The organism is Autumnicola tepida (genome assembly GCF_031846485.1).
GTDB classification, from domain to species: domain Bacteria; phylum Bacteroidota; class Bacteroidia; order Flavobacteriales; family Flavobacteriaceae; genus Autumnicola; species Autumnicola tepida.
In genome coordinates, this window is record NZ_JAVRHQ010000025.1 from 1 (window position 1) to 57,671 (window position 57,671).

At 40.7% G+C, this 57,671-nt stretch carries 46 protein-coding genes and 1 other RNA gene (1 of these 47 running past the window's edge); 19 read left to right on the forward strand and 28 right to left on the reverse strand.

Features of this window, described 5'->3' with window-relative positions; all coding sequences use genetic code 11:
• Positions 1-332: 332 nt before the first annotated feature.
• From RM553_RS16035 to dapA, 12 genes are all read right to left on the reverse strand, one after another.
• Positions 333-1,055 carry a response regulator transcription factor gene (locus tag RM553_RS16035; RefSeq protein WP_311535967.1) on the reverse strand — a complete coding sequence of 241 codons (723 nt, stop codon included), beginning with the start codon at positions 1,053-1,055 and terminating at the stop codon, positions 333-335.
• Between the two features lie 3 nt (positions 1,056-1,058).
• Positions 1,059-2,624 carry a sensor histidine kinase gene (locus RM553_RS16040; protein WP_311535968.1) on the reverse strand — a complete coding sequence of 522 codons (1,566 nt, stop codon included), beginning with the start codon at positions 2,622-2,624 and terminating at the stop codon, positions 1,059-1,061.
• A 67-nt stretch (positions 2,625-2,691) separates the two neighbouring features.
• Positions 2,692-3,282: a dephospho-CoA kinase gene (gene coaE / locus RM553_RS16045; RefSeq protein WP_311535969.1), complete on the reverse strand. Its 591-nt coding sequence runs from the start codon at positions 3,280-3,282 to the stop codon at positions 2,692-2,694.
• Positions 3,279-4,238, reverse strand: coding sequence for a YbbR-like domain-containing protein (locus RM553_RS16050; protein ID WP_311535970.1), 960 nt, complete (start codon positions 4,236-4,238; stop codon positions 3,279-3,281). Before RM553_RS16050 ends, coaE begins: the two co-directional genes overlap by 4 nt.
• A gap of 2 nt (positions 4,239-4,240) precedes the next feature.
• The gene (locus tag RM553_RS16055; protein WP_311535971.1) at positions 4,241-5,239 is read right to left on the reverse strand and encodes a glycosyltransferase family 2 protein; all 999 of its coding nucleotides are present in this window, start codon (positions 5,237-5,239) and stop codon (positions 4,241-4,243) included.
• Between the two features lie 106 nt (positions 5,240-5,345).
• Positions 5,346-6,170 carry an enoyl-ACP reductase FabI gene (locus RM553_RS16060; RefSeq protein ID WP_311535972.1) on the reverse strand — a complete coding sequence of 275 codons (825 nt, stop codon included), beginning with the start codon at positions 6,168-6,170 and terminating at the stop codon, positions 5,346-5,348.
• A gap of 327 nt (positions 6,171-6,497) precedes the next feature.
• Positions 6,498-8,162, reverse strand: coding sequence for a DNA repair protein RecN (gene recN, locus RM553_RS16065; protein WP_311535973.1), 1,665 nt, complete (start codon positions 8,160-8,162; stop codon positions 6,498-6,500).
• Positions 8,163-8,224: 62 nt separating this feature from the next.
• Positions 8,225-9,112 (reverse strand): type IX secretion system protein PorD, encoded by an 888-nt coding sequence (gene porD / locus RM553_RS16070; protein WP_311535974.1) that lies wholly within the window; start codon positions 9,110-9,112, stop codon positions 8,225-8,227.
• Positions 9,105-10,313: a bifunctional phosphopantothenoylcysteine decarboxylase/phosphopantothenate--cysteine ligase CoaBC gene (gene coaBC, locus RM553_RS16075; RefSeq protein ID WP_311535975.1), complete on the reverse strand. Its 1,209-nt coding sequence runs from the start codon at positions 10,311-10,313 to the stop codon at positions 9,105-9,107. Before coaBC ends, porD begins: the two co-directional genes overlap by 8 nt.
• Before the next feature lie 10 nt (positions 10,314-10,323).
• Positions 10,324-10,650 (reverse strand): DNA-directed RNA polymerase subunit omega, encoded by a 327-nt coding sequence (locus RM553_RS16080; protein ID WP_311535976.1) that lies wholly within the window; start codon positions 10,648-10,650, stop codon positions 10,324-10,326.
• A 10-nt stretch (positions 10,651-10,660) separates the two neighbouring features.
• Complete coding sequence (locus RM553_RS16085) at positions 10,661-11,467, reverse strand: outer membrane protein assembly factor BamD (protein ID WP_311535977.1); 807 nt, start codon at positions 11,465-11,467, stop codon at positions 10,661-10,663.
• A gap of 132 nt (positions 11,468-11,599) precedes the next feature.
• Positions 11,600-12,475 carry a 4-hydroxy-tetrahydrodipicolinate synthase gene (gene dapA / locus RM553_RS16090; protein ID WP_311536016.1) on the reverse strand — a complete coding sequence of 292 codons (876 nt, stop codon included), beginning with the start codon at positions 12,473-12,475 and terminating at the stop codon, positions 11,600-11,602.
• Positions 12,476-12,798: 323 nt separating this feature from the next.
• Between dapA and RM553_RS16095 the strand changes: the two genes are divergently transcribed.
• The 4 genes from RM553_RS16095 to RM553_RS16110 all read left to right on the forward strand — a co-directional run bounded on the left by RM553_RS16095 (position 12,799) and on the right by RM553_RS16110 (position 15,361).
• The gene (locus RM553_RS16095; protein ID WP_311535978.1) at positions 12,799-13,563 is read left to right on the forward strand and encodes a 5'-nucleotidase; all 765 of its coding nucleotides are present in this window, start codon (positions 12,799-12,801) and stop codon (positions 13,561-13,563) included.
• 39 nt (positions 13,564-13,602) lie between these two features.
• The gene (locus RM553_RS16100) at positions 13,603-14,511 is read left to right on the forward strand and encodes a bifunctional metallophosphatase/5'-nucleotidase (RefSeq protein WP_311535979.1); all 909 of its coding nucleotides are present in this window, start codon (positions 13,603-13,605) and stop codon (positions 14,509-14,511) included.
• Between the two features lie 335 nt (positions 14,512-14,846).
• Positions 14,847-15,095, forward strand: a complete 249-nt coding sequence (locus RM553_RS16105) for a type II toxin-antitoxin system Phd/YefM family antitoxin (protein WP_311535980.1) — start codon at positions 14,847-14,849, stop codon at positions 15,093-15,095.
• Positions 15,095-15,361 (forward strand): Txe/YoeB family addiction module toxin, encoded by a 267-nt coding sequence (locus tag RM553_RS16110; RefSeq protein WP_311535981.1) that lies wholly within the window; start codon positions 15,095-15,097, stop codon positions 15,359-15,361. The genes RM553_RS16105 and RM553_RS16110 overlap by 1 nt, the downstream gene beginning before the upstream one ends.
• Positions 15,362-15,427: 66 nt before the next feature.
• Here RM553_RS16110 and ligA read toward each other — a convergent pair whose 3' ends face one another.
• The 5 genes from ligA to RM553_RS16135 form a co-directional block, all read right to left on the reverse strand.
• Positions 15,428-17,419, reverse strand: a complete 1,992-nt coding sequence (ligA, locus tag RM553_RS16115; protein WP_311535982.1) for an NAD-dependent DNA ligase LigA — start codon at positions 17,417-17,419, stop codon at positions 15,428-15,430.
• 15 nt (positions 17,420-17,434) lie between these two features.
• Positions 17,435-18,103: a VOC family protein gene (locus RM553_RS16120; protein ID WP_311535983.1), complete on the reverse strand. Its 669-nt coding sequence runs from the start codon at positions 18,101-18,103 to the stop codon at positions 17,435-17,437.
• 12 nt (positions 18,104-18,115) lie between these two features.
• Positions 18,116-18,697 (reverse strand): LOG family protein, encoded by a 582-nt coding sequence (locus RM553_RS16125; RefSeq protein ID WP_311535984.1) that lies wholly within the window; start codon positions 18,695-18,697, stop codon positions 18,116-18,118.
• A 9-nt stretch (positions 18,698-18,706) separates the two neighbouring features.
• Positions 18,707-19,549 carry a peptide chain release factor N(5)-glutamine methyltransferase gene (gene prmC / locus RM553_RS16130; RefSeq protein ID WP_311535985.1) on the reverse strand — a complete coding sequence of 281 codons (843 nt, stop codon included), beginning with the start codon at positions 19,547-19,549 and terminating at the stop codon, positions 18,707-18,709.
• Positions 19,550-19,686: 137 nt separating this feature from the next.
• The gene (locus RM553_RS16135) at positions 19,687-21,126 is read right to left on the reverse strand and encodes an ATP-dependent DNA helicase (RefSeq protein ID WP_311536017.1); all 1,440 of its coding nucleotides are present in this window, start codon (positions 21,124-21,126) and stop codon (positions 19,687-19,689) included.
• A 120-nt stretch (positions 21,127-21,246) separates the two neighbouring features.
• Here RM553_RS16135 and RM553_RS16140 point away from each other — a divergent pair, with 120 nt between their 5' ends.
• The 5 genes from RM553_RS16140 (at position 21,247) to RM553_RS16160 (ending at position 24,481) form a co-directional block, all read left to right on the forward strand.
• The gene (locus tag RM553_RS16140; RefSeq protein ID WP_311535986.1) at positions 21,247-21,897 is read left to right on the forward strand and encodes a hypothetical protein; all 651 of its coding nucleotides are present in this window, start codon (positions 21,247-21,249) and stop codon (positions 21,895-21,897) included.
• Positions 21,884-22,699: a DUF3822 family protein gene (locus tag RM553_RS16145; RefSeq protein ID WP_311535987.1), complete on the forward strand. Its 816-nt coding sequence runs from the start codon at positions 21,884-21,886 to the stop codon at positions 22,697-22,699. Before RM553_RS16140 ends, RM553_RS16145 begins: the two co-directional genes overlap by 14 nt.
• Positions 22,699-23,232: a 16S rRNA (guanine(966)-N(2))-methyltransferase RsmD gene (gene rsmD, locus RM553_RS16150; protein ID WP_311535988.1), complete on the forward strand. Its 534-nt coding sequence runs from the start codon at positions 22,699-22,701 to the stop codon at positions 23,230-23,232. The genes RM553_RS16145 and rsmD overlap by 1 nt, the downstream gene beginning before the upstream one ends.
• A gap of 9 nt (positions 23,233-23,241) precedes the next feature.
• The gene (locus tag RM553_RS16155) at positions 23,242-23,520 is read left to right on the forward strand and encodes a hypothetical protein (RefSeq protein ID WP_311535989.1); all 279 of its coding nucleotides are present in this window, start codon (positions 23,242-23,244) and stop codon (positions 23,518-23,520) included.
• 166 nt (positions 23,521-23,686) lie between these two features.
• The gene (locus RM553_RS16160; protein ID WP_311535990.1) at positions 23,687-24,481 is read left to right on the forward strand and encodes a glycoside hydrolase family 16 protein; all 795 of its coding nucleotides are present in this window, start codon (positions 23,687-23,689) and stop codon (positions 24,479-24,481) included.
• Here the strand turns inward: RM553_RS16160 and rnpB are convergent.
• Positions 24,480-24,815: RNase P RNA component class A (gene rnpB / locus RM553_RS16165), an RNA gene on the reverse strand. The two genes, RM553_RS16160 and rnpB, sit on opposite strands and share 2 nt — an antisense overlap.
• Positions 24,816-24,942: 127 nt before the next feature.
• Here rnpB and RM553_RS16170 point away from each other — a divergent pair.
• From RM553_RS16170 to RM553_RS16180, 3 genes are all read left to right on the forward strand, one after another.
• Positions 24,943-26,775, forward strand: a complete 1,833-nt coding sequence (locus RM553_RS16170; protein ID WP_311535991.1) for a DNA polymerase III subunit gamma/tau — start codon at positions 24,943-24,945, stop codon at positions 26,773-26,775.
• Between the two features lie 2 nt (positions 26,776-26,777).
• A complete protein-coding gene (locus RM553_RS16175; RefSeq protein WP_311535992.1) occupies positions 26,778-27,362 on the forward strand; it encodes a MiaE family protein in 585 nt (194 codons plus the stop codon).
• A gap of 157 nt (positions 27,363-27,519) precedes the next feature.
• Positions 27,520-28,065 carry a hypothetical protein gene (locus RM553_RS16180; RefSeq protein ID WP_311535993.1) on the forward strand — a complete coding sequence of 182 codons (546 nt, stop codon included), beginning with the start codon at positions 27,520-27,522 and terminating at the stop codon, positions 28,063-28,065.
• Here RM553_RS16180 and RM553_RS16185 read toward each other — a convergent pair.
• Genes RM553_RS16185 through pdxH form a run of 4 tightly spaced genes read right to left on the reverse strand, consistent with a single transcriptional unit; the run spans position 28,058 to position 32,200 of the window.
• Positions 28,058-28,963 carry a Ppx/GppA phosphatase family protein gene (locus tag RM553_RS16185; protein ID WP_311535994.1) on the reverse strand — a complete coding sequence of 302 codons (906 nt, stop codon included), beginning with the start codon at positions 28,961-28,963 and terminating at the stop codon, positions 28,058-28,060. The genes RM553_RS16180 and RM553_RS16185 overlap by 8 nt on opposite strands.
• Positions 28,960-31,059, reverse strand: a complete 2,100-nt coding sequence (ppk1, locus tag RM553_RS16190) for a polyphosphate kinase 1 (protein WP_311535995.1) — start codon at positions 31,057-31,059, stop codon at positions 28,960-28,962. The genes RM553_RS16185 and ppk1 overlap by 4 nt, the downstream gene beginning before the upstream one ends.
• A gap of 5 nt (positions 31,060-31,064) precedes the next feature.
• Positions 31,065-31,550: a SixA phosphatase family protein gene (locus tag RM553_RS16195; RefSeq protein WP_311535996.1), complete on the reverse strand. Its 486-nt coding sequence runs from the start codon at positions 31,548-31,550 to the stop codon at positions 31,065-31,067.
• Positions 31,551-31,552: 2 nt separating this feature from the next.
• Positions 31,553-32,200, reverse strand: coding sequence for a pyridoxamine 5'-phosphate oxidase (gene pdxH / locus RM553_RS16200; protein WP_311535997.1), 648 nt, complete (start codon positions 32,198-32,200; stop codon positions 31,553-31,555).
• A gap of 278 nt (positions 32,201-32,478) precedes the next feature.
• On the opposite strand from pdxH, the gene RM553_RS16205 reads away from it, so the two are divergent.
• The 5 genes from RM553_RS16205 to RM553_RS16225 all read left to right on the forward strand — a co-directional run bounded on the left by RM553_RS16205 (position 32,479) and on the right by RM553_RS16225 (position 49,189).
• Positions 32,479-32,970, forward strand: a complete 492-nt coding sequence (locus RM553_RS16205; protein ID WP_311535998.1) for a hypothetical protein — start codon at positions 32,479-32,481, stop codon at positions 32,968-32,970.
• A 315-nt stretch (positions 32,971-33,285) separates the two neighbouring features.
• Positions 33,286-33,792, forward strand: a complete 507-nt coding sequence (locus tag RM553_RS16210; RefSeq protein ID WP_311535999.1) for a hypothetical protein — start codon at positions 33,286-33,288, stop codon at positions 33,790-33,792.
• A 48-nt stretch (positions 33,793-33,840) separates the two neighbouring features.
• Positions 33,841-46,389, forward strand: coding sequence for an HYR domain-containing protein (locus RM553_RS16215; RefSeq protein WP_311536000.1), 12,549 nt, complete (start codon positions 33,841-33,843; stop codon positions 46,387-46,389).
• An 11-nt stretch (positions 46,390-46,400) separates the two neighbouring features.
• On the forward strand, positions 46,401-47,297 hold the full coding sequence (locus tag RM553_RS16220) for a PorP/SprF family type IX secretion system membrane protein (RefSeq protein ID WP_311536001.1): 897 nt from the start codon (positions 46,401-46,403) through the stop codon (positions 47,295-47,297).
• A 14-nt stretch (positions 47,298-47,311) separates the two neighbouring features.
• Positions 47,312-49,189, forward strand: coding sequence for an OmpA family protein (locus tag RM553_RS16225; RefSeq protein ID WP_311536002.1), 1,878 nt, complete (start codon positions 47,312-47,314; stop codon positions 49,187-49,189).
• A gap of 440 nt (positions 49,190-49,629) precedes the next feature.
• On the opposite strand, the gene RM553_RS16230 is transcribed toward RM553_RS16225, so the two are convergent.
• From RM553_RS16230 to pyrR, 5 genes are all read right to left on the reverse strand, one after another.
• Entirely contained in the window at positions 49,630-50,136 is a 507-nt protein-coding gene (locus RM553_RS16230) for a CAP domain-containing protein (protein ID WP_311536003.1), read from the reverse strand.
• Positions 50,137-50,303: 167 nt separating this feature from the next.
• Complete coding sequence (locus RM553_RS16235) at positions 50,304-51,224, reverse strand: ribonuclease Z (protein WP_311536004.1); 921 nt, start codon at positions 51,222-51,224, stop codon at positions 50,304-50,306.
• A gap of 34 nt (positions 51,225-51,258) precedes the next feature.
• Positions 51,259-51,591 (reverse strand): ribonuclease Z, encoded by a 333-nt coding sequence (locus RM553_RS16240; protein ID WP_311536005.1) that lies wholly within the window; start codon positions 51,589-51,591, stop codon positions 51,259-51,261.
• A gap of 54 nt (positions 51,592-51,645) precedes the next feature.
• Positions 51,646-52,578: an aspartate carbamoyltransferase catalytic subunit gene (locus tag RM553_RS16245; protein WP_311536006.1), complete on the reverse strand. Its 933-nt coding sequence runs from the start codon at positions 52,576-52,578 to the stop codon at positions 51,646-51,648.
• A 6-nt stretch (positions 52,579-52,584) separates the two neighbouring features.
• Positions 52,585-53,124: a bifunctional pyr operon transcriptional regulator/uracil phosphoribosyltransferase PyrR gene (gene pyrR, locus RM553_RS16250; RefSeq protein WP_311536007.1), complete on the reverse strand. Its 540-nt coding sequence runs from the start codon at positions 53,122-53,124 to the stop codon at positions 52,585-52,587.
• Between the two features lie 142 nt (positions 53,125-53,266).
• Between pyrR and RM553_RS16255 the strand changes: the two genes are divergently transcribed.
• The gene (locus RM553_RS16255; RefSeq protein WP_311536008.1) at positions 53,267-56,359 is read left to right on the forward strand and encodes a PAS domain S-box protein; all 3,093 of its coding nucleotides are present in this window, start codon (positions 53,267-53,269) and stop codon (positions 56,357-56,359) included.
• Positions 56,346-56,741, forward strand: coding sequence for a response regulator (locus RM553_RS16260; RefSeq protein ID WP_311536009.1), 396 nt, complete (start codon positions 56,346-56,348; stop codon positions 56,739-56,741). The genes RM553_RS16255 and RM553_RS16260 overlap by 14 nt, the downstream gene beginning before the upstream one ends.
• 135 nt (positions 56,742-56,876) lie before the next feature.
• On the opposite strand, the gene lon is transcribed toward RM553_RS16260, so the two are convergent.
• On the reverse strand, positions 56,877-57,671 hold the end of the coding sequence (lon, locus tag RM553_RS16265; protein WP_311536010.1) for an endopeptidase La. The gene runs 1,656 nt beyond the window's last position; the window shows 795 of its 2,451 coding nt (coding positions 1,657-2,451); the start codon falls outside the window, past its right edge; it ends in the stop codon at positions 56,877-56,879.

Below are 57,671 nucleotides of genomic sequence, written 5' to 3' on the forward strand. Positions count from 1 at the left end.
CGAAAAATATAGGTAAAAGCTGCCCAAGCCGGATAATTCCGGAAGATCGATGTGTAGGGTATAAGAAGCTAAACATTTGGGACTTAGGATTATACTTCAAGCCGCAAATATAAGTATAGTTTAGAGAAGTGGCAGAGGTGATTTGTTAACTTTTTCCAGCGCCAGTGGAAATATAAAGAAGGTCTTTTAAAAGCTAAAATACGGATCATTTAATCTAAGACTAATCAATTTCCGCAGGAATCTTTTAAAATTTTATAAGTTTTAGAAAAACCTCCATTTCAGAAAAACCTTTCCTGAAATGGAAGTTTCACTAAGAAACTGAAATTATTAAATTACTCTTCGTCTTTTTCTTCATTCCTTACCACAAGCCGGAACCCTTCCCCGTGGATATTTAAAATTTCAACGTTTTCATCTATTTTCAGATACTTACGAAGTTTGGCTATGTAAACATCCATACTTCTTGAGGTGAAATAATTATCATCCCTCCATATTTTTGTTAATGCAAGTTCCCTTGGCATTAAATCATTTTCATGTAAGGCGAGTAAACGCAGCAATTCATTTTCCTTTGGCGAGAGTTTTTGCGGCTCTCCGCCATCGTAAGTTAAGAACCTAAGTTTTGAGTTTAGGTGGAACTTGCCAATTTCAAACTCGAACTGCTTGCTATCTGCAACGCTGTCTGTTGCTTTGCGCTGCATGATTGCCTTGATCTTCATCAAAAGCACCTCGCTGTCAAAAGGCTTGTTGAGATAATCATCTGCACCTACTTTGTAACCTTTCAGTACATCTTCCTTCATCGCTTTGGCGGTTAAGAAAATAATAGGAATTTCCTCGTTTTTGTCCCGAATTTCCTTGGCAAGTGTGAACCCGTCTTTGTAAGGCATCATCACATCCAGGATACAAAGGTCGAAATCGTCTTTTTTAAACTTTTCGAAACCTTCCATACCGTTTTTGGCGTGAGTGACTTCATAGTCGTTCATTGCCAGGTAATCTTTTAAGACTGTCCCAAAGTTTGGATCGTCTTCAACTAATAAAATTTTCTTGTCTTCAGTTTCCATATATTAAGATATTAGTGGTAATTTAATTATAAATGTGCTTCCTTTTCCTTTTTCGCTTTCTACGTAAATATCCCCGTGATGGTCTTCAATTATTTGCCTCGCATACGCCAGACCAAGGCCATGGCCTTTAACATTGTGGATATTTCCCGTATGTTCACGATAAAATTTTTCAAATATTCTCTTCTGGACAATTTTGCTCATTCCTGCTCCCTGGTCCCTTATTTTTAGAATAATCTTGTCCTTTACATTTTCAGTATAAATATCAATTTTTGGCTCATTTGGTGAATATTTCACCGCATTATCAAGAATGTTCACGATAACATTGGTAAAATGGTCTTCATTTGCCAAAATAGAAGATTTTAGCGCTGCAAAATGGGTTTGCACATAACCGCCGCGATCTTCCACAATCAACTCTACGTGAGTGACTGCATCTTCTATAATATCATGTAACTGAAGTCTTTCCTTTTTGAGGTCCAGTTCATTTTTCTCCAGTTTTGAGATGCGCAGCACGTTCTCTACCTGGGCATGCATACGCTTATTTTCATCTTTTATCATCTTTAAATAACGCGACACCTTCTCCTGGTCATTGATGATTTTAGGATTTTTTATGGCATCCAGCGCCAGGTTAATAGTAGCGATAGGAGTTTTAAACTCATGCGTCATATTATTGATAAAGTCTGTCTTTATCTGTGAAATCTGCCTTTGTTTTATAAGTTGTGACAGCGCGCTGGAATAGGCTATTACAATAATTAGTGTAAAAATAATGGAAAGGGAAGCCATTAGTATCACAGAGGATAATACCACTTCTTTTTTCCCCATAAAATTTACCAGTAACCTGTAATTGCTCTTTCCATTTTGGTTCACAAATAATGGAACTCCATAGGTCCCGGGATGATCTAACGAAAAATTATCTGAATGCAGGTTGGTAGCAATAGAATTACTAAAAACCGCGTATTCAAAATTGGTTTGTATATCCCGTTTCTCAAGTTCTTCTGTTATCAGTTTCTCTATAGTTTCCTCGCTTACCCTGGTATGTATGGGAAGCTTATCTGTTACATCGGCAATTAAACGGCGCAAAGATTCTTTTTCAACATCCTTCATGCGCACCATGCGTTCTATTTGCTGCTGTGCCGTAAGAGACTCTTTATCCAGGCTTTTCTTTACAATATTGGTTACCCGTTTATTAATGAGTTTTGTGAAAAGTATACTGTCTTCTCCTGAACCTAAAAAACCAGAAGAGATCTTGTAATCCTCTTCTAATATCGCTTCCGCCTGGAACTGGGACTGATTCTTCAGGTTATCGCGGCCTGAGCTAAAATATTCCGTTAAAGTAACCCCGTTAAGAGAACTGTTATTTTTATTTATAGAATCAAACCGAAACCAGTAACTTTCCAGTTCACGGTTCTGAATTTCATCGGCAACATTAAGAAGTACCTGCTTTGCGTTGTAGGAAAATTGTTCTTCCCTGTCGTCTATCGTACTCTTAATCCAATACCCCTGAACGAAAATAATACCGATAAGGGAGAGGCTCATTAGAACAACGAGAAGAAAAAATAACTTCTTATTCATGACCTCAAAAGTAAGATTTTAACATTTAGAGCTCTGACGGTTTAACCAAATGTTAACAGACTTTTCCTTAATTTTTGCCTGACTTTAAGATAATTTGATGCAGTTTTCGCACAGCGCTCTGGGTTTGCTCCCGTTGAAGATTTTCGATCTCAAAATCCGCCAGTTTTCGCTTTTTTTCATCATCCCACTGGTTATTCATGCGGGCCTGGATTTCTTCTACAGAACTTTGGTCCCGTTCCTGAAGCCTCTTAATTTTTTCCTCATAAGGGGCGGTTACCAGGATAGAATAATCGCATTTTTTGTACCCACCTTTTTCAAATAAAATCGCCGCCTCATAGATCACATAAGCTGCATCCTGAGTGTTTTTCCATTTTTCAAAATGCTTTGCTACAGCAGGATGAATAACATTATTCAGTAAATTAAGTTGTTCAGGATTATTAAAAACCCTGGAGGCGATGTATTTCCTGTCCGGCTGTTTTCCATTATAAGCTTCCTCTCCAAAAATACCAATAATCTCTTTTCTGATTTCTTCGGAAGAATTCATCAGTTCCCGGGCAGCATCATCTGCAATATACACGGGAATTCCCAGGTCTCTGAAATAGTTTGCCACAGTGGTCTTTCCGCTGCCAATGCCCCCGGTTAGTCCTACTACTTTCATTTTTTAATAACAAACTGAATTTTCCTTTCACTTAGCCTTACATTCGTAACAAAACCTGGTCTTTCCACAACTTTCGCTAAAAAATAGTCTTCCCCTTCATTTACTTCGCTATAATCACAAACCACCCTAAAGTCTGTTGGCTTCACCCTTTCGTAATCTTCAAGATTTACCTGGTAATATACCAGTATTCTCTTCGGAAAATAGGCCAGGTTGAGATTCTCCGGCACGTTAATCACTTCCACGGGAATCTGCACACTGCCCTCGGTAAATTTTTCAACTTCCAGTGAGTAACCTACCTCATCACGATAGAAACTAAGCCTCCCCAGGTTTGTGGTGTCCAGTTTTACCTGCCCGGAAATATCCCGGTTTACGTTGGTACGGGTAATTTCAAGGGTTGGCACCTCTTTAATGGTATCAATAATATTTTGAGGTCCGCTAACAGTAACCGAATCAGGTTCAATTTTTACGCCCTGCCCTGCGGAATATCCCACGGCATAACTCACTTTTATCCTTGGCACCACCGCGATCCTGCGCTCCTGTTTAGGCTGAAAAGGAATAAGGATGCTACTATCCAAAAAGGTGGAATTGTCGAAATCTATTCCTAATTCTTCCGAAATTTCATTACGATTATCCTCAATCTGGTAAACCAGGTTTCCATTGTTAACCTCGGTTTGAGCAAGGTCTATAGTAAGTTCCGGGCGAAAAATGCGGTAGTAAAGCAGGAAGAAACCCTGGTCGTGCATGCGCACAGCAACCTGTTGGGGCCTCTCCGCAGATAAGCTTTTATCCAGGGGAGCATTGGTATAATGTAAGGGTATTTGCACAATTTGCGTGTATTCTTTAGAAAGCTGTACCAATAACCATGTTAAGGCCGAAAAGAAAAGAAAAACACCAAAGGTCTTTACATTCGCTTTTTTAAAACTCCTCCTCCTTATTATTTTTAAATTGTCCAGCATGTTTAAAAGAATAATTGCGGATAAACCTTCTCCGGGTTTTTGTTTAAAATATTAATCTGAAAAAAGGATTGCAAAAAGCCCCAGCCGTAACCAAAGAATTGAATGTTAACAGCTAAAACAGCTAAAAATCCCACCCAGATATTTTTACTTTTGAAAGCAGCATCTATGCCAATGATACCGAAATATAAGATATAAATTGAAATAAAAAAGTATAGATTAAAAGCAGCAAAAATTAAGGACATTATAAATCCAGCGGTAAAAACCGTGGGAAACCAATAGGTGACCTTAGCCGAATGGGGATGCCATTTATTTAAAATTGGCCTTACCAATCCGAATTTTTTTACCTGCTTATAGAATTTGCCCCAGTTAATACGCCTTTTGTGAAATACCCTGGCACCGGGAATTAAACATGTTTTAAATCCCGATTTTATAAGCCTCAGGGATAAATCGGGATCTTCTCCCGGGTGGATTTTCCCAAAACCTCCGGTAGCTTCAAAAGCTTTTCTGGAAATCCCCATATTAAAACTTCTTGGCTGGAATTTATTTACAGAAGATTTTTTTCCCCTTATCCCTCCTGTGGTCAAAAAGGAAGTCATACTGTAATCTATAGCCTTCTGTATATCTGTAAATGAAGGATGCGCGGCATCCGGGCCGCCAAAGCAGTCACAGAAACTATTTTGCAGAAATGCATCAACCTCCTTCAGATAATCCGGCGGCAGCAAAACATCGGAATCCAGGATAAGAAAATAATTGCCTTTTGCCCTATGCATTCCGTAATTACGGGAATTCCCGGGGCCGGAATTTTTCTTATAGTAGTAAGCAATTTGAAGTTTTTCAGAAAATTCTGCAACTACTTCTTCCGAAGAAATATCTGAACCGTCTTCTACAATTACAACTTCAAATGCCGATACAAACTCAAGCTGAAGCATGCTTTTTAATAATTCCCTGATTTCCTGCGGACGGTTGAAAACGGGGATTATAAAAGAATAACTGAGGTTCATCTGGTAAATCTAAGAAAAAAGAAGAGGCTGTTTAAAGATTAAAATTCCACTTCAGGATTTAAAATTTTTAAACAACCTCCGGTATATCAAAATGCAGAAGCAAAGATTATTCTTCCTGCTCTTTCTCGAAAGCTTCCATAACCTGTTGGCTTACTCCCATATTTGAGAATCCGCCATCGTTATACAGGTTTTGAAGAGTAACTCTTTTTGTCAAATCTGAAAAAAGCGTTACGGTATAATCGGCACAATCCTGCGCGGTGGCGTTGCCCAGCGGCGACATTTTATCGGCATAAGCAATAAATCCACCAAAGCCTTTAACCCCCTGCCCGGCAGTAGTTGGAGTTGGCGACTGGGAAATGGTGTTTACGCGTACTTTCTTGTCTTTTCCGAAGAAGTACCCGAAGCTACGGGCTATAGATTCCAGGTAAGCCTTATTATCGGCCATGTCATTATAATCAGGAAATACCTTTTGCGCGGCGATGTAAGAAAGGGCAACAATACTTCCCCACTCGTTCATAGCATCTTTTTTATAAAGCGTCTGCATTGTTTTATGAAAGGAAACCGCAGAAACATCCCAGCCTTTGGTGGTAAAGTCATAGTTCATATCGGTGTAATGATTGCCTTTGCGCACATTTACAGACATCCCGATAGAGTGTAACACAAAATCGAGCTTTCCGCCAAGAATTTCCTGGGCCTTTTCCACAAGGTTTTCCAGGTCTTCAACTTTGGTGGCATCGGCAGGAATAATTTCAGAATTTGTCTTTTCGGCAAGTTGTTTTATACTTCCCATTCTCATGGCAATAGGCGCATTGGTTAGCACAAATTCCCCACCTTCTTCGTGTACGCGCTCAGCAGTTTTCCATGCGATGGAATTTTCATCCAGCGCTCCAAATATAATTCCTTTTTTACCTTTTAGCAGGTTATATGACATGGTTGTTTTATTTTAAGGTTGTTAGCGTGTAAAGATAGTAGTTCCATTTTCAAAGTTCAAAGTTTTTGCAGCAGGAATTGAATTCAGTTGAAGTTAGAGGTTAGAAGTTCAAAAATTCGCTTTTCCTGATAATGAGCAAAAAGTAATCTCCCATTCTTTTCCAGTAGTTTTAACTTCAACTATTCACGAAAAAATTTCCCGCACATCACACAGACTATCGCAGAAATCAAATTTACTATTCAATAAAAAACTCTAAAAGCTGCACTGAAGCACTGAACTCCCCTCTTTCCACTCTCCACTCCATAGCTGTATCTCAATATTAAATTCTCAATACTCAATACCATTCAGCAATTCCTTGGCGTGGGCCCGGGCAGACTCACTAATATTATTGCCACCCAGCATCATGGCCAGCTCCTCCACCCTGTCTGGCGTTTGTAGCTGCCTGATTTTAGTAGTGGTCACATTTGCGGTGTCTTCTTTAAATATTTTGAAATGACTGTTACCCTTGCCGGCAATCTGCGGCAGGTGAGTAATGGCAATTACCTGCATGTTGTTGCCCATTCGCTGAAGAATCTCTCCCATTTTTTGGGCAATATCGCCTGAAACCCCGGTATCTATTTCATCAAAAATAATGGTAGGCAGGTTGCTTTGCGCGGCAAGAATACTTTTTACCGCCAGCATAATGCGGGAAAGTTCCCCTCCGGAAGCCGCTTTTTTCATCTCTTTAAAATCCCCGCCTTTATTTGCCGCGAGGTACCAGGATAACTGGTCCTGCCCGTTCTGTAGAAAGGTTTTTTGCTGCTGAAGTTCAATTTTTAGCCTGGCATTGGGCATTCCCAGGGCCGCCAGGGTTTCTTCGGTTTCCTTAATGAATGGCGGAATTATTTTTTTACGGTTTTCATGAAGTTTTTTAGCAACCGCAGCCAGTTCTTTCTCTTTATCTGCAATGGCTTTGTTTAATTCTGAAAGATCGGTTTCAGCATTTTCACTTGCGGAAACTTTTTTCTGAAGTTCCTCCTGTATTTCCTTTAGTTCCTCTATACTTCCTGCCGCATGTTTTTTCTGAAGGTTATAAATAAGCTGAAGCTTAGTATTGGCAGCTTCCAGCTCTTCAGGGTTAGCCTCCACCCTTTCCAAAGCGGCAGCGATTTCTTCCCCAATATCGTCCAGTTCTATAATCACGCTCTGCAGGCGTCCATGCAAGCTTTCATAAGTTGGCGAAAAGGTCGAAATCCTTGCCAGGCTGCCCCGCACTTCTTTCAGAGTTTCCAGGCTCCCTATTTCTTCCTGGTTTATGTTGTTGAAGGCAGCGCTTAGCTGCTCGGTTAATTCTTCAACATTGTTCAGCTCTTCATAACGGGCTTCCAGTTCTTCCTGCATTCCCGGCTTTAGCTTCGCTTCTTCCAGTTCATTCAGCAAAAACAGGTTGTAATCGTATTCTTTCGCTGCCTGTGCCTGTTCTTCTTTTAAATCTACAGCTCTTTTTTGCAGTTTCCGGTACTCTTTCAGATGCTGTTTATATTCAATAATAACGCCTTCATTTTTGGCAATAGTGTCAATTACCTGAAACTGGTAATCTATATTGCCCAGACTAAGGGTTTCGTGCTGACTGTGAATATCAATAAGATAAGTTCCCAGGGCATTAAGAGAACTAAGGTTCACAGGTGTATCGTTTACAAAAGCACGGGATTTTCCGGAAGGCAAAATTTCCCTTCGGATGATGGTGCTGGATTCATAATCCAGGTCTTCAGAAACAAAAAAGTCTTTCAGCTTATAATTGGTAATATTGAAGGTGCCTTCAATAACGCATTTTTTAGCTGAATTCCTGATTGCGCCATAATCTGCACGGTTCCCCAGGAGCAGTCCCAGCGCGCCAAGCATGATCGATTTACCCGCGCCGGTTTCTCCTGTTATTGTGGTAAACCCCGGCTGAAGATTAATGTTAATATCTTCAATTAAAGCGTAATTTTTTATAGAAAGTGCTGTAAGCAATGTGATATAAATTTGAGCCTAAATATACCTAAGATTACATTCCGAATCAAAAACAATTCAGTTTATTGAAGAGCATTCCAGCTTTTGGAATAGCGGGGCGCGATATTGTTTAGCGTTTCCACCAAAGGGCTAAGAGGAATAGGTGGGCCTCCGGAAAAAATGAGCCCGATTTCATCTGCCTTGGAATCGAAAAATGTTCGCAAAAGCAGGGAATTTGCCCTTCGCGTGTTCATGCTTTCCAAAGTTTCCAGGCTTTCAGCCACAGCAAGTTTCCCCGCCTGTAGATCTTCATGCATCACATCCAGACCCAGCCGGTGATACTGGTACATGGCAGTTCGAAATTCCGCATAAGTATTAGAAAGCAAATTGGTATTAAGGCGATAACGGCTTTTTGAACCATCGGCACCACGCCAGCCCTGCGAATTTCCCTGTTGGGCAGTGGTTACAATCCTGTTGGCTTCCTCAAAATATTCGGTCCCGCCGTTCAGTTCAAAAGTATCGGCATCAAGCCCAATAATAGTATAAACGTAAAAAGATATTACGGAAACCAGGTTGGAAGTGTAAGAATTGGCACTGTAATTTAAAGGTTGATATTCCCGGTAATTAAAATTGAACTGCTCATCGTTAAAATTGAAAACCGGCGTGATCATGGAAGTGCCAAAAACCGGCCTGGAAGACTGCACCTGAATGCTCCCGGTAAAAGATTCGCCCTCATAGCTGTTTATGGTGATGAACATGCTGCAGTTAATGCGCTCCTGGTCTTCGTACTCCAGGTTTGTCCAGGTACTCTGGTTAACAAAATCTGTAAGGGAGCGTTGCAGTGTCCTAAAAACCGACTGGTTGCTTTGTCCGGTTTGCTCAGCGTTTATGATAATCTCGCAATTGAGTTCCTGGGCCATCATACTCTGAAGGCCGGCGAGGCAAAAAATAATTACAAGAAATTTACGCATTTAAAAGTTCTGCTACTTCATTTAAAATATCGCGGGCGACCTCTTTCTTAGGTTTCAATTCAAATTTTTTCTCCCTATCTGGATAGACAATGCTAATTTTATTGGTATCCTTTTTAAATCCGGCGCCTTCATCGCGCATGGAATTCAAAACAATAAAATCGAGGTTTTTCCTTTGCAGTTTTCCGCGGGCATTCTCCAGTTCGTCATTGGTTTCCAAAGCGAAGCCAATCAGCTTTTGATGCTTTTTCCTTTTTCCCAATTCCTTTAGGATGTCCTGGGTCTTAGTTAGCTTAAGGTTCAGTTCCTCTTCAGATTTTTTGATTTTTTTATCCGCTACTGTTTTAGGTTTATAGTCTGAAACCGCTGCGGCCGCAATTACAACATCCACCTCATCAAATCTTTCGGTAACCGCCTCAAACATTTCCTGGGTGCTAACCACTCTTATTAGTCCAATCTCTTTATTTCCCAGCTGAAGATGGGTAGGGCCGGAGACAAGAATCACCTCAGCGCCCATTTCAGCAGCAATATGCGCAAGCTCAAACCCCATTTTCCCGCTGGAATGGTTTCCTATAAAACGCACAGGGTCTATGGCTTCGTATGTCGGGCCGGCAGTAACAAGAATTTTTTTGCCTTTAAGGGGCAGGTTTGCAGAAAAATGTTCTTCCAGGAAGACAATTATTTCCTCGGGTTCAGCCATTCTTCCTTCCCCGGTTAAACCGCTGGCGAGTTCTCCTGTGCCCGCAGGAACCATAATATTACCAAATTCCTGAAGAGTGGAAAAACTGTTTTTCGTGGAAGGATGCTGGTACATATCGAGATCCATGGCCGGGGCGAAAAACACCGGGCATTTAGCCGAAAGATAGGTAGCCAGCAAAAAATTATCGCTGTTCCCCGTAGCCATTTTGGAAAGTGTATTGGCCGTGGCCGGGGCAATAAGCATAAAATCTGCCCACAATCCCAACTCCACATGGCTGTTCCATGTTTGGTTCTCATTTTCTTCATGAGTAAAAGAAGACAGCACCTCATTTTTGGAAAGGGTGGAAAGGGTAAGCGGGGTAATAAAATCCTTAGCAGCCGGCGTCATAATAACTTTTACCTGGGCGCCGGCTTTTATAAACAATCTTACCAGAGAGGCAGTTTTATATGCAGCAATTCCGGCAGTAATGCCTAAAAGTACTTTTTTGCCCCTCAATACAGACATAAGAATTTATCTATACTTCAGAATTCTTGGTATTGCGGTAATAGATCTTTTCATCTAACCACTCCTGTACCGCCAATGCATGTGGCTTTGGCAGCTTTTCGTAAAATTTGGAAACTTCAATCTGCTCCTTATTTTCAAAAATTTCGTCCAGGCTGTCATTATAAGTAGCGAATTCATCAAGCTTCTCCAACAATTCTTTTTTAATCTCAGAATTGATTTGGGTAGCTCTCTTCGCAATTATAGAAATTGCCTCGTAAATATTATCTGTCGGTGCATCTACCGCATTTCTATCGTACGTAACACTATTCACCGGTGCATCCATCTTTTTTATATCCATTTTACTATTATTAAAAATTTTGTAATCTCGTATTTATATCGTCCAGGGAAACTTCAATTGCAGGAACATATTTCCCTTCAGGATAATACTTCATATAATCTGCGGCGTAGGTCTTTGCTTCCTGCAAACGCTCCTGCATTAACTGGAAATAACTATTGATCGCCAGTTCATAGGCTGCATCAAACTTATAATAATAAGCATCTTCCCTAAAAGGAGAGCCGGGATAACTGGCTAAAAAGTTATCAAAAGAAACAATAGCCGCTTTATAATCCAGGGTTTTATGATATTGTTTGGCTATTTCATACGCCTTTTTCTCAAGTTTGATCCTTAACTCCTTCGCCATTTCGTTGGCTTTATCTACATATTCCCCTTCAGGATAAGTGTCTAAATACTGCTGAAGCAGTACAATTGCCTTATCGGTTTCGGTCTGGTCCAGGTTATAAGGAGGAGATACATAGTAATTACTCGCCGCCATTTTAAAAGCTGCCTCTTCCGCTTTTTCACTATCAGGGTAGCTCTGCAGAAAACGCTCAAACTGGAAGGACGATAACAAATAATCCCCTACTTCATAATAGGAGTCGGCAAAAAGGTAACTTACCCGTTGCCCCTGAGGTTTTCCTCTAAACTGTGGCATGATCTGGTCAAAAAGTCGGATAGCTTTGCGGAATTTGCGATTACTGTCTTCTGCCTTGGCTTCGTTATAAAGCTTTTCAGCATAAGAATATTTCTCTCCCACATCCTTGCTTTTTAGCATATCCTGGTATTCACTACAGGATACCACCAGCAAGACACAGATTAATAAGATCCCTTTTTTCATTATTTGTAAAAACATCTGGCAAAAATACATATTTTCCGCACTAAAAAAAATTCCTTTCTTACAGTATAACCTGCAAAAAAGGAAAATAGTATGCATGCGAAAAATGAACCCGGTAATTTAAGCTCCAGGGCTTTAAAATTGCTCGACAAAATCTTCAATTTTTTGTTGAAGTGAGGCCGTGGCTTTTACCAAAGGCAACCTGAGATTATTTTTGCAGATTCCTTTTTTGGCGAGTAAAGCTTTTATCCCGGCAGGATTTCCTTCGGCAAAAATAAGACTAATAGAAGGCGCTATTTTATAATGCAACTGGTAAGCTTCTTTTGAGTTTCCTGCCAGTCCCAGCTTTACCATTTTAGAAAATTCCGCAGGGAATCCCTGCCCGATTACTGAAATCACTCCTTTCCCCCCGGCAAGCGTCATAGGCAGCGTGATCATATCGTCCCCGGAAATTACAAGGAAATCTTTGGGCACAAGGCTAATAAGCTGCATCGCCTGCACAATATCTCCCGCCGCTTCTTTAATCCCAATAACTTTTGGAATTTCCCTTGCAATCCTATTAACTGTTTCGGGAAGAAGGTTTGAAGCAGTGCGGCCTGGTACGTTATATAAAATCACCGGTTTTGGTGATGCCTCTGCTATAGCTTTAAAATGCTGAAAAATTCCTTCCTGTGTAGGTTTGTTGTAATAAGGAGAGACAGAGAGTACGGCATCAAAACCTTCAAGACCTGAAGATTTTAGTTCTTCAACAACATCCATGGTATTATTACCGCCAATCCCGATCACCAAAGGTAACCTGCCGTTATTTTTGGCAATAATGGTGTTTTTTATCAGTTCTTTTTCTTCGGAAGTAAGGGTTGCGCTTTCGGCAGTGGTTCCAAGCACCACCAGGTAATCTATCCCGTTTTGCACCTGTTCTTCCACAAGTTTTTCCAAAGCCGGCACATCTACGGTTAAATCGTCATTAAAGGGAGTAACAAGCGCAACTCCTGTTCCTGTAAAAGCATCCATGCTATTCAATTCTCTTTTAATTTTAATTTTTTTATCAATTCCCATTAAAGCAGAAATATTTTTACCCAAAAGCAGGCAACAGCATGTTCTGTTGCACATTTTCTAATAATGGGGGCACAAATGTAAATAAATTCTATGAAGGCCATAACTAACAAGGCATTTCAGAAAGGTCAATATTACTTTATTTAACACCTTAAGTATTTTTGTGAAATAGCTGTACAGATTCTTCAGGTAAAACCTGCATATCTCGAGGTTCGCTTTACAATAATTTAATTTTCCCCCAGCAAAACATCTTTTATCTTTGCAGCTTCTAAGTCAGAAAAATGAAGTTTTACAGATTAGCCTATATCCTGCTGTGTTTTTTCCTGATTTCTTCCTGCAAAACAGAACATTATTCAGCTAAAATTGAAGAAAAACGCATAGCCATAGATTCAGACATTCAGCAGGATACTTCCATTACAAATTTTATTCAACCTTATAAAGAACATATAAATTCTGTTTTAGACAGCGCCCTGGCCTATAACCCCTCCAACCTTTCCACAAGCGATGGAGATTTGAATACTGCCATTGGCAATTTAATGGCAGATATCGTACTGGAACAGGCAAATCCTGTTTTTCGCCAAAGAACCGGCCACAATATAGACGCGGTATTGCTGAATTACGGCGGGATACGTTCTACCCTGAACAAGGGAAAAGTCACCGCCCGCTCTGCCTATGCGCTTATGCCTTTTGAAAATGAAATTGTAGTGGCACAACTTACCGGTGCAAAAATGAAGGAAATGCTGCAATATCTTGAAGATGCCGGCACTGCACATCCCGTAAGCGGAATCAAGATTAAGATGAACGATAATTATAAAATTGTTGAAGCGACTATAGATGGCAAGCCAATTGATACCAGCAAGACCTACTTCGTGGCGACATCAGATTATTTGCAGCAGGGAGGCGACAATATGGCTTTTTTTAACAATCCGGAAAAGCTTTATAATGTAGACTATAAACTGCGAAATGCCATTATTGATTATTTCCGGAAAGTGGACACCATTGAGGCTAAAGTTGATAACAGGTTTATCCGGATAAAGGATCTGTAAATTCTAAAACTGAATTGCTTCAGAATAAATAAAAGAAAAATGAAAAGAAGGAATTTTATACAGCAAACTTCGGCAGCTACAGCATTTGTGGGGCTTGGCGGCCTGGCATCGCTCTCTTTTAAAAAAGATTCCCTGAAACATATTACCATTTTGCATACCAACGATGTGCATAGCCATATTGAAGCTTTTGGGCCAGATGATCCTAAAAATCCAAATATGGGCGGTGTGGCAAGAAGAGCAAGCCTTGTACAGCAGATTAGAAATGAAAATCCCAACACGCTTCTTTTGGATGCCGGCGATATTTTCCAGGGTACGCCATACTTCAACTTTTACGGCGGCGAACTGGAATTTAAACTAATGAGCAAGCTGAAGTACGATGCCGCCACTATTGGAAACCACGATTTTGATAATGGCATTGACGGCCTTTACTCTCAGCTGCCCCACGCCGATTTCGATTTTATCTGCTCCAACTACGACTTTAGCAATACGGTGATGGAGGGACATACGCTTCCGCATAAAGTTTTCAGCAAAGACGGGGTGAAAATTGGCATTTTTGGGCTCGGTATAGAACTGCAGGGATTAGTAAACAATCGGCTTTACAAAGAAACCAAGTATCTTGACCCTGTAGAAACCGCCCAGGAAATGACCAGGATCTTAAAAGATGAAAAAAAATGCGATCTGGTAATTTGCCTTAGCCACCTTGGCTATAGTTATAATGACGAGAAAATTGATGACCTTAAACTGGCCAGGGCTACAGAAAATATCAACCTGTTTATTGGCGGCCACACCCATACTTTTCTTGAAAAACCGACTGTGGAGACAAATAAAGCCGGTAAAAAAGTGCTGGTTAACCAGGTTGGCTGTTACGGCCTTTACCTCGGTAGAATAGATTTTTACCTGAATGGTGATGAAGATCTCCAGTCAGATGGTGTAAAAATAGTGCTTTAAAGCAGTTGCTTTATTTTCTATTGCTATTATTATTCAACCTCTTTTACCTTTGCCCAGGTTTCAAGCGTGAAGTTTAGGGTTAAGGAATAAAGGTCAGCGGCACGTTATCTCTTCTGTTTGGTAGTGAAGATCCCGATTTTCCGGGGTTTTTCAATTCCTGATTTCAACCTTTTTACTTAATGGCCGCAATTACGAATATGTGCTATTGTTGTCGATTTTTATCCTGAAGTTAATTATTAGAATACGTTAAATTTATAAATAAGTACGCATACATGTACCTTTTTATGTATTTTTGATATGATCTTTATACCATTATAAAAATTAAAATACGAATTATGAGAACTGTAACCGCAAGTTCATTAAGAGGTAAATTAAAATATTTTCTGGATTTAGTTTCTGATTCTTACGAAACGTTAATCATACCTCGAAATGATGAAGACGATGCTGTCGTATTAATGAGATTAAGTGAATATAATGCTCTTATGGAAACGAACTATTTAAATTCTACTTATAATAATAAAGAGGCTTTACAAAATGCTAAGAAGCAAGCAGATGAAGGGGATGTTATTGAAGTTGATATTTAATGAAAGTAGTTTTTGCTAAAGATGCTTATGATCAATATTGTTATTGGAAAGAAAATGATTACAAAGTATTCCAAAAAATAGATCACTTAGTTAAAGCTATAAAAGTTGATCCTTTTAAGGGAATTGGTAAACCCGAGCCTTTAAAGGAGAATTTGTCCGGATACTGGTCTCGCAGAATTAATCAGGAACATAGATTAGTATATAAAGTTTCTGGAATCTCTCCAAATCAAAAATTGACAATTATACAGTGTAAATTTCATTATTAGAAATTTCCCAAAAATCGGCTAAATTTATCTAGGTAATTAAGAAGCTGTTTTTCAAAAAAACAGCTTCTATTTTATCATCTTTAAAAAACCTTTTTCGTCCAGCATAGTGGTGCCGAGTTTCTCGGCTTTAGCCAGTTTGCTCGGCCCCATGCTTCCCCCCGCCACCAGATAATCCGTCTTAGAAGAAATAGAGCTGGAAACTTTCCCGCCATTATCCTCTATTAATTTCTTCAATTCATTCCTGGAAAGCTCAAAAGTCCCGGAAATCACAAAGGTTTGCCCATCAAGTTTATTGGTTTGTTTCGCCAGTTTTTCTGCGGAAATTTCCATCTGCACCCCATATTTCTTAAGGCGCTCCACAATTTTCCTGTTCTCTTCATTGGCAAAAAAATCGGCAACGCTCCAGGCAATGCGCTCCCCAATTTCATCAACCGATACCAGTTCTTCTTCTGAAGCTGCTTCCAGGGCGTCTATGCTCTTATAATGCCTGGCCAGTTTTTTGGCCACGGTTTCACCCACATAGCGAATCCCCAAGGCGAAAAGCACCCGCTCAAAAGGAATTTCCTTAGACTTTTCTATTCCTTTTATAAGATTATCGGCAGATTTTTCTGCCATTCGCTCCAGGGGCAGGATTTGCTCTTTCTTAAGCTCGTATAAATCGGCGTAATTTCCAATAAGGCCATTGTTCACAAACAAAGCCACTGTTTCCCCGCCCAGGCCCTCAATATCCATGGCTTTCCTGGAAATATAGTGCTGGATTCTGCCAATAATTTGCGGCGGGCAACCATTAGTGTTTGGGCAGTAATGTTGCGCCTCTCCTTCATTTCGAACCAGTTCTGTACCGCATTCAGGGCATTTTTGAGCGTATTGGGTAGGTTTGGAATTCGGGTCTCTTTTGGTAAAATCTACCCCAACAATTTTTGGGATAATCTCCCCTCCTTTTTCAACAAAAACGCTGTCTCCTTCCCTAACATCCAGCTTTTCAATCTGGTCGGCATTATGCAAAGAAGCCCTTTTTACCACCGTGCCGGCCAGTTGTACCGGCTCCAGGTTGGCCACAGGTGTAATCGCCCCCGTGCGTCCCACCTGGTAACTGATTTTGTTTAAAATAGTGGTTTCCTGTTCTGCCTTAAACTTATAGGCCATGGCCCAACGCGGGGATTTCGCGGTATAACCCAACTCGTCCTGTTGGCTAAAAGCATTGATCTTTACCACCACCCCATCGGTTTCATAAGGCAGGTCATGCCGGTGCACGTCCCAGTAATTCACATAATCCATCACTGCAGAAGTGCTGGTTTTCAACTCAGATTCATCAGGTACTTTAAAGCCCCACTCCCTGGCCTTTTGCAGACTTTCAAACTGGGAATTTATATTAATATTTTCTCCTATTATATTATACAGCAAACAATCCAGCGGCCGCTTAGCCACCTCTGCACTGTCCTGCAATTTTAAACTTCCCGAAGCTGTATTACGCGGATTGGCATAAGGTTCTTCTCCCGCTTCCACGCGTTCTGCATTCATTTTGGCAAAACCCTCGTAAGGCAGCACAATTTCCCCCCGAATATGAAATTTATCAGGATAATCGCCTTTCAGTTTTAGAGGAACTGAACGGATGGTGCGCACATTATTGGTAACATCATCTCCCTGAAAGCCGTCGCCCCGGGTTACCGCACGCACCAGTTCCCCTTTTTCGTAAGTTAAGCTGATGGACGCGCCGTCATATTTAAGCTCACAAACATATTCCACCTTACCATCAACCAGTTTTTTTACCCGCTTTTCCCAATCTTCCAGCTCCTCCTTGGAGTAGGAATTTGAAAGCGAATACATGCGATAATCATGCACTACGGTGGCAAAACTCTTGGTTACCGCGCCACCCACGCGCTGCGTAGGCGAATTTTCATCGTAAAATTCCGGATGTTTTTCCTCCAGCTCCTGCAGTTCCTTAAGCTTCATATCAAAATCATAATCGCTGATTTCCGGCTTATCCAATACATAATAATTGTAGTTATGCTGTTGCAGTTCCTGGCGGAGCTTGTTTATTTTCTTTTCCACATCCATATTTTAATGAAAATTTTATTTGATAAATTCCAGGTGATCATCTTTATATTCAAGATGAAATTCAGAGTTTTGATGAGTAAATTTTATGCTGAAGTCTGAGCTATAAGCTTTATCATCTACCGGAAACCATTTCTTTTCAGCTCTATCTATGGTAATGATAAGCCCCTGCGGATCTCCAATGGCACAGAATTTCTGAAGGCTGCCGTCAAACATTTCCAGCCCGCAATTGCGCTGAAGAAAATCGTACTTTTCTTTAATATCTAATGTTGCCAGGCCAATCTCGCTTATGCCGCTGATTTTTTCCGCGGTAAATGGGCACGTATCAGCTTTATTAAAGTTTCTTCTGGAAATAAATTCCAGGATAGTTCCATCCTCATCATAAAAATAGACCGATTTCGCGTCCCAGTTACTAAAATCTACAATTTCGTCCTTTCCGCTTTTCTGGATCTCCACCCTCTCTTTCAGCCATTCCAGCGCTTGTTTTTCCTGCCTGTCCTGTATATGAAAAGCGATATGGTAAGGCGTGGCCCCGGCTTTCTTTGTAAACTTCAGCAGGGAAAATCCCAGCTTTATCTCAAAAGTATCCTTAGTTTCCTTTAAGACTTCAAGGCCCAGCGTATCCCGGTAAAACTTTTTTTGCTCTTCAGGCCGGGAGGTAAAAATCTGCAATTCTGCTATCTTCATCTTCAGCAAAAATTAAGTCTGATTTTTATTCATCCATTTAGGAACGGCAACAGGTTTAAAATTGGCCATTTTTTTCAGCAATTCTTCAATATCTTCCGCAATAAGCAAAAGGTCAAAATTTTCCTTTTTCAGCAAATCTTTCCTAACCATGGTTTTTAGTATTGCAATAAGCTCATCGTAATAGCCGTTGCTGTTAAGCAGACCAATTGGATTTTTATGCAGCCCCAGCTGGCCCCAGGTAACAATCTCAAAAAGTTCTTCAAAAGTACCAAAACCACCAGGCAAAGCGATAAAACCTTCACTGAGTTCGTGCATTTTCATCTTGCGTTCATGCATGTCTTCTGTAGTAATGAGCGCTGTTAAATTTGGGTGAACCACTTCTTTGGTCTTTAAAAAATCCGGAATTACGCCGGTTACTTCCCCGCCGTGGTCCAGCGCCCCTTTTGCCACGCTGCCCATCAGCCCAAGTTTACTTCCGCCATACACCAGCTTTATATTTTTTTCTGCTAAAATTTTTCCCAAATTATAGGAGTCTCGTAAAATAACTTCATCATTACCATTACTGCTGCCACAAAATACCGCGATGCTCTTCATTATAAAATTTTAGAAAGTTCCTTTTAACATCCTGTAATTCCCGAAAATATCCTTTTTTAAACAGGGTTTAAAATTATGCATTTTCAGCAAATTTCCGGTTTCTTCAGCTAAATACTGATTGATTTCAAAATACAATTTTCCGGAAGGCCGCAATGAGTTTTCTGCCAGTTTTGTGATGGTTTTATAGAAAACCAGCGGATTTTCATCTCCCACGTAGAGGGCCAGCTCCGGTTCAAAATCCAGCACATTTCGCTGCATTTGCTTTTTTTCCAGTTCCCGCACATAAGGAGGATTGGAAACAATAATATCAAAATGTTGATCCAGTTTATTTATTTCCAAAACATTCTTTTCCATGAAAGTAATCTTGACATCATTATTCTCTGCGTTAATACTCGCAGTTTCCAGGGCTTTTTTGGAAACATCTATGGCAAAAACTTCTGCGTTTTTCAAATGTTTGGCCAGTGCAATGGCAATACAACCACTGCCGGTGCCAATGTCCAGGATCTTTAGATTTTCTGCGGAAGAATGATCCTCGAGGATCCACTGTACCAGTTCTTCGGTTTCCGGCCGTGGGATAAGCACAGCTTCATTTACCTGAAAAATTAGTCCGAAAAATTCTGTTTCCCCAAGGATGTATTGTACAGGATAATGATTTTTTAATTTTTGAAAGGCAGCTTCAAAATTGGCATTTTCAGCCTTAGAAATTTCCCGTTCCGGCTGAATTGCCATTTGGAGACGGTTCATCCCCAGGTACTCTTCAGCAAGAAGATTAAAAAAAGAAACAATCTCCTCCTGCGGATATTCCTCTTTTAGTTCTTCCTGAAATTTTATTTTTAGCTCTTTTACCTGCAATGTTTATAATTATTTAAAATGATTTGTTATAAAATTTTAATTAACCTTGTCCGGTTAAAGATTCATTACCGCTTCGCTGCAAGAAAAAAGAGACAAAATTTTTATTGGGAGTTTCATCTTTTAGTGCGGAATTGATTTTATTCCTGGAGGAAAAAATCATCTTTAAAACCAATAAGATAGAGCTTATCTGTAGCCCTTGTTACCGCTGTGTACAACCATCTTAGATACTCCTTCCCCACCCCGTTTGGCAAATAAGGCTGCTCGATAAACACGGTATTCCACTGCCCGCCCTGTGATTTATGGCAGGTCATGGCATACGAAAATTTAATCTGAAGCGCATTAAAATATTTGTTGTTCTTAACTTTAAGGAACTTCTTGTATTTTGAAGTTTCATCAGCATAATCCTTCATTACCTCTTGATAAAGGTTATTTGATTCTTCATAAGAAAGCGAAGGGGAATTACTGGTAAGCGTATCAAGTAAAACCACGGTTTCAAAAGGGCGCATTCTGGGATAATCCACCATTTGCACCTGGACTTCAGCAAACCTAAAACCGTAAAGCTCTTTTATTCCGAAGATTTCCAACACTTTTATAATATCGCCATTGGCAATAAAACCTGCTTCTGATGCGGGTTTTATCCAGAAATAGTTATTCTTTACCACCATAAGGTAATCTCCCGCCGAAATTTCTTCTTCCTGGAAGAGGATCCTGTTCCTGATTTGCTGATTGTACTGGTTCGCCCTCTTATTAGACCTTACAATAATACTGGTCTCCTCATTCCCCAGGTTGTCATAAGCATCCTGTATGGCCTCCATAATATCATAACCATCGGTAAGCCGCACCACGTCCTTTTTTGAAGTGAGCTGAAATTTAAAGCTCTCATAAAACTCTTCCTGAAGGCATTCCCTTATCCTGGTCGCATTCAGCAAAATATCACTTTCTTCACTCTGCCGTACCACTTCATCCAGTTCTATATGATTAACCTCTTTACTATAACTAAACTGAAGTTTTTGCTCTTCCAGAGCCGGGCTCATCTCCATTTTTACAGGCGGAAGCTGTGCCGTGTCCCCTATTAATATGAGCTGGCAATTATGGCCGGAATAAACAAACTGCACCAGATCGTCTAGCAGGGAACCATTTTCAAATATTTTGGAATCACTGTTTTGATCTGAAATCATGGAGGCTTCATCTACAATAAAAATGCTGTTTTTATGCTTATTTGGCTGAAGCACAAAACTCACCCCGCCTCCTCCGCTCGATTTCTTCGGAAAATAGATTTTCTTGTGAATGGTGAAAGCCTCCTGTTTGGAATAATTAGAGATCACTTTGGCCGCCCTCCCCGTAGGCGCCAGTAAAACTCCGGATTTTTTGATCTTCCAGAGATTTTTCACCAGGGTGCTGATGATAGTGGTTTTACCGGTACCGGCAAAACCTTTCAGCACAAAAAGGGATTCCTTACGGCCGGCAGTAACAAAATCTGATAATTGCTGCAGCGCGATATCCTGTTTTGCTTTGGCTGGAAAACCTAAATCATTAAGCAGAAGTTTATAAAAAGAAGGGGCATTTAATATATCCATAGCACGTGCGTGAATTCTCAAATATAACCATGGATTTTTAGGGAAGAAACTTTTACGAATAAAAAAAAATTGTAGATTTGTCGTACACACTATTAATTTTATAAAGTAAATTATTAAAGCATGAGACTTGTAATTCAATTACTCCTTTGGTTGGTGATCATTTTCCTGGCCTATCTTACATTTGATGCGGTTTACAGACCAATCCAGTTTAACAAAGTTAAAGAGAAGCGCTACGCGAAAGTAATTGAAAATCTTAAAGATATTAGAGATGCCGAGCTGGCCCATAAAGAAGTTACCGGAAGTTTTGAAGGTGACTTTGATGACCTGGTTCAGTTTCTTGACACTGCCCAGTTTGCTATTACTCAACGTCGTGACACCACTTATTTAGATGAAGAGTACCGAAGGACTTACGGGGTAGACCAGTATATTGAAGATGTGGTAATTGACACCCTTGGGTTCGTTTCTGTAAAAGATTCGTTATTTAAAGGAAATGAAGAGCGTTACAGAAATATGATTAATGTTCCAATTGAAGGTGCAGACGCCCAGTTTGAACTTGATGCCGGCACCATTACTAAAGGAGACAGCAAAATCCCTGTTTTTGAAGCAAAAGTTGCCAAAAGCAAAGTACTTTATGACCAGGATAGGACTTTGATCTTACAGGAAAATGAAATACAATCTGTAGATGATGTTAACGGCCGTTATATTAGTGTTGGTTCCATGCAGGAGGTGAACACCAGCGGAAACTGGCCAAAAGTTTATGGCGACGAGTAATCAGGAAAACAATTTTTTGAAACTGTCCATCCAGGTTAGCCTGGATGGACTTTCTTTTTGTATTCTAAATACCGAAAGGAAAGAAATTATATTTTACAGGAAAAAGGTTTTTACCGCACAACTAGATCCTGTTAAACTGCTGCAGGAAATTGAAACCGTATATAAAGAAGAACCGCTGCTAAGCCAGCATATAAATAATGTAATCCTTCTCTTTAGCAACAGTTTGTCCACTCTTGTTCCCTCCCCGCTTTTCCAGGAGGAAAATGCTTCTAATTACCTAAAGTTCAACACTAAAATTTTAAAAACTGATTTTATTGCATACGATGAGCTGAAGGAGCATGAAATGGTGAACGTTTATATCCCCTACGCCAATGTGATTAATTATTTTTTTGAGAAATACGGCGAATTTGAATATAAACACACCAGCAGCATCCTGTTAGAAGAATTACTAAAATTGCCTTCGCAAGAAACCAAAATGTACATCTATAACCGTGAAAAAGAATATGACCTCGTGGTAATTGATGATGGCAAACTTCTCCTCTGCAACACGTTTTCCTACGAAACAAAGGAAGATTTCCTTTATTATATCCTCTTTACCGCGGAACAATTAAATCTTGATCCTTTAGAATTCCAGTTGCTGCTGTTTGGGGATATCAGTAAAGATTCAGATTTTTATGAAATTGCTTATAATTACATAAAAAACATAGATTTTCTCCCGGTATTTTTTCCTTTTGAATATCATGAAGATACTGAAAAACCTTCCAGGGAAAGCTCGGAATTTGTTCTTTTAAAATCTCTGTAATGCGAATAATATCAGGTAGCAATAAAGGCAGGAGGATAATGGCTCCGCAAAAACTTCCGGTAAGGCCAACTACAGATATGGCCAAGGAGGCACTTTTTAATATTTTAAGAAACCAGTTTCATTTAAGCAATATAGATGTTCTCGACCTTTTTGCCGGCACAGGAAATATTTCCTATGAATTTGCTTCCCGCGGAACAGAGACTATCACAGCCGTAGATGCCAATTATGAGTGCGTAAAATTCATAAAAAAGACTGCGGCAGAACTGGAGTTTCCCATACAGGTTATTAAAAGCGATGTATTTAAATATCTTGAGAAAGCACCGGTAAAAGCAGATGTTATTTTTGCCGATCCGCCTTATGATCTTGATACGGAAACTTTCGAAAAAATAGCCAATACCATCTTCGAAAACAAAATTCTTAATCCTGAAGGATCGCTTATAATTGAACATTCTAAACATACTGATCTTTCTTCAGTTAAAAATTTTCAGGAGGCCAGGAAGTATGGCAGCTCAGTTTTTAGTTTTTTTTCGTAAATTAAATGCATGGGTGAGCTTCTGGAAACAAAAAATCTTGAACATACAACGCTCGAATTCTATAGCACCTATGTGATTTCTACAGTAAAAGAAGACGTTGTGGTGGGCTATATGGAAGTAAATTCCTATATAGATTTGTGCACAGAATTTTTTAAAGATACCCGCTTCGTTTATATTTCCCTTAGAAAGAACAACTACAATGTAAATCCTGTAATATATTCCGGAGAAATCCGAAAGTGGAAGGACTTGCCGGAATGGCAATTGTTTGTCCACAACCTTCCAAAATAGCCACGGCTAAATTTGAACGTGAGTTTGTAAATTTTCCATTTGAAGTTTTTACAGTCCTGGATGATGCCATAGAGTGGGCAGTGGAAATAACAAAATGATTCCTCAACGGAATATTCCTTTATTAAACCGAATGATCCCTAAATTATTCATTTTTTCAATACTGCTTATGCTGAATTTTAAGGCAAACGCCCAATTTGAGAATTCTCATCTTATTTTTTCTGAAGAATTTAATTATAACGGACTTCCAGATGAGGGAAAATGGAATTATGAAGAAGGATATGTGCGCAACATGGAGCCGCAGTACTATACTAAAAAAAGGAAAAAAAATGCGCGGGTTAAAAAAGGAAATCTCATCATTGAAGGCCTTAAGGAAAATATTAAAAACAGCTTTTATAAGAAAGACAGCACCCACTGGCGTAACAGCCCTAAGCGGACCAAATATACCTCTGCCAGTATTAATACTCTCAGGAATTTCAGTTTTAAGTATGGATATGTAGAAGTTAAGGCTAAACTCCCACAGGGAAAAGGAGTCTGGCCCGCAATCTGGATGCTGGGAACAGATGTTAATGAAGTAGAATGGCCGTTCTCTGGGGAAATTGATATTATGGAATTTGTAGGTAAGGATGAAAATCATATTCACGGGACGGTTCATTATCCTGCTGATAATGAACAACAATATACCTCCAACGGCAGTAAACTCCCTGTTGAAGATCTACATAGTGATTTTCACGTTTATGGACTAAACTGGACAAAAGATAAACTCGAATTTTATTTTGACGGCAAGCTTTATCACACCTTTCATATTGAAGACGCCGGCGATATGGCTTATATTTTCAGAAAGCCATATTACCTTTTAATAAACCTGGCTCTTGGAGGTGGCTGGGCAGGAGAACTGGACGAATCTATTCTTCCGCAGCAGTTTGTGATAGATTATGTAAAGGTTTATCAGCCCGGGAAATAAAAAAAGCAGGTCTGTAAGCCGGATTCTGTGCGTTTCGAAGCATTCGAAAGCCCTTGTCATTTATCTGAAGCCTTTGTTGCCAAAGGCCTTTAGCTGCCTACCCTCCGGAAGCAGGCGGGCCGCCTGCAGCACCGGTTTACATGGCATTGCACCGCATAGAGTTTACCCGATTTCACTACAGCATTACCTGTACATCCTTTCTGTTGCACTTGTCCTAACCTCACGGCCGGTGGGCGTTACCCACTATGCTGCCCTACGGTGTCCGGACTTTCCTCTCAACCTCGCATCCCGGCAAAACCGGGATAATAGGCCAAGCGACAAGGCGACCTGCTTTGCAGCAAAGGTAATGCAAATAAGCGGGATAAAATTGTTGATTTCTCTTCCGCTTTTGTTTAAAAATAAACACCACAAACTTCAACTTTAGGTTTGTGATTTTTATATTTGTGCTTCAATAGATTTTGATGGAGCATTTTGTAGTATCAGCCCGTAAATACCGACCGCAAACCTTTAAGGATGTTGTTGGCCAGCAGGCCATTACCAACACCCTTGCCAATGCCATAAAGCACAATCATCTTGCGCAGGCATTGCTGTTCACCGGTCCGCGTGGAGTGGGAAAAACCACCTGTGCCCGTATTTTGGCGAAAATGATCAATCAGGATGAACACCATTCGCCCGATGAAGATTTCGCATTTAACATTTTTGAGCTGGATGCTGCTTCCAATAACTCGGTGGACGATATTCGTAACCTTATAGACCAGGTTAGGATTCCCCCGCAGGTTGGGCATTACAAGGTGTATATTATTGACGAGGTGCATATGCTCTCTGCCTCTGCTTTTAATGCTTTTTTAAAAACGCTGGAAGAGCCGCCGAAACATGCGATTTTTATCCTTGCGACTACTGAAAAACATAAGATAATTCCTACCATTCTTTCCCGTTGCCAGATCTTTGATTTTAAAAGGATCACCGTGACTGATGCCAAAAATTACCTGGCATATATCGCAGAACAGGAAGGAGTGAACGCCGATGAGGATGCTTTGCAGATCATTGCCCAGAAAGCAGATGGCGCCATGCGCGACGCGCTTTCAATTTATGATCGTGTGGTTAGTTTTAGCGGAAATGAACTTACCCGGCAAGCCGTCACCGAAAACCTGAACGTACTGGATTATGATACGTATATGAAGGTGACAGACCTTATCCTGGAAAACAACATCCCGGAATTGTTAGTTACTTATAATGACATTCTTTCCAGCGGTTTCGACGGGCACCATTTTATCGCTGGCCTTGCCTCCCACTTTAGGGATTTGCTGGTTTGTAAAGATCAAAAGACAATTTCCCTGCTGGAAGTTGGAGAACAGACCAAAACCAAATATTTTGAACAATCTCAAAAAGCTTCCCACCGCTTCTTACTGGAAGGAATCGAGCTCACGAATGACTGTGACCTCAAATACAAAACCAGTCGAAATCAGCGGCTTTTGGTAGAATTGTGCCTAATGCAGCTTGCCTCTATCACTTTTGATGGAGAAAAAAAAAAGCCTGAGCGCGGAATAATTCCACCCAAACATTTTGAAAACGCCCCTTCTCCTCTTTCTTCGGAAGAAAAAAAGCTTATTCAAAATAATGAATATGCTTCCAATGATGCTGTAGCGCCAAAAGAAGCACAACTTCCTTCAGAAAAAAATAAAACTCCCGATAGCGAATGTGCCCCGGTAAAGGAAAACCCTGAATATTATTCAGAAAAAAGCCCTGCGGAAGAAAATAAGCAAACTCCATCCACCCCGGCTGCTGTTGCTGCGGAAGCGCCAGCCAAAGAACCGGTAATCGACACTTCAGTTAAAAAAGAAAGAGTTTCAGGACTTTCCCTGAAAAGCATTCGGAAGAAAAAAGAAATCCAGGCAAAACAGCAGGAAAATGTTCCGAAGGAAAAGGAAATGACCAGCGATTTCACTGAAAATCAGCTGCACCTTGCCTGGAATGAATACGTGCAAAGACTGAAGAAGAACGGAGAGAAAATCCTGGCTTCTATCCTGGAAACAGATTTACCAAGGCTTAAGGAAAAGGAAATCACCATGGAATTGCCAAATGAAACCATGAAGCTGGATTTGGAAAGGGCCCAGAATAAACTTATGGGATTTCTGAAACACAAACTCCATAACTCACAGATTTCCCTTAACATTCATGTGAATGAAAGCAGCGCCAAAAAATTCGCCTTCACTCCAATGGAAAAATATAATAAGCTGAAGGAAAAAAACCCGCTGATAGAAAAATTACGAACCACCTTTGATTTAGACGTATAGCCATGTTAGGATTAAAATTACCCACAGACACCAGATGGGCCGATATTGCTAAAAAAAACATCGATGAAATTTTGATAGACCACGCCTGGTGTGAGCAAAAAGCGGCTTCTACGGCAATTTCTTTAATTGTTACCTATCCTGAATATAATGAACTGGTTACTGCCATGACGGCACTTGCCAGGGAAGAAATGGGACATTTTAAAATGGTGCACGATAAAATCCTGGAGCGGGGATACATTATGGGTTATGACCGTAAAGATGAATACGTATTGCAACTGCGTAATTTCTTTCCTAAAGGCGGCAGCAGGCCCACCCAGCTTGTGCATAGATTATTAATTGCAGGACTTATTGAAGCAAGAAGCTGTGAGCGGTTTCGTTTACTTTCGGAAAAACTGGAAGATAAGCAGCTCGCAGAATTCTACCGAAGCCTGATGGTAAGTGAAGCAAACCACTACACAATGTTCTTAAAATTTGCACGCAAATATGGCGAAAACAAGGAAGAGGTAGATCAAAAATGGCAGGATTTACTGGAATTTGAAGCCAAAGTAATGAAGGACCTGGGAAACAAAGAAAGCATTCACGGGTAATTCTTCAGTTTTGAACATAAAGTTTAAAACCATTTCCATAGTACATTTTGTATCAGCGTGCATTGGCTTTTTTCTGACGATGCTATTAGCGGGATTTTTCTTAAAATCCTCTTTGTTAATATTGCTGGTTGTTTTATTCCCAATCCTAACCTACCCTTTGTTTAGAGGTGAAGTGTTAATTACATCTTCAGAAGAAAAACTACTGATAAAGTGGTATAGAAAACCTATATTCAGGAAAATTACCAGGGAAGAAATTCTAATTAAGGATATCATCCGGTGGAAGTACATAAGTGGCAACCGTGGTCCCGATAAATTCATAATAATTGAACAAAACGGGAAGAGACATTCTTTCCGCCCCGCCCTTTTCCCACCAACCAGGGATATGAAACAAGAATTATCGAAGGGCTTTGATGAAATGATGCGGGAATTTAACAAAAATACATCCAGGGAAAAACTTAAAGAGAAGATCTACTCTTCATCTTATCTTCACCAACTGAAATTGAAAAAGAAAAAGCTAAGCATCTTGTTATACATCCTGGGTTCTGCAGGGTTACTTATTCTAGCCATCATGTTTTTTACTCCTGAAAAAAACAAGGATTTCCTGAGTATTCTGTTTATCTTCTTATTCCTTTTCATACTGTTTTCTACCTTTCTCAGAAAGTCGCTAAAAATGGAGGAAAAGCAATTACTTACTTTTAATTAGAAGCGTTTTGGTGTTCCTCATTATAAAGCGATTTTATGATCCCGTCTGAAAGGCCAATTTTAGGAACGTGGATATTATGCGCCTTCGCCCATTTCATAGAACGCAGGTAAATTTTTGAAGCCGGAATAATCACATCGGCACGGTCGCTCTTCAGGTCCAGTTCGGTAATGCGTTCTTCATAAGTATAGGAATTCAGCAATTCATCATACTTCTTCAGATAGGCCAGGCTCAGGGGCTTGCCTTCTTTTTTACCGCTGGTCTTGAAAATGTTGTTAATGTTTCCGCCGGAACCAATAAGATCGATTTCCTTAAAATCTCTGGTAGTATCCTTTACCCAGGTTTCCATTTCTTTCCAGGTTTTATTTTCAACCAAATCATTTAAAAGCCGCACTGTACCTACCTTGAAAGATTTTGAAGCAACGGTTTTCCCATTGCTGTAAAGCGTATATTCTGTACTCCCGCCTCCAACGTCAACATACAAATAGTTACAGTCATTCTGGATTAGCGCGTGTAAATCTGTAGCCGCGATAATTGCCGCTTCATGGCTGCCATCTATAATCTCGATTTCCACCCCGGTTTTCTCCCTGATCTTTTGGGTAACCTCCTCTCCGTTTTCAGCTTCCCTCATTGCCGAAGTGGCACAGGCTTTATATCTTTCTACCCCGTGAGACTTCATAAGCAGGTCAAAAGCCTGCATGGTGTCCAGCATCCTGGCGATATTATTTTCTGAAATCTTTTGATGAAGAAATACATCTGCACCCAGACGGATTGGTACGCGCACAAGTGATGTTTTCCTGAAATTGGTTTCTTTCCCTGCCTTTTCTGTTACAGTGGAAATTAAAAGCCTCACGGCATTTGATCCTATATCTATTGCTGCGTATTTTTTTTGTGTAATCACTCTGTAGTAGTTTCTATCTTTTTCAAATAATAATCATAAAGGGCAAACTGGGAACGCGTCACCGGCTCCTTATGCTCTCTGTAAATATTTTCCTGTTCAGGATTAAAAATCCTTGCTTTTACATTGTCTTTCCAGCTAATTTCAAAAGTTTCCAGGATTTCCTGCTTGATATCTTCCTGATAAATAGGACAGGAAATTTCCACGCGCTGGTCCATATTCCGCGTCATCCAATCGGCAGAAGAAATATAGATTTTCGGGTCCCCGGCATTTTCAAATATATAAACCCGTGGATGTTCTAAAAATTTATCCACCACACTTATAGCCTCAATGTTTTCGCTCATTCCTTCTACGCCGGGAATAAGACAGCAGATGCCTCTTACAATCAGCTTGATCTTAACCCCGGCCTGGCTGGCCATGTAAAGTTTATCGATCATCTTATAATCGGAAAGGCTGTTTAGCTTCAGTTTGATTTCAGCATGTATACCTTTTTTCGCGGAATCTATTTCCTTCTGAATTAGGTTCATCAACGTTATTCTGGTATAATGCGGCGAAACCAGCAAATGTTTGTACTTGCTTACCTTATAGTTGGTTTCAAAGAAATCAAAAACCTTGTCTACTTCTTTCAGAATTTCAGCATTGGCGGTAAAAAGAGTATAGTCGGTATAAACCCTGGAGGTAGATTCGTTAAAATTACCTGTACTTATAAAACCATACCTAATTAATTTACTGTTTTCTTCCCTTTCAATTACGCAGGCTTTGCAGTGTACTTTCAAACCAGGCACCCCAAAAATAAGGTTAACGCCCTCCTGCTGCATCTGCTCTGCATACCTGATATTGGCAACTTCGTCAAATCTCGCCCTAAGCTCAATTTGTACGGTCACTTTTTTTCCGTTTTTCACGGCATTGATAAGAGAACTGGCAATATGGGAGATCTTGGCAAGCCGGTAAATGGTAATTTTTATAGTTTTTACCTTTGGATCCAATGCAGCTTCCCGCAGGAATTTTACGGTATATGCAAAACTTTGATAAGGGGTATAAAGCAGAAAATCCTTTTGTGCGATTCCAGATAACAGGCTGGCCTGCAGGATAAGCCCCGGAATTGGCAAAGGCTCGTTTACTTCATAATACAAATCTTTGGATCCCACGCTGGGAAAGCCCATATAATCCCTGCGGTTATGGTAACGGCCGCCAGGAATAATACTATCTGTAGTGTCGATTCCCATCTTATTCATTAAATAAGTAAGGGTATCTTCCTCTATATTCATGTCATAAACAAAGCGAACGGGATCTCCTTTTATACGGTCTTTAACGCTGCTGGAAATTTTATCTATAAAACTTTTACTAAGGTCACTGTCTATATCCAGTTCTGCATCCCGGGTTATTTTAATCATATGGGCGGTAATGCTCTCATAATCGAAAATATTGAAAATCCGGTGCAGGTTATACCTAATCAGGTCATCCAGCAACATGATATATTGCTTGCCGTTCTCCTCCGGAAGTATTACAAAACGCTCAATACTACGTGGAATTTCTATAAGAACGTACTTCTTTTCCCTAACCGGGCGGTCAATTAGGTGTGTTATGCCGTGTTTAGGTATTTCTTCCTTCATTACCATCTTTACGGCAAGGTAGGCGGCACTGTCTTTTAAGCTGGGAATTTCGGTAAGGTCATTTAGAATGATCGTTACCAGCGCCGGACTAACTTTTGAGAGGAAAAAATTACGGATATAATCCTGCTGGGAATCAGAAACTTCGTCTTCTTTAATGATGTTAATATTATGGTCCCTAAGGCGCGTTTGGATATCATCCAGGATCTTTAAACTTTCCGACTGTTGCCTGATCACAATTTCAGTGATTTTCTCCAGTAATTTACTTGCTTTAATGCCACCTAATTCACTTTTACCGGTTTTGCCGGCCAGGTCTATTCTTTTAACAGTAGCATATCTAACTTTGAAAAATTCATCCAGATTATTGGAGAAAATACCCAAAAAACGAAGTCTTTCAATCAGCGGAACAGTTTCGTCTTCTGCCTCCTGAAGAACCCTGGAGTTAAATTGAAGCCAGCTGAGTTCCCTGTTGATGTATTTTTTATTCATATAATTTATCGCAAATTCTTAGGTAATAATGTCACCAGGATTTTTCCGTTCTTAATATTCTTCCAGCTGTCTTCTTCAAAATCTATCACGCATAATCCTGTTGTAGGCAAATTATCCATAGGATTATCTCCTAAGAAATTTACCACATTAGTCATGGCCGGATTATGACCAAAAACAATCAGTTTTTCCACCTGGTCTTTACAAGCCCGGATAACCCCTAAAAGCTCATCCTCATTAAAGGTATAAAGATCTTTTACAATTTCGAAATCCTCGTCAGGCACTTTCAGTCTATTCTTAAAGATTTTAGCGGTTTCCAGTGCCCGTACCGCTGGGCTGCTCCAAAAATGAGCCGGTGCGGTATAAAACTCCTTGAAGGCTTTAGAAACTGCCTCCCCGTCACGATAACCTCTTTTTTTAAGCGGCCGCATGTGGTCCGGAAGATCTTCTTTCCAGGAAGATTTGCCGTGTCTTATCAAAATTAATCTTTTCATCATTATGGTGCTAAACGATCCAGGTTCCAATCATTATTATCATTACGGCTATATAGCATACGGTCATGAAGACGGTTTTTTCTACCCTGCCAGAACTCGTAACTATAAGGAACAACCAGGTAACCGCCCCATTCTTTTGGTTTTGGTATTTCCTGCCCGTTATATTCTTTTTCAAATTCATGCAGTTTATCTTCAAGTACCTTTCGGGAAGCTACGGAACGGCTTTGGTTTGATGCCAAAGCTCCCAGTTGGCTTCCCCGTGGCCTGGAGTGAAAATATGCGGCAGATTCCTCTTCAGAAATCTTTGAGGCCACTCCTTTTATAATGATTTGGCGTTCCATGGCCGGCCAGAAAAAAGAAAGGCAAACCTTTGGATTTTTTTCGATAGCTTTTCCTTTATCTGATTCGTAATTGGTAAAAAATACGAAGCCCCTCTTATCGAACTGCTTTAAAAGCACCACCCTGTTCTTGGGGAAACCATCCAGCTCGAATGTAGAGAGGTTCATCGCGTTAACTTCATCTACAGAGGGATGTGCCTCGGCAGCGTTCAACCAGTTTTCGAATAGTTCCAAAGGATCTTCGGGGACATCTGTTTCCAGGAGTTCTCCTTTTTCGTATGATTTTCTATAATTCTGAAGATCTTTTTCCATGTATAGCCATTTCCGGCAATTTACGAGTTTTGAAGGGAAGTTAAAATGTTAGGATGCACTTTAAACTCTGGATTATATAACAGAAAGTAGGAAGGATTCCTCTTGGTTTCTGAATAAAAAGTTAAGATATGTATTTTGTCGATTTTTTATTGTTTTTTATCTATAAGCGTTAGTCCAGCTTTTATTTTTGAAATAAATAGCCCTAACTTGCTACTTATTAATTCTCACGTCCCTCCGGAATTAATGCAACTTAGCCTGCTACTGAAGAACGTAGTATAATGAGCCAACATGTTTTAAGTACCGGAAGGATTAATAATTACACTTCCAGATTTCTGTTTATCCTTTTAATTCTGAGCACCATTATCAGTTGTTCTGTTCCGGGTATGGCCAACAAGGAAAGCTACGAAAGAAATCATACCGTATACGCTGTAGATTTTAATCCACAAAACCTTAATAAAATTTACATCTACAAAATGGAGGAGGGTGATTGGATCTCTATTGGAGAAGTCAAAAACGGCCTGAACGCTAAATATTCAATTAATATAGTAGATGATCATCTTACAGTAACGGCCAATCAGGCCCCAATGGAGGTGCCTAACTATAAAACCTGGCTAAAATACGCCATAGAAGAACTGGGATACAGCTCAAGTTCTACTTACGATGTTTTTGAAACTGTCGAAGAAGGATGGATCTACACTATTGATCTGAAAAAATTTCCTCTTATTGAACAGGAACAAGAACACAGAATGCTTATGTATGAAATTAAATGATTAGACATTTAATTTCATACATTTCTCGCCATATTTCCTAATTTACAATTTGCACTTCTCTGTTAAATACCAAAGTTGCTGTTGAACGAGTATATTCTACACTACATCTAAAATTCCTTCAAAAACTTTTTTAAGCTTTTTATTCTGGTAATTTTACACTGTTGAACAGCTATAATAGATTTCATAATTAGAACCTATAGGTGAAATCCCCCAAATTTTGCCCGATATAAATTCAACTATAATTAGATCGTAATTCTGCCCCACAGATTAAAGATTTAAGTTTTAAATTTTTTTTATCACAAATCTATCTAAACTATGAAGACTACTACTACTTCTGTCATGCTGGTAAATTTTCTGATGATCTTCCTGATCTCCTTTTCTGCATCTGCACAAAAATACCAGGCTTACAATCTGGAGCAGATAATGAAACCCACTACAAAATCAAGAACTTCTTTTAACACTGCACAAGTGGAGAACATAAACGCTCTTATTTATGATCTCAACCCGACAATTTTTGTAGAAGACCAAAAAGTAAAATCCTATGATGAAAAAGATCCTCTCATAGCACGCGTTAAACCAGATTCCTGGAACCTTTTATCCCAGGATGAAGAGATCTTTAATTCTATAGAACTTATCACTTTACAATTACCACAAGCCAATTCCTTTTCACAAACTCTCGATCTCTCAGGCTTTAAAAGTTTCAACAACCTTAAATACATTTTTGTAGAATGTACAGGTAATTGCACTGCAGGGCAGGTTGAGAGAATTTTCAGAAATGTGGGAGAGGTAACTGTTTTATACGTGGTTTCCACCCCGGAATAGTACAGAAGAAAGACAGAAGAATTCCTGCCATATTTTAATCTAAAAGTTATGGAAAAAAACTACTACTGCAGAATATCTGCTAAACTCTTTACATGCTTATTTTTACTGCTGCTCTCTTTTGCAGGTGGTACAAATTTGCAGGCTCAGGTAAGAAAAAGCTTTACCCAGCGTACCTCCTCCTACACTCCTACCAGGAAAATCTATAATATTCACGGAGATTTTGCCATGATCGGGAACACCAACATGACGCTCCAGTATTATGATGAAGACAGGAACAACAGTAACAACGGGATGGTGCTTGTGGATAGGGACAATGACCCCCGTACCGATAATTCTTCCCGGGCAGAGTTAAAATTTTCCTCGGAAAATGATGCCAATCAGGAATGTTCCCATATTGTTTATGCAGGTTTGTACTGGACCGGAAGGACTAAAAACAATATAGACAATTACAATAATGATGATATAATCAACACGAATAGACAAGCTGTAAAGTTTAAGATTCCTAATGGTTCTTATCAGGAGGTTACAGCTAATTCATCAGACATTCTTTTCCCCGGAGATGATAATATGTACGTGGCCTATGCTGAAGTCACAGATTATGTAAGAGCTGGGGGAACCGGGGACTACTGGGTTGCCAACATGGCTTTATCTGAAGGAAACGGTGGGGCAACCGGCTATTACGGTGGCTGGGGAATGGTAGTGATCTACGAGAATTCAAAAATGGACCTTCGTGATATTACCGTTTTTGACGGCTATGCTTATGTGGAGGGCAATGCTGTTAGAGATTATGAAATTCCTATTTCCGGGTTTAACACTGCGCAAAATGGTGATGTGAACATGAAATTAGGCCTTATGGCCGGCGAGGGTGACCGCGGAATTAGCGGCGATTATTTCCAGATTCAGAAGAATAGCGATGGGAACTGGTTAAGCCTCAGGCATGATAACAATTCATATAACAACTTCTTTAATTCTTCAATAGAAACTGGTGCCTCAAGAAACCCTAATCTTGTAAATAATACCGGGCTGGACATTAGCATGTTCAATGTTCCCAATGAAAATAACCAGGTAATAGCCAATAACCAGTCTTCAACTAAATTCCGCTACGGCTCCACGCAGGATACCTATGTTATTTTTAATATGGTCATGTCTGTAGATGCCTATGCACCAAATATTGAAGGCGTAAGCTCTGTAGAACAAATTAATAACCAGAGTGTTTCTACACCTTATTCCGGCCTTCCGGGAGACGAAATCACCTACAAGGTCGAAATCAGAAATAAGGGAAATGAACCTATAGAAAATGCCAGACTGGTAATTCCTGTTGCTTATAATCTGGATTATCTGAATAACTCTGCCGAAAAGAATATCTATTATTCCCCTTCGCCTTCCCCCAACAATGTAACTTACGATCCATCGCTGGGAGCTACAGGTTCAGTGGTTTGGGAAATAGGAACACTTCCTGTGGCAGAGAATAATAATACCGTACTTGCAGATATCACCCTTTCTTTCAGAATAACTGAAGACTGTACCATTCTTAAGAATTCCAGCTGTGGCGATGGCTACAATATTATTTTTAACGGAAACCTTAGCGGAAAAGGGCAAATTACAGGTATTGATGTCAACAATAAAGATCTTATACAAGGTTACCGGGATAATGGCTCATGCGATGGCGAACCTATTACTACTCCGCTAAGCGTAGCCATTGATGCCACACAATATATTGCAGAGCACTGCGGAGATACACCAGACGAGAGTGTATTTGTATATTGCAACCGGGAAAATGGCATTCCAATTACCGATATTAATTCGGCATTCCCTCAGGGAAGCCGGTTTTATAATGAGTTTCCGCTAACTTCAGCTTCAGTGGAATATAACATCAACAATCCTTTCCCCAACGTTTCTGCCGAATATTACGCGGTACTTCCGGGAGCTCAGAATTGTTACATTCCGTTTCAGATTGAAGTAAATTCTGTTACTTCTGTACCCGAAACTGAAAATATTGAATATTGCCTTAATGCTGAAGCTGAGCCTTTAACCGCCAGGCCTACGAATCCTGAATACCAGTTGTATTATTATTCTTCTGAAAATGCTGTTCCGCAACAATCTATTACTCCTAATACTTCTGAAGCAGGTATCTTTACTTATTACGTTGCAGAAGGAGCTTCAAACAGCTGCATCAGTCCGAATAAAGCGGCTATAACTGTTAATGTGATAGCTAATCCTGAAGCTTCGGTGGAGCAACAATCTACCTGTGAAGATCCTTTTGGAGTAATTGCTGTTGAAAATGCTTCCGCCGGAATCACTTATGCACTTTTAAATGAAAATGGCTCGGCTACTAATTATGAATACCAAAACGGGTATTTTAGAAATGTTGCGCCTGGAACTTACCAGGTTGAGGCTTCAAATATTGAATGTAAGCCGGTTTCTGCAAGCCTGACTATAGAAGAAAATGAAGGTTTACCTGAAGCTCCGGTAATAAGCGTTTCTCAGCAAACAAACTGCGAAACCGCCACCGGAACGATTGCGGTTGCAAATATTGAAAACGGGCTTTCTTATATATTGCTTGACGCCGAAGGGGAAGCTACAGGAATTAGCCTGGAAAACGGCAATTTTAATAATGTAGCTCCGGGAACATACAGCGTTAAAGTTTCTAACGAAACATGTGAAGCTATTTCCGGAACTGTTACTATCGAAGCACAACCTGAAACTCCTGCTGCACCTGTGGTTGCTGAAATTACTCAGCCAACTTGTGCAGTTGCTACAGGATCTTTTACTCTAAACACTGCGGAAGGATTTACTTATAGCATTGACGGAAACAATTTCCAGCTAAACGGAACTTTTAACGGACTTGCTGCAGGAACATATTCCGTAATTGCCAAAAATGAAGATGGATGTATTTCTGAAGCGACCTCTGTAACTATCGAAACACAACCCGAAACTCCTGCCGCGCCTGTCGTAGCTGAAACTGTTCAGCCAACTTGTGCTCTTGCAACCGGTTCTTTCACTCTAAACACTGCGGAAGGTTTTACCTATAGCATTGACGGAAACAATTTCCAAAGCAACGGTACTTTCAACGGACTTGCTGCCGGAACTTATTCCGTAACTGCCAAAAACGAGGATGGATGTATTTCTGAAGCGACTTCAGTAACTATCGAAGCACAACCTGAAACTCCTGCCGCGCCGGTGGTTGCTGAAACTACTCAGCCAACCTGCGATCTGGCAACCGGAACTTTCACTGTAAACACTGCGGAAGGTTTTACTTATAGCATCGACGGAAATACCTTCCAAAGCAATGGAACTTTCAGCGGACTTATCGCCGGAACATATTCCGTAATTGCCAAAAATGAAGATGGATGTATTTCTGAAGCGACTTCAGTAATTATTGAAGCACAACCGGAAACTCCTGCCGCCCCTGTGGTTGCTGAAACCACTCAGCCAACCTGTGATGTTGCAACCGGAGCTTTCACTCTAAACACTGCGGAAGGTTTTACCTATAGTATTGACGGAAATAATTTCCAAAGCAATGGAACTTTCAGCGGACTTGCTGCCGGAACATATTCCGTAATTGCCAAAAATGAAGATGGGTGTGTTTCTGAAGCGACTTCAGTAACCATAGAAGCACAACCCAAAACTCCTGCCGCGCCTGTTGTAGCTGAAACAGTTCAGCCAACTTGTTCGGTTGCTACAGGATCTTTCAGCATTAACATTTCGGAAGGATTTACTTATAGCATCGACGGAAACAACTTCCAAAACAATGGAACTTTTAGCGGACTTGCTGCCGGAACATATTCCGTAATTGCCAAAAATGAAGATGGATGTATTTCTGAAGCGACTTCAGTAATTATCGAATCTCAACCGGAAACTCCTGCTGCGCCTGTTGTTGCTGAAATTACTCAGCCAACTTGTGCAGTTGCTACAGGATCTTTTACTCTAAACACTGCGGAAGGTTTTACCTATAGCATCGACGGAAATAGTTTCCAAAGCAATGGAACTTTCAGCGGACTTGCTGCAGGAACCTACACTGTAATTGCCAAAAATGAAGATGGATGTGTTTCTGAAGCGATTTCTGTCACTATCGAATCTCAACCAGAAACTCCTGCTGCACCAGTAGTTGCTGAAATTACTCAGCCAACCTGTGCTGTGGCAACTGGTTCTTTAAGTTTAAATGCTGTTGCTGGATTCACTTACAGCATCGATGGAAATAGCTTTCAGGCAAACGGAACTTTCAATGGACTTACTGCCGGAACATATACTGTAATTGCCAAAAATGAAGATGGATGTATTTCTGAAACTACTGTTGTTACCATTGAAGCACAACCGGAAACTCCTGCCGCTCCTGTGGTTGCTGAAATTACCCAGCCAACATGTACTGTTGCTACCGGATCTTTCAGCATCAATACTGCGGAAGGATTGTCCTACAGCATTGACGGGAACAATTTCCAGTTGGCTGGAAACTTTAGCGGACTAGCCGCCGGAACTTATTCCGTAATTGCAAAAAATGAGGATGGATGTATTTCTGAAGCCACTTCAGTTACGATTGAAGCACAGCCTGAAACTCCGGCCGCGCCTGTGGTAGCTGAAATCATTCAGCCAACCTGTAATCTTGCAACCGGTTCTTTTAGCATAAACACTGCGGAAGGCTCTACCTACAGCATCGACGGGAACAATTTCCAAAGCAATGCAACTTTCAGCGGGCTAGCCGCCGGAACTTATTCCGTAATTGCCAAAAATGAAGATGGATGTATTTCTGAAACTACTGTTGTTACCATTGAAGCACAACCCGAAACTCCTGCTGCGCCTGTGATTGCTGAAGTTACTCAGCCGACCTGTGATATTGCAACCGGAGCTTTTAGCATAAACACTGTTGAAGGATTTACTTATAGTATTGATGGAAATAATTTCCAAAGCAATGGAACTTTCAGCGGATTTGCTGCCGGAACATATTCTGTAATTGCCAAAAATGAAGATGGATGTACTTCTGAAGCGACTTCAGTAACTATCGAATCTCAACCTGAAACTCCTGCCGCGCCTGTTGTCGCTGAAACTGTTCAGCCGACCTGTGATCTTGCAACCGGAGCTTTCACTCTAAACACTACAGAAGGTTTTACTTATAGCATCGACGGAAATAATTTCCAAAGCAATGGAACTTTTAGCGGACTTGCTGCAGGAACATATTCCGTAATTGCCAAAAACGAAGACGGATGTATTTCCGAAGCGACTTCGGTAACTATCGAAAACCAGCCTGAAACTCCTGCTGCGCCTGTTGTCGCTGAAACTGTTCAGCCGACCTGTGATCTTGCAACCGGAGCTTTCACTGTAAACACTGTTGAAGGTTTTACTTATAGTATTGATGGTCAAAATTTCCAAAGCAATGGAACTTTCAGCGGACTTGCTGCCGGAACATATACAATAACTGCCAAAAATGAAGATGGATGTATTTCTGAAGCCACTTCAGTTACGATTGAAGCGCAGCCAGAAACTCCTGCCGCTCCTGTTGTTGCTGAAACCACTCAGCCAACCTGTGATGTTGCAACCGGAGCTTTCACTCTAAACACTACGGAAGGTTTTACTTATAGCATCGACGGAAATAACTTCCAAAGCAATGGGACTTTTAGCGGACTTGCTGCAGGAACATATTCCGTAATTGCCAAAAACGAAGACGGGTGTATTTCTGAAGCTACTTCAGTTACAATCGAAAGTCAGCCGGAAACTCCTGCCGCGCCTGTTGTCGCTGAAACTGTTCAGCCAACTTGTGCTCTTGCAACCGGTTCTTTCACTCTAAACACTGCGGAAGGATTTACTTACAGTATCGACGGGAACAATTTCCAGAGCAATGGAACTTTTAGCGGACTTGCTGCCGGAACATATTCCATAATTGCCAAAAATGTAGACGGATGTATTTCTGAAGCGACTGCAATCACCATTGAAGCACAACCGGAAACTCCTGCCGCGCCTGTCGTAGGTGAAATTGTTCAGCCAACTTGTGAACTTGCAACCGGAGCTTTTAGCATAAACACTGTTGAAGGTTTTACTTATAGTATTGATGGAAATAACTTCCAAAGTAATGCAACTTTCAGCGGACTTATCGGCGGAACATATTCCGTAATTGCCAAAAATGAAGATGGATGTACTTCTGAAGCGACTTCAGTTACGATTGAAGCGCAGCCAGAAACTCCTGCCGCTCCTGTGGTTGCTGAAATTACCCAGCCAACTTGTGCAGTTGCTACAGGATCTTTCAGCATAAACACTGTTGAAGGTTTTACTTATAGCATCGACGGAAATAACTTCCAAAGTAATGCAACTTTCAGCGGACTTATCGCAGGAACATATACAATAACTGCCAAAAATGAAGATGGATGTGTTTCTGAAGCTACTTCGGTAACTATCGAATCTCAACCTGAAACTCCTGCACAACCTGAAATTATTTCTATCAGCAGTACACTTTGCGGAAAAAGCAACGGAGAACTACAGATTGCAATTGAAAATGGATTGACTTATACTTTGGCAAATTCCGAAGAAGAGTTTACCCACAGCAATGGAATTTTTGCTGCCCTTCCTTCAGGAACATATCAGTTAACCGTCAGCAATGGAGATGGAGATTGTCAGGAGGTTGTGAATATTACTATTCCTTCTGAAGATGACAATATCGATCCAACCATTATTACATGTGCTCCTGATATGGTTGAAATAGCTGCAGATAATGGTAGTTGTGAGGCTTCAAATATCGATCTTGGGCTCCCAACTGCAACAGACAATTGTACTGCTGAAGCAGAATTAATTGTTACGAATGATGCTCCTGAAGTTTTTGAAAAAGGTCAAACCATCGTAACATGGACGGTTACTGATGCTGCCGGAAATTTCGCGACATGCACTCAAACCGTGAATGTGATAGACACTCAGGCGCCGGAAATTGAAGAAATGGATGATATCATTGTTTCCACAGATGAAAATATTTGTGGTGCAACCGTTTCTTACGAAACACCATCGGCTACCGATAATTGTGAAATTGAAAGCGTAACCCTTACCGAAGGTTTGGCTTCCGGGGAAGAGTTTCCGACAGGAACCACTACGGTAACTTATACCGCTACCGATAATAATGGTAATACAGCCACCACTACTTTCACTGTAACTGTGGAAGACAATGAGGATCCTGTGATTGCTTGTCAGGATAACATTATTGTTTCTACTGAAGAAAATGAATCCTTTGCTGTGGTTGACTTTGAAGATGCTACTGCAACTGATAACTGTTCGGTTACTGTGGAACAAACTGCTGGCCCTGCTTCAGGTTCGCAGTTCCCGGTTGGCACAACAACAATCACTTACACCGCAACTGACGGTTCCGGAAATACTGCCCAGTGTAGCTTTACCGTGACTGTTGAAGACGAGGAAGCTCCTGAGCTCACCTGTCCTTCTGATATTGCTGAAAATGCAGATGCCGATATTTGTGGTGCCGTGGTTACCTTTGAAACACCGCAAGCTATAGACAACGGCGGAAATGTTTCCGTAGAACAAATTGCTGGTCCTGTTTCAGGAGAAGTATTTCCTGTGGGAGTTACTACTGTAACATTTACCGTGACTGATGAGGCTGGGAACACTGCCGTGTGCAGCTTTACCGTAACCATCACCGATGACCAGGCGCCGGTAATTGAAGAAATGGATGATATTGTTGTTGATACTGATGAAAATATTTGTGGTGCAATCGTTTCTTACGAAACACCATCGGCTACCGATAATTGTGGAATTGACAGCATCGAACTTACCGAAGGTTTGGCTTCCGGGGAAGAGTTTCCAACAGGAACCACAACGGTAACTTATACCGCTACCGATAATAATGGTAATACCGCCACCACTACTTTCACTGTTACTGTGGAAGACAATGAGGATCCGGTGATTGTTTGTCAGGATAATATCATTGTTTCCACTGAAGAAGGACAATCTTATGCTGTAGTAGATTTTGAAGACGCTACCGCGAATGATAACTGTTCGGTTACTGTGGAACAAACCGCCGGGCCTGCTTCAGGTTCGCAGTTCCCGGTTGGAACAACAACAATAACTTACACCGCTACTGATGGTGCTGGGAATACCGCAGAATGTAGCTTTACCATAACTGTGGAAGACGAGGAAGCTCCAGAGCTCACCTGTCCTTCTGATATTGCTGAAAATGCAGATGCCGATATTTGTGGTGCCGTGGTTACCTTTGAAACACCGCAAGCTATAGACAACGGCGGAAATGTTTCCGTAGAACAAACCGAAGGGCCTGCTTCAGGAGAAGTATTCCCTGTGGGAACTACTACTGTGACTTTCACTGTAACTGATGAAGCAGGAAACACTGCCGTGTGCAGCTTTAGCGTCACCATCACCGATGACCAGGCGCCGGTAATTGAAGAAATGGATGATATTCTAGTTTCCACAGATGAAAATATTTGTGGTGCAATCGTTTCTTACGAAACACCATCGGCTACCGATAATTGTGAAATTGACAGCATCGAACTTACCGAAGGTTTGGCTTCCGGGGAAGAATTTCCAACAGGAACAACTACGATAACTTATACCGCTACCGATAATTCAGGAAATAATGCAACTACTTCTTTCACTGTGACCGTGGAAGACAATGAGGATCCGGTGATTGTTTGTCAGGATAATATCATTGTTTCTACTGAAGAAAATGAATCTTATGCAATAGTTGACTTTGAAGACGCTACTGCAACTGATAATTGTTCTGTTACTGTGGAACAAACCGCCGGCCCTGCTTCTGGTTCGCAGTTCCCGGTTGGTACAACCACAATTACTTACACCGCAACTGATGGTGCTGGGAATACCGCAGAATGTAGCTTTACTGTGACTGTCGAAGATGAGGAAGCTCCTGAGCTGACTTGCCCTTCTGATATTTCTCAAAGCGCAGATGCGGATATCTGTGGCGCTGTGGTGGAATTTGAAACGCCTTCAGCCGTGGACAACGGCGGAAGTGTTTCCGTAGAACAAACTGCTGGCCCTGCTTCAGGAGAAGTATTCCCGGTGGGAGTTACTACTGTAACATTTACCGTGACCGATGAAGCCGGAAACACTGCTGTGTGCAGCTTTACCGTAACTATCACTGATGACCAGGCACCGGTAATTGAAGAAATGGATAACATTGTTGTTCCCACAGATGAAAATTCTTGTGGTGCAATTGTAAATTATGAATCACCATCGGCTACCGATAATTGTGAAATTGAAAACGTAACCCTTACCGAAGGTTTGGCTTCCGGGGAAGAATTTCCGACAGGAACAACAACGGTGACTTATACTGCTACCGATAATAATGGTAATACCGCCACTACTACTTTCAGCGTAACTGTGGAAGACAATGAGGATCCTGTGATTGCTTGTCAGGATAATATCATTGTCTCTACTGAAGAAAATGAATCTTATGCAATAGTTGACTTTGAAGATGCTACTGCAACCGATAACTGTTCGGTTACTGTGGAACAAACCGCTGGTCCTGCTTCAGGTTCGCAGTTCCCGGTTGGTACAACAACAATTACCTACACCGCAACTGACGGTTCCGGAAATACTGCGGAATGTAGTTTTACTGTGACTGTCGAAGATGAGGAAGCTCCTGAACTAACTTGTCCTTCTGATATTGCTGAAAATGCAGATGCCGATATTTGTGGTGCCGTGGTTACCTTTGAAACACCCGAAGCTGTGGACAACGGCGGAAGTGTTTCCGTAGAACAAACTGCTGGTCCTGCTTCAGGAGAAGTATTTCCTGTGGGAGTTACTACTGTAACATTTACCGTGACAGATGAGGCCGGAAACACTGCCGTATGCAGCTTTAGCGTAACCATCACCGATGATCAGGCACCGGTAATTGAAAAAATGGAAAATATCATTGTTTCCACAGATGAAAATTCTTGTGGTGCAATTGTAAATTATGAATCACCATCGGCTACTGATAATTGTGGAATTGACAGCATCGAACTTACCGAAGGTTTAGCTTCCGGGGAAGAATTCCCAACAGGAACAACTACGGTGACTTATACCGCTACCGATAATGCAGGTAATACTGCCACCACTACTTTTACTGTAACTGTGGAAGACAACGAGGATCCGGTAATTGTTTGTCAGGATAATATCACCGTTTCTACTGAAGAAAACGAATCTTATGCAATAGTTGATTTCGAAGATGCTACTGCAACTGATAATTGTTCTGTTACTGTGGAACAAACCGCCGGCCCTGCTTCTGGTTCGCAGTTCCCGGTTGGTACAACCACAATCACTTATACCGCAACTGATGGTTCCGGCAATACTGCCCAGTGTAGCTTTACCGTGACTGTCGAAGACGAGGAAGTTCCTGAATTAACTTGTCCTTCTGATATTGAACAAAGCGCAGATGCGGATATTTGTGGTGCCGTTGTTGAATTTGAAATGCCTTCAGCTGTAGATAATGGCGGAACTGTTTCCGTAGAACAAACTGCTGGCCCTGCTTCAGGAGAAATATTCCCTGTAGGCGTAACAACAGTGGAATTCACTGTTACCGATGAAGCCGGAAATACTGCCGTGTGCAGCTTTACCGTAACCATCACCGATGACCAGGCGCCGGAAATTGAAGAAATGGATGATATTGTAGTTGATACTGATGCTGACAACTGTGGTGCAATTGTGAATTACGAAGCACCATCGGCTACCGATAATTGTGGAATTGAAAGCATCGAACTTACTGAAGGTTTGGCTCCTGGTTCAGAATTTCCAACAGGAACAACTACGGTAACTTATACCGCTACCGATAATAATGGCAATACCGCCACCACTACTTTCACTGTAACCGTGGAAGACAACGAAGCGCCGGTAATTGTTTGTCAGGATAATATCACCGTTTCTACTGAAGAAAACGAATCCTTTGCTGTGGTTGACTTTGAAGATGCTACCGCTACCGATAACTGTGAAGTAACTGTGGAACAAACTGCTGGCCCTGCTTCAGGTTCGCAGTTCCCGGTTGGTACAACTACAATTACTTACACCGCTACTGATGGTGCTGGTAACACTGCCCAGTGTAGCTTTACCGTGACTGTCGAAGATGAGGAAGCTCCTGAGCTGACTTGCCCTTCTGATATTGAACAAAGCGCAGATGCGGATATTTGTGGTGCCGTGGTTACATTCCAAACTCCGCAAGCTGTGGACAACGGCGGAACTGTTTCCGTGGAACAAACTGCTGGCCCTGCTTCAGGAGAAATATTCCCTGTAGGCGTAACAACAGTGGAATTCACTGTTACCGATGAAGCCGGAAATACTGCTGTGTGCAGCTTTAGCGTCACCATCACCGATGACCAGGCACCGGTAATTGAAGAAATGGATGATATTGTAGTTTCCACAGATGAAAATTCTTGTGGTGCAATTGTTTCTTACGAAACACCATCGGCTACCGATAATTGTGGAATTGAAAGCATCGAACTTACCGAAGGTTTAGCTTCCGGCGAAGAGTTTCCAACAGGAAGAACTACCGTAACTTATACCGCTACCGATAATGCAGGTAATACCGCTACCACTACTTTCAGCGTAACTGTGGAAGACAATGAGGATCCGGTGATTGTTTGTCAGAATAACATTATAGTTTCTACTGAAGAAAACGAATCCTTTGCTGTGGTAGATTTTGAAGATGCTACCGCAACTGATAACTGTTCGGTTACTGTGGAACAGACTGCTGGTCCTGCTTCAGGTTCGCAGTTCCCGGCTGGTACAACCATAATCACTTATACCGCTACTGACGGTTCCGGAAATACTGCCCAGTGTAGCTTTACCGTGACTGTGGAAGAGGAACCCGACACTACTCCTCCTGCTCCGGAAGCACCGATTGTTACTACTATTGAAGCCACCTGTGCAGAACCAGGAATTATTCTTGTTGATGTTGTGGAAGGTCTTACCTATAGTATCGATGGTGAAAATTATCAGACCAGCGGAACTTTTAACGAAGTGGCACCTGGAACTTACAATGTAACTGCAAGAGATGAATTCGGGCAAATTTCCGAAGCAACTACAGTGAACATTGCTGAACCAGTAGCTGCCGTTATTGAAACCACCACGGTAGACCTTTGTATAGAGGACTCTATGTTTGATCTTTTTGAACTGCTACTGGGAGATTATGATCCTTCAGGTACATGGATAGATACCGAAAATACCGGTGCCCTGGATCAGGGAATTATTGATCCGGCACAACTGCAGGTAGGTTCCTATACATTCGAATATCAAACTGAAGGCGACTGTTCTTCTACTACAGAAGTAACGGTTTCAATAAATGACGATTGCGTGGTGTTACCTTGTAGCATTGGAGATGTTAGAAACAGCATTACCAAAGCGGTAACTCCTAATAATGATGGAATCAATGACACGTTCTCTATTGATTTTGCCAACGAGTGCGGCTTTGTATATGATGTGAAAATTTTCAACCGCTGGGGCGCCAAAGTTTATGAAGCAAAAGATTATCAAAATAACTGGGATGGTTTTGCCACCAACTCATTCACCAGCTCCAATCAACTACCCGCGGGTACATATTTCTATATCCTTGAAATAAGGAATAGCGAATTTGAACCCATTCAAGGTTACATCTATTTAGGAACAAAATAAAAAAGGGAACCATGAAAAAAGTTTATCTAATCATATTAATCGTGCTTGCTGCTTCACCTACTTTTTCGCAGCAGCTCCCTCAATTCACGCAGTATATGTACAACACCATTTCCATTAACCCAGCATACGCAGGGAGCAGGGACGGATTTTCCATAGCGCTGCTTAACCGGAATCAATGGGTTGGCGTAGAGGGCGCTCCGGTAACACAAACCTTATCTGTAAATTCTCCCCTGGAAAATGATAAAATCGGATTAGGGCTTTCTGTACTCAATGATAAAATTGGGGATGAAAACACTACCTATGTCTATGGGGATTTCTCCTACAGGGTGGATCTTAGTCAGGCAGTTTCCCTTAGAATGGGTTTAAAAGCCGGGGCTTATTATTATGGGCTGGATGATCCCACCGGAGGAGAAGATCCTTTTTTCCGGGACAATTTTAACCGCTGGACCCCAAATTTTGGCGTAGGATTTTATCTTTCTGCCCAGGATTGGTATGTAGGCCTTTCTGCTCCAAAACTCATCACTAAAGATAATAACCGGCTGGAAGAATTCAGAGCGCTGGAGCAGGTGCATTATTACCTTACCGGGGGATATGTTTTTGATATTAGCGATAATATGAAACTCCGGCCTACTGCTTTGGCTAAAATGACTAAAGGCGCACCACTTTCCGTAGATCTTTCGGCTACCGCGATATTTAATGAAAAGTTCTATTTGGGTGCTAACTATAGGATAGATGATGCTATTGGCGCTTTCCTGGATGTAGAGATATTTAATGGTTTCAGGGCGGGTTACGCTTATGAATATTCAGTATCCGATATTCAGCCGTACACTTCCGGCTCCCATGAAGTGCTTTTAATTTATGAATTCAGGTTCCGCAATACACGATACAAATCACCTAGATTTTTCTAATATAAACCAGGTTTATGATGAAAAAATACCACTATCTCATACTTCTGCTATTGATCTGTTCTTTTTCGGGACACGCCCAATACGGAAAACAGAAAAGAGCAGATAAACTTTTCAATAATCTCGCTTATCTTGAAGCGACAGATGTTTACAAAGAACTTATCGCCAACAATTATAACTTCAAGGAAAACAGCCTGAAACTTGGCGACGCCTATATGAAACTAAGGAGTCCTGAAAATGCCGTTTTTTACTATGGTGATGTGATAGACAGCAGCGGCATTTCTTCGGAATATTATTATAAATATGCCCAGGCTTTAAGAGGAACAAAAAGATACCAGGAATCCCGGGACTGGTTAAAGAAATACCTGGAGACCGGAGCAAATTCGGTAAGTGCTGAAGAAGCCCTGGAAAAAGATGAATATGAACCCAGGACTACTTATAAGCTGAAAAAAGCAGAATTCAATTCAGACCTCAGCGATTTTGGTGCTTTTGAAAAGGATGGAATTATATATTTTGTTTCGGCAAGAGCGGAGGGTGTGGCAGAAAAAGACAGAATATACTCCTGGAACGGGGAACCATTTCTGGATGTTTATCAGCTGGACACGGCGAGTATGGCAATTTCGCCGGTTTCGGGAGAAATAAATACCAAATTACATGACGGGCCTTTGGTGATCTCTCCAGATGGGAAAACAGCATATTTCAACAGGAACAATTATCTGGGAAATAAGGAAGGCAAACGGGATAAAAAAGCTACCAATAATTTAAAGATTTACAAAGCCACTTTAACTGGTAACGTTTGGACAGATGTTGAAGAATTGCCTTTTAACGACAAATCTTATTCCGTAGGTCACCCTGCCCTTTCCCCTGATGGAAAAACTCTTTACTTTACTTCAGATATGCCCGGCGGGATTGGCGGAAGCGACCTTTATAAAGTCAGCATAAATGCAGATGGAACTTATGGCCTTCCGCAGAACCTGGGAGAGAAAATCAACACACCGCGGGAAGAAGCTTTTGCTTTTATTGATAAAGACAGTACGCTTTACTTCTCCTCCACCGGCCATGGCGGTTTAGGTTTAATGGATATCTTCAGAATAGATCTAAAAGATGAAAATGCCGAACCAGAAAATCTTGGGGAACCTGTGAACAGTAATCTCGATGATTTTGCATTCTTTAAAATTAGTGATTCCAACAAAGGCTATATTTCCTCCAACCGTGATGCGAACAGTGATGACATATATAGTTTTAATCAGCTCAATCCACTTATTCTGAAGGGTACTGTAACAGATGCCGTGAATGATAAACCCATTGCCAGCGCCACGGTAAGGTTAATGGATAATGAAAATACACAACTGGCATTTCTCGAAACCAACGAAGATGGCGAATTTAGCACAGCCATAGCCCGGGATTCCCAATTTCCGATAGAGGCCAAGGAAATTAAATACCAGACTTTTACCGGCACCGTGGATACGAGGAATTCAGACGAAAAGGATACTCTCGTTTATAATATTCAACTACAACCCGTAAAGGATCCTGAATATTTAGCTGAAATCGACACGATCTACTTTGACTTTGATAAGTATAACATCAGGCCGGATGCCGCCCGGGAACTCGATAAGCTGGTAAAGCTTATGACCGAAGATTATCCTGAAATGGTAATTGCCATAGGCGCGCATACTGATAAGAGGGGCACAAACGCTTATAACGATATTTTAGCAGAAAGACGTGCAAAATCCACCTATGATTATCTTATTGCTCATGGCATAAATGAAGACCGTATAGAATCTTATAAAGGCTACGGGGAAAACCAACCTGCTATTGAATGTGACCGTTGTACGAGAGAGCAGCATCAGCTTAACCGGCGTGCGCTTTTTGAAGTGGTGCGTATGGAAAATTAAAGATAACTGATCAATCTATCTTGATTGGGGTCCGGAAGCAATTCCGGGCCTTTTTTATTTGCTGAAATATTAGTTGAGGAAGATTTTTAGAAGGATCAGGATAAAAAAGATGATTGCCAGGCTAAGCCCAGTCATCTTATTTTTGCCAGAATCGTAGAAGTCCTTCTTTTTCATTATACCTTTAAATCTGAATCCATTAACCACTTTTTTAAAAAGAAAGAAATTTACTTCTTATTACCAACAAACCAGTTGAATATATTCTAAACCTGCAGGAATAGATCCCTGATTTACGCTCGTGGAATTTGCTAAGCTTTTTATTTCAAAAATCAATTTGGCAAATGGTTATGTATTCAACAAAACTTATTCTTACTATAACAAAAAACGGCCCGGAATAATATACCGAACCGTCTCAAACTTTAAAAGGAAACTTTAGAAACTTTTTATTTAGCAAGAAAAATATTCGTGAAGTAGTATTTTCCTTCACTATCTTCTTTTACTGAAATGCCGAAGTTGGTGTAATTTCCTACAATATTTTTTTGATGAGCTTCGCTTTTTATCCATGCTTTTACCACTGCATCTGCTGTCCTGTATCCATAAGCAACATTTTCGCTCACCTCTTTAGCTCCGGTCTCAACCACTAATTCGCTGTAACGGTTAGAGAAATTATCATGGCTCACTTCCCCCTTGGCAATCATATAATCTGTATGATCTTCGGCCTGGATGGAAGCTTCTGCAATAGGTTGCAGCTGCGATAGACCAAGTTCTGCACGGTACTCATTAATGTCATCCAGAATTTGCAGTTCTACTTCGGTATAACTGTAAGAAGCTTTTGTTTCAGCTACCTGATCGTACACTTTTACTTCTTCATTAATATTCTCTTTGCTGCAGGATGCTAATGTTGTGGTAATAAAAAACAGTACCAACAACTGCTTGTAGTAGTTTAACATAAGTAGGTTATTAAGATTTGGGATAGTTAAAGTACACTTTTAATCGACAAATGACACAATACGTCTGTGCATTTCATCGAATTTTCTTGTTTTTTAACATATTTTGTAATCTGAATCCTACATATAAAGAAAATGAAAGAATAAGCTAGATCATTAATTGTAAGGTTTTACTTACTTTTAAAGCTAAAAGAAAAGATCTTACCGTCATCAGCAAGTTCAGTATCAGGAAATATTTCCCGTGCTTCTTCCCTAAAAAGATTGATATTGGAATACCGTGTGGAGTAATGGCCTAAAATCAATTTCTTTACTCCTGCCTCCCTGGCAATAGCTGCAGCCTGTTTTGCGGTGGAATGTTTGGTAGGTGCCGCAAGTTCTTTTTTATCCTCTAAAAATGTAGACTCATGGTAAAGCACAGTGGTATTACTTATTTGAGTAACGATACCAGGACTGTACATTGTATCGCTGCAGTACGCATAACTTTTAGGAGCAGGGGGATCTGCAGTAACCAGTTCATTCGGAATTAAAGTCCCCGTTTCAGACTTTACATCTTTGCCTTTTTTTAAGCTCTTGTACAAGCTTACGTCGATCTTATATTCCACTGCTTTATTTATGAGCAGCTTTCGATCTCCCGGCTTTTCCTTAAAAAGAAACCCATTGGTATAAATGCGATGGTTAAGAGGAATGGTTTCCACAGAAACTTTATCATCTTCATATAGCAATTCGGGAGATTTGCTCTCCAGTTCATGAAAATAAAGATCATAATTGGTCCAGGAATTAGACAGTTTTAATTGCAGGGTTATAATCTCCTTTATTCCTTTTGGGCCATATACATGCAGCTCGGTTTCCCGGTTAAGCAGCCGGAAAGTAGAAATAAGACCAACAAGCCCAAAACAATGGTCGCCATGAAGGTGTGAAATAAATATATGCTGAATTTTGGAAAATTTAATCTTATTCCTCCTTAACTCAACCTGTGTCCCCTCCGCACAATCAATAAGAAAAATATGATTATTTATTTCCAGGACCTGGGAAGTGGGATTTGTAAAGGATCTTGGAGTGGCCGCATAGCAGCCCAGTATTGTAAGCTTCATGTATAGAAAAAGTATTTAACGCAGGATAAAAACATCAAAATCCGAGATCGCGTTCTATCTCTTCCATTTGTATAATATCTTCCGCTTCCTGCAAAGTAGGGGCTATAATAAGGTCTTCGGGAATTTTATCTGCATTTAAAGCATTATTTACAATAACAAAGGATTTTTTATGCTCCCTGTGGGTATTGGATAATTCCAGAAACCCCAGTAAATCCTCCAGCTCCAGGTGCTCGTACTCCTTTAGGTCTACAATGATATTTGCATGTTCAAAATTTGCATGCTGCCTGGTAAGTTCAGACGCAAATTCTGTAAGAGGGTCCTTGTTATTTTCAATAAGTATATAATTAGCTTTATCTGTAGTTTTCATAATTTTTCTTTTTCTACATTAAAGTTAACAAAGAAGAAGCAAAAGATTTAGAGTTTACTGTTTTATTTTAGACGCCAAAAGATAGATAACTGCCATTCTCACGGCCACTCCGTTCTGGACCTGGTCCAGGATAATTGCCTGGTCACTATCTGCCACATCACTGGTAATTTCCACTCCCCTGTTAATTGGCCCTGGGTGCATTACCACAATCTTCTTCTCCAGTCTATCAAGCATTTTTTTGTTCAGGCCAAACTGCTGGATATATTCCCTTGTACTGGGAAAATAACTAATGTCCATCCGCTCATTTTGTACCCTTAACATATTGGCAACATCGCACCATTGCAATGCCTTCTGGAGATTTGTTTCAACTTCCACACCCAGAGATTCTATATGTTTTGGGATTAAGGTTTTAGGGCCGCAAACTTTTACCTCGGCACCCTGCAGCCGCAAAGCGAAAATATTGGAAAGCGCCACCCTGCTATGAAGAATATCTCCAACAATAACCACTCTTTTTCCTTTTACCGCCCCCAGTTTCTCCCTTATGGAATAAGAATCCAGCAAAGCCTGTGTAGGATGCTCATGTGCGCCATCCCCCGCATTAATAATTTTTGCATTTACGTGTTTGGAAAGAAAAATTCCCGCACCGGGGTTTGGATGCCGCATAACCACCATATCTACTTTCATAGACAGGATATTATTCACAGTATCTATAAGCGTTTCCCCCTTTTTTACTGAAGAAGACGCTGCTGAGAAGTTGATCACATCTGCGCTCAGCCGCTTTTCCGCGAGTTCAAAAGACAGCCGGGTTCGCGTGCTGTTTTCAAAAAAAAGATTGGCAATAGTTATATCCCGGAGTGAAGGAACCTTTTTAATAGGCCGGTTGATCACTTCCTTAAAATGATCGGCAGTTTTAAAAATAAGATCAATATCGTCCTTATTGAGATATTTTATCCCCAACAGGTGATCCACACTTAATTCGCTGCTCATTTTTATTTATTTTGAAATCAGGTAAACCACGTCTTCTCCTTCATTTTCCTTCCAGTTCACCTTTACTTTTTCTTCATTTATAGCATCAACCTGCCTCCCGTTATAATCTGGCTGGATAGGCAAATGCCTGCTAAACCTCCTGTCAATAAGCGTTAGCAGCTCAATTTCCCTGGGCCTTCCAAAAGATTGTATGGCAGTTAAGGCACTTCTAATACTTCTCCCGGTGTAAAGCACATCATCAATAAATACCACCCGCTTGTCTTCCACCACAAATTCAATCCGCGTTTTATTAGCTTCAAGAGGCTTATCACTTCTTCTAAAATCGTCCCGGTAAAAAGTGATGTCTAACTGGCCCGATTTTATATCCCGGATGGAATATTCTTCCTTTAAAATTTGCTCAATTCTGGCCGCAAGAAAAATTCCGCGTGGTTGGATCCCCACAAGCACGGTTTCTTTAAAATTTGTATGATTTTCTACAAGCTGGCAGGCTAAACGATGTAATATGATGTCTATTTCTTTTGAATTCAATAAGATTTTCTGACTCATATTTTCTTTAAAAATGAAGTATCCGAAAACAAAAGTAAGATTTTTTTCTGCTGAATTCCACAGGCATGCCTATAAAATCTCAAAGGCTTGCGCTCTCCATAAGTTTTGCTATTTTTACCCGGAATAAGATTTCCCCAATCTAATGTCTATACCTACTAAGCCACGGCAGGAAAAATCTGCCTTGAAAAGCGAACTATTTGAATTAATCCGCAGTGATGCTTCCATCTTTGATTTTTCACAAAATGAAGCAAAAGATGGAATGCTTTTAGTGAACCCAAGTGACCCTAAAAATTTCTGGATAAACCCTAAATTAGCTTCCGGTCTTGGGTTTGCAGAACATGAACCTACTCCCCAGAACTGGAAGGATATCATTTTTCCTGAAGATCATAAAAAACTTCAAAACCATTTCCAGCATTCAACAAAACCTTTTGAAGAATTAATACGATTCCAACATCGCACAGGATATACTATTTGGTTTCAGGCGAATTTTTTATGGATTCAGAAGGAAAATTCAGAAAAAAACTGGATCCTGGGTGGTTTTATAGATGTTACAAAATTTAAAAAGCCAGAGCTGCCATTAATCCAAACCTTAAAGCGCTATGAACATGTTATTGAAGGCACTAACATTGGCACCTGGGAATGGAACGTCCAAACCGGTGAAACCATTTTTAGTGAAAAATGGGCCAGTATACTGGGCTATACTTTGGAAGAAATCCGCCCTACCTCGCCAGATACCTGGAAGAGGTTTGCTCATCCCGAAGATGCGAAAAAATGTGAAGATCTGTTCCGGGACCACTTTGCCGGTAAAACTGAAATTTACGAAAGTGAAGCCCGTATGCGAAATAAGGCAGGGGAATGGATTTGGGTGCTGGACAAGGGGAAAGTAGTGAGCTGGACTGCTGATGGCAAACCAGAATGGATGACCGGTTTTCATGAAGAAATAACCTTAAGAAAGAAGGAGTATGAAAGAAACAGGTTATTTATAGAACAGGCGCCAAGCGCTATTGCCATGTTTGACAAAAACATGAATTATATTGCCGCTTCGCAAAGATGGCTGAAAGATTATAATATTCAGGAGCGGGAAGTTATTGGAAAAAATCATTATGATATTTTTCCAAATATCAGTGAAGCCTGGAAAAAAGTTCACCAGGAATGCCTTAATGGCTCGGTGATTAGAAGCGATGAAGATTCCTTTGTTTCCGAAGCAGGTACCAAACACTGGTTAAGCTGGGAGGTAAGGCCATGGCATAATGATTCCGGAGAAATCGGCGGTTTGTTGATGCACACCGAAGATATTACCAGGCTTAAAGATATTGAAAAGGAAAATCACGAGAGACAGGTATTACTTGAAACGATTTTGGATAGTATAGATGTAGGTATTGTCTCCTGTGATAAAAATGGGAAACTAACCCTGTTCAACAGGGCTACAAGAGAGTGGCATGGTATTCCTCTTAAGAATATTGAGCCTTCAGAATATGCCAACTACTACGGACTTTATACCGCGGACGGTAGCAGGAAGCTTGAAAAAGATGAAATTCCTCTTTTGAAAGTAATGCAAAAAGGAAAAGTAGAGAACGAGGAAATCCTTATCAAACAGCACAGTGGCCATTCCAAAATTGTAAATGTAAATGGTTCACAGATAACAGATAATGAGGGTGAAATACTGGGTGCAGTAATCGCTATGCATGATATCACTTCCCGAAAACATACAGAAGACCAGCTTAGAATTAGTGAAGAAGCCTTTCGTGGCAACTTCGAAAATGCCGCTGTTGGAATGGCAATATTGGATCCTGAAGGAAACTGGCTGGAGGTAAATAAAAGTTTATGTGACATCATAGGCTATTCCGCAGAAGAGCTAAAGAAACTTACTTTTCAGGATATCACACATCCGGAAGATCTGGACGCAGACCTTAAATTACTGGAGGAATTAGTGGCCGGGGAGCGCATGTATTACCATATGGAAAAACGATACTTCCATAAAAAAGGAAATTTGGTTTATATAATCCTTTCCGTTTCCCTGGTGCGGGACAAAAATGGCTCGCCCCTTTATTTTATTTCCCAAATAACAGATGTTACCGGTAGAAAGATTGCAGAAAGAAGTTTGAAGGAAGCTGTGGCTCAGCTACAGGGAGTTCTGGAGGCAAGCACACAGGTAAGCCTTATTAGTACAAACACCAGCGGAATTATTACCAATTTTAATAAGGGTGCTGAAAATCTGCTTGGCTACTGCCGGAATGAGCTGGAAGGAAAAGCCACTCCCCTGCTTCTGCATTTGCCAAGGGAATTGAAGCAAAGAAAGAAGGAATTGCAAACAACAACTACCGGCGAATCTTTATCTGGATTTAATATCCTAACCGCAAATGCTAAAAAAGGTAAACATGACACCCGGGAATGGACTTTTGTAAGGAAAGATGGCAGCAGGTTTCCCGTGCAGCTTACTATAACAGCTATTAAAAGCAACAATAAAATTATTGGCTATCTTGGGGCAGCTGCCGATATAAGTAAAATTAAGAAGGTAGAGAAAGAAATGAAATCCCTGCTGGATGTTACACAAGAACAAAATCAGCGGCTAAAAAATTTCGCCCATATCGTCTCCCATAATCTTAGGTCTCATTCCGGTAATTTTGGAATGCTGCTGGACCTCTATGTGCAGGACCATCCGGAAGCAAGTGAGGATGAAATCATTAAAATGCTCGGGACCGCTTCAGACAACCTGAAGGAAACCGTGGCCCATTTAAACGAGGTGGTTTTGATGAATACCAAAATCAACGAAAATCTTGTTCCCATTAATTTAAATGAGGCTGTGGAAAAAACTTTTAAAAATGTTTCTGCCCTTGCGAGAGAAGTTGATTTGAAGATAATTAATGAAGTAAATGAGGATTTTGATATTTTAGGTATTCCTGCATACCTCGAAAGCATCCTGCTCAATTTTATTACGAACGGGATCAAGTACAGATCAGATGAAAGGGAAAGTTGGATAAAACTGAGCGCCAAAAGGGAAAAAAAATTTACAGTCCTTAAAATTGAAGACAATGGATTGGGCATTGACCTTAAAAAGCACGGAAGCAAACTTTTTGGGATGTACAAAACCTTCCATCATCACAAGGAAGCAAGGGGAATTGGACTTTTCATCACAAAAAACCAGATTGAAGCCATTGGTGGTAAAATAAAAGTAGAAAGCCAGGTAAACCAGGGAACCACTTTTAAATTATACTTAAAGCATGAAAAAGATTGATATTACCTGTATCATAGATGATGACCCTATTTTTGTGTTTGGAGCAAAGAAGATTATGCAGTTGGGGAATTTTTGCAATAGCTTTATGGTTTTTCATAAGGGGGAGGAAGCTATAAATAAACTCAGGCCAATAATTTTGGCTAATGCTAAGGTTCCTGATATTATTTTACTGGACCTAAATATGCCGGTTATGGATGGCTGGCAGTTTTTAGATGAATTCATTAAAATTCCCTCCAGGAAAGAAATTCTGATTTATATCGTTAGTTCCTCTATAGACCCACAGGATGTGGAACGGGCAAAATCCTATGATCACATAAGTAATTATCTGGTAAAACCAATTTCCATTGAAGAACTTCAAAAAATCCTTCAGAAAGAACATTAGCCGTTTGCAAAATAATTCTTGATATGAATTTTGTCTGAAAAAATAAATGCTATAGAATACGCAATATCATAAGTATAAAAAAAGAGGCTGCCTTTCCAGGACAACCTCTTTTTCATTTAATCTGAAAAAAAGCATTTACAACTTCTTCGCATTTTTTACTTTTTGCCTGGTAATAGCTATATCTATCACTTCGCTCATCTCATTAACATAATGGAATTTAAGGCCTTTTAAATATTCGTCCTTAATTTCCTTTACATCACGCTCGTTCTCTTTGCACAGGATAAGCTCTTTAATTCTTGCTCTTTTCGCAGCCAGAATTTTTTCTTTAATCCCGCCAACAGGGAGTACTTTCCCGCGCAGGGTAATTTCCCCGGTCATGGCAATGCTTTTCTTCACCTTCTTTTGCGTGAACAGCGATACCAGGGAAGTAAGCATGGTAATTCCCGCGCTGGGCCCATCTTTTGGGGTTGCTCCTTCCGGCACGTGAATATGCACATTATACTGGTCAAAAATTGAAGGGATAATTCCCAGTTGCTCGGCATTGGCCTTGATATATTCCATGGCGATTGTTGCCGATTCCTTCATTACCTTCCCAAGGTTTCCGGTTATATTAAGGTTTCCTTTGCCTTTAGAAAGTATAGATTCAATAAAAAGGATATCACCACCAACATGTGTCCAGGCAAGCCCTGTTACCACTCCAGCCACTTCATTATTTTCATATTTATCGCGTTCCAGTTTAGGGCTGCCCAGAACTTCCACAATATCTTCCGGGGTAATTTTCTTATTATAATCTTCCTCCATCGCGATACTCTTGGCAGCATATCGCACCATTTTGGCAATCTGCTTTTCGAGGCCACGAACTCCCGATTCCCTGGTATAACCTTCCACAATCTTTTCCAGCTCAGCTTTACCAATTTTTATGTCTTCTTT

Bases quoted from the DNA above. Each gene is read 5' to 3' on its own strand.
- dapA (WP_311536016.1), bottom strand. From the start codon at position 12,475: ATGGATGCTTTTACAGGAACAGGAGTTGCGCTTGTTACTCCCTTTAAT.
- RM553_RS16245 (WP_311536006.1), bottom strand. From the start codon at position 52,578: ATGAGCAGCGAATTAAGTGTGGATCACCTGTTGGGGATAAAATATCTC.
- RM553_RS16160 (WP_311535990.1), top strand. From the start codon at position 23,687: ATGCTGAATTTTAAGGCAAACGCCCAATTTGAGAATTCTCATCTTATT.
- RM553_RS16085 (WP_311535977.1), bottom strand. From the start codon at position 11,467: ATGAAAAAAGGGATCTTATTAATCTGTGTCTTGCTGGTGGTATCCTGT.
- RM553_RS16235 (WP_311536004.1), bottom strand. From the start codon at position 51,224: ATGAAGCTTACAATACTGGGCTGCTATGCGGCCACTCCAAGATCCTTT.
- RM553_RS16225 (WP_311536002.1), top strand. From the start codon at position 47,312: ATGATGAAAAAATACCACTATCTCATACTTCTGCTATTGATCTGTTCT.
- RM553_RS16035 (WP_311535967.1), bottom strand. From the start codon at position 1,055: ATGGAAACTGAAGACAAGAAAATTTTATTAGTTGAAGACGATCCAAAC.
- RM553_RS16230 (WP_311536003.1), bottom strand. From the start codon at position 50,136: ATGTTAAACTACTACAAGCAGTTGTTGGTACTGTTTTTTATTACCACA.
- porD (WP_311535974.1), bottom strand. From the start codon at position 9,112: ATGCGTAAATTTCTTGTAATTATTTTTTGCCTCGCCGGCCTTCAGAGT.
- RM553_RS16040 (WP_311535968.1), bottom strand. From the start codon at position 2,624: ATGAATAAGAAGTTATTTTTTCTTCTCGTTGTTCTAATGAGCCTCTCC.
- RM553_RS16095 (WP_311535978.1), top strand. From the start codon at position 12,799: ATGAAGTTTTACAGATTAGCCTATATCCTGCTGTGTTTTTTCCTGATT.
- RM553_RS16155 (WP_311535989.1), top strand. From the start codon at position 23,242: ATGGGTGAGCTTCTGGAAACAAAAAATCTTGAACATACAACGCTCGAA.
- RM553_RS16100 (WP_311535979.1), top strand. From the start codon at position 13,603: ATGAAAAGAAGGAATTTTATACAGCAAACTTCGGCAGCTACAGCATTT.
- RM553_RS16210 (WP_311535999.1), top strand. From the start codon at position 33,286: ATGAAGACTACTACTACTTCTGTCATGCTGGTAAATTTTCTGATGATC.
- RM553_RS16220 (WP_311536001.1), top strand. From the start codon at position 46,401: ATGAAAAAAGTTTATCTAATCATATTAATCGTGCTTGCTGCTTCACCT.
- RM553_RS16125 (WP_311535984.1), bottom strand. From the start codon at position 18,697: ATGAAGAGCATCGCGGTATTTTGTGGCAGCAGTAATGGTAATGATGAA.
- RM553_RS16060 (WP_311535972.1), bottom strand. From the start codon at position 6,170: ATGTCATATAACCTGCTAAAAGGTAAAAAAGGAATTATATTTGGAGCG.
- RM553_RS16140 (WP_311535986.1), top strand. From the start codon at position 21,247: ATGAGACTTGTAATTCAATTACTCCTTTGGTTGGTGATCATTTTCCTG.
- RM553_RS16240 (WP_311536005.1), bottom strand. From the start codon at position 51,591: ATGAAAACTACAGATAAAGCTAATTATATACTTATTGAAAATAACAAG.
- pdxH (WP_311535997.1), bottom strand. From the start codon at position 32,200: ATGGAAAAAGATCTTCAGAATTATAGAAAATCATACGAAAAAGGAGAA.
- RM553_RS16135 (WP_311536017.1), bottom strand. From the start codon at position 21,126: ATGGATATATTAAATGCCCCTTCTTTTTATAAACTTCTGCTTAATGAT.
- RM553_RS16205 (WP_311535998.1), top strand. From the start codon at position 32,479: ATGAGCCAACATGTTTTAAGTACCGGAAGGATTAATAATTACACTTCC.
- RM553_RS16105 (WP_311535980.1), top strand. From the start codon at position 14,847: ATGAGAACTGTAACCGCAAGTTCATTAAGAGGTAAATTAAAATATTTT.
- RM553_RS16145 (WP_311535987.1), top strand. From the start codon at position 21,884: ATGGCGACGAGTAATCAGGAAAACAATTTTTTGAAACTGTCCATCCAG.
- RM553_RS16215 (WP_311536000.1), top strand. From the start codon at position 33,841: ATGGAAAAAAACTACTACTGCAGAATATCTGCTAAACTCTTTACATGC.
- RM553_RS16050 (WP_311535970.1), bottom strand. From the start codon at position 4,238: ATGCTGGACAATTTAAAAATAATAAGGAGGAGGAGTTTTAAAAAAGCG.
- pyrR (WP_311536007.1), bottom strand. From the start codon at position 53,124: ATGAGTCAGAAAATCTTATTGAATTCAAAAGAAATAGACATCATATTA.
- coaBC (WP_311535975.1), bottom strand. From the start codon at position 10,313: ATGTCTGTATTGAGGGGCAAAAAAGTACTTTTAGGCATTACTGCCGGA.
- RM553_RS16255 (WP_311536008.1), top strand. From the start codon at position 53,267: ATGTCTATACCTACTAAGCCACGGCAGGAAAAATCTGCCTTGAAAAGC.
- RM553_RS16055 (WP_311535971.1), bottom strand. From the start codon at position 5,239: ATGAACCTCAGTTATTCTTTTATAATCCCCGTTTTCAACCGTCCGCAG.
- RM553_RS16120 (WP_311535983.1), bottom strand. From the start codon at position 18,103: ATGAAGATAGCAGAATTGCAGATTTTTACCTCCCGGCCTGAAGAGCAA.
- ppk1 (WP_311535995.1), bottom strand. From the start codon at position 31,059: ATGAATAAAAAATACATCAACAGGGAACTCAGCTGGCTTCAATTTAAC.
- RM553_RS16195 (WP_311535996.1), bottom strand. From the start codon at position 31,550: ATGAAAAGATTAATTTTGATAAGACACGGCAAATCTTCCTGGAAAGAA.
- RM553_RS16080 (WP_311535976.1), bottom strand. From the start codon at position 10,650: ATGGATATAAAAAAGATGGATGCACCGGTGAATAGTGTTACGTACGAT.
- coaE (WP_311535969.1), bottom strand. From the start codon at position 3,282: ATGAAAGTAGTAGGACTAACCGGGGGCATTGGCAGCGGAAAGACCACT.
- RM553_RS16175 (WP_311535992.1), top strand. From the start codon at position 26,778: ATGTTAGGATTAAAATTACCCACAGACACCAGATGGGCCGATATTGCT.
- rsmD (WP_311535988.1), top strand. From the start codon at position 22,699: ATGCGAATAATATCAGGTAGCAATAAAGGCAGGAGGATAATGGCTCCG.
- RM553_RS16170 (WP_311535991.1), top strand. From the start codon at position 24,943: ATGGAGCATTTTGTAGTATCAGCCCGTAAATACCGACCGCAAACCTTT.
- RM553_RS16110 (WP_311535981.1), top strand. From the start codon at position 15,095: ATGAAAGTAGTTTTTGCTAAAGATGCTTATGATCAATATTGTTATTGG.
- RM553_RS16260 (WP_311536009.1), top strand. From the start codon at position 56,346: ATGAAAAAGATTGATATTACCTGTATCATAGATGATGACCCTATTTTT.
- ligA (WP_311535982.1), bottom strand. From the start codon at position 17,419: ATGGATGTGGAAAAGAAAATAAACAAGCTCCGCCAGGAACTGCAACAG.